The organism is Limnohabitans sp. 2KL-51 (assembly GCF_003063645.1).
Lineage (GTDB): Bacteria > Pseudomonadota > Gammaproteobacteria > Burkholderiales > Burkholderiaceae_C > Limnohabitans_A.
The window spans coordinates 1-40,636 of record NZ_NESJ01000028.1 but is presented as its reverse complement, the minus strand read 5'-3'; the positions used below and the strand labels follow the sequence as shown (position 1 = coordinate 40,636).

The following is a 40,636-nucleotide window of genomic DNA, read 5'->3' as shown; positions in this document are numbered from 1 at the left end:
GTACTTTGATAGGTTGGGAGTGCCAAGGCTGTCATGACCTCAAGCTCTCGAACCGCCGGGTGCGGACCCGCATGCCCGGTGGTGTGGCAGGGGTGGCTGCAATAATTGCGGCCCCCCTATGCCGATTGGAGCGGGAGATGGGAATCGAACCCACGTTATTTGCTTGGGAAGCAAGAGTCCTACCATTAAACGACACCCGCATGCGCAAATTCTAATCGCTTTGGGTAGGCGTTCAGCGTCGATGTCAAAGTTCACGAAGTTAAAATCATTCGATACAACGGTCAGCTCTTCAAAATCGAGCCTTGAATTCACAGCCTTGGTTTTTATTATTGCTGGCCTGCTACACGGTGCTGGAGTTGTCCTTCAACCACCGGCTTCTCGAATTGGCAGGTGATTTGCAATGGAAAGCCACTTCGGTTCAACTGAACGACATTGAGATTTGGGGGCGTGTCGTCTCAGGTTTGGGTTTGGGCTTGTTGTTGATGCGTTGGCTGGACAATTTTGTGCGGTCCAGGGTTTTACTGCTGGTGATGTGCTGCGCGCTGGGTTTGTTCAGCATGTGGCATGCGCAAAAGGCCTTGGTTGACAACATTGTTTCGCGTGCTGATGCGCAAGACCTGGCGATGAGTTGGAAATCGCAGATGAGTACCCAAGAGGCACTCAATGGACGAATTTTGCTCCGAGGCGAAACCTTGCTGACCAGCCCGGCTCCTGCAGACATACGCCCGGTGATGAGCGCCCTGTGGGCCTCTTCTGTGGCTGGCTTGCTGCCTGAAGATCTGGAATCGGATTCGGGCTCGGCGCAACTCATGAGCGGCTTCTTTGCCCCTCAAGTCAGCCAGTCGCAATTGGTGGCAAGCTACCGCAAGACGGTCATGACCCCAGTGGTTTTGGGCGCCTCTTTGATGTTTGGACTTCTCAATCTGTGTCAACTTTTTGCGGGGTCGGTGGCTTGGGGCTTGACCTTTTCTGGACAAGACCGCTTGTTGCAACGCTGCAAGTTATGGTTGCTTCCTGCATTGACCTTGGTATGCATGGGCTTGAGTTGGTGGCCTGGCAATGTTTGGACCGCATCCGCTGCCTACCGCCTTGTGGCCAGTCCAGCGCTTTGGATCGATCAACCCTATTTGGCCCCTTTTGTAGAGTGGAGTGTGCGCGCTGAACCTGCTTGGGCAGATTCGGTGGCGTGGGTGCACCGGGCTATGCTGCAAAATTTTGAATTCAAGGTGCCTTTTCGCCATTGGCTCGGGCATGAGGGTACGGAACCTTCACCCCTGGCTGCGCCCCTGAGGTGATCTTCAGACTTGAATCACTTTAGGATGTCGCCCACACACAGGAATTTGATTTCCACATAGTCGTCCATGCCGTGGTGTGAGCCTTCGCGGCCCAGGCCCGATTGCTTGACGCCGCCAAAGGGCACGTGCTCGGTCGCCAAAATGCCCACGTTGATGCCGACCATGCCGTATTCCAGCGCTTCGCTGACCCGGAAAATGCGGCCCACGTCGCGGCTGTAGAAATAGCTGGCCAGGCCGAATTCGGTGTTGTTGGCCGCATACACAGCTTCTTGCTCGGTCTTGAATTTGAAGATGGGTGCAAAGGGGCCGAAGGTTTCTTCTTTGGCGCACAGCATGTCCGCTGTGGCATCGGCCACCACGGTGGGCTCAAAAAATTGGCCCGAGCCCATGCCGGACAGGCGCTTGCCCCCGACCACCACGCGGCCGCCTTTGGCCACGGCGTCGTCCACATGACGTTGAACTTTGACCAGCGCCGCTTCTTCGATCAAGGGGCCTTGGTTCACGCCGTCTTCAAAGCCATTGCCCACTTTGGCGGTCTGCACTTTGGCGGCGAATTTTTTAACAAACTCGTCATACACGCCTTCTTGTACATAAAAGCGGTTGGAGCATACGCAGGTCTGTCCGGCGTTGCGGTATTTGCTGGCAAAAGCGCCTTCGACCGCGCTGTCGATGTCGGCGTCTTCAAACACGATGAAGGGCGCGTTGCCGCCCAACTCCAGCGACATTTTTTTGACGGTGGGGGCCGATTGCGCCATGAGAATGCGGCCGACTTCGGTGGAGCCGGTGAAGCTGATGTGGCGCACCACGTCACTGGCGCACAGCACCTTGCCCACCGCAATCGAGTTGTCGCTGTCGGCGGTGATCATGTTCAGCACCCCGGCAGGGATGCCTGCACGGATGGCGAGCTCGGCCGCGGCCAGGGCCGTCAGCGGAGTCAGCTCGGCCGGCTTGATGATCACGGGGCAGCCTGCGGCCAAGGCGGGTGCAACTTTGCGGGTAATCATGGCCAGCGGAAAGTTCCAAGGCGTGATGGCCGCGCAAACGCCAATGGGTTGCTTGAGCACCAATAGGCGGCGGTTGTTGTCAAACTGGGGCAGGGTCTCGCCGTTGATGCGCTTGGATTCTTCGGCAAACCACTCGACAAAACTCGCACCGTAGGCGACTTCACCTTTGGCTTCAGGAAAGGGTTTGCCTTGCTCGGCGGTCATGATGCGGCCCAAGTCGTCTTGGTTGGCCATCAGCAGGTCGTACCACTTGCGCAAGATGATGCTGCGTTCTTTGGCGGTCTTGGCTTTCCAGGCAGGCCAGGCGGCGTTGGCAGCGGCAATGGCTTGCTCGGCCTCCGCTGGGCCCAAATTGGCCACATCCGCCAGATGGTCCCCGGTGGCGGGGTCGGTCACGGCAAAACGGCTGCTGCCCTTGACCCATTGGCCGTTGATCAGGGCGTCGGTCTTGAGCAGGCTGGGGTCGTTGAGTTGGGCGAGGGGAGAGGTGGTCATGGTGTTGTGATGTTGTGGTGTTGGCGTAGTTGCCGGGCCGCTGGGCGCTGGCCGGCCAAAACGCCGAGCATATCGGGCAAAAAAGTGCGACTGTGTCGCGCAGTTAACGCAGCGCTTTGGCACTTCTCAATTTGTGCACGCTTCAGCTTGAAGCGAAGGGATTGACCAGCTTCACCCCGGCCAGTATTTCACCGGTGCCCATGTCTTCGGTGAGCAACACCGAACACCCCGCAATGTGGGCGCTTGCCACGATCAGGGCGTCCCAGTAGCTCAAGGCGTGTTTTTGGTGCAAATCCAGCGCCATGTCGACGGTGTCGGGCGTCACGGCTGCGATCTCGAGTTGGCGGTAACAGTGCAGCTGTTCGCGGATGTGAGCGTGCGGCAAACCCAGCTTGCGCAGGCCAACCTGGATGTACTCGTTGAGCACCTGCGTGGACAGGACGCCTAAGCGCTCAAAACGCAGGTGGCGCAATAAATCGATGGCGATGCGCTGTTTGCGGGGCTCGTCGGTGCTGTCGGCATAAACCAGCACGTTGGTGTCGATAAAGCACCGGACTTTGGGTAGGGCCAACAAGGGGGCCCAAGGAGGCGAGGGCTCAGCCGCGATCATGCAAAGCGTCCCGGTCGAGCTTGTAACCTTGCAGGCGTCCCCCACCACCCAGGCACCGCTGTTCCCAAAGCTGCCATTCGGTGGCTTGGCGCTCTTGTCCGGCCAACTGCTCCAGATAGTCGCGCACAGCTTGGTTCAGGCTTTTGCCCATCTTGCGCGCTGCCTCGCGGGCGGCTTCGGCGACGCGTTCGTCGACGGACAGGGTGATGTTCATGGCGGACCTTTCTGAAAGAAACAGGGGGAGTTTGCCGTTTCGAATGGCACATTCACACATATTATGTGTGGATTCGATCTTGGGCGCAAATCAGACCCATCTGCTCGGCGTGCTCGCCTACCGACCCAAACTTATAATGCACGGTTGCACTTTGAGCGAAACACCCCATGAGCCAAGCCACTTTCTCCGTCTCCGACATCCGCAAGACCTTTTTGGACTTTTTTGAGTCCAAGGGGCACACCGTGGTGGCGTCGAGCCCCTTGGTGCCGGGCAACGACCCGACTTTGATGTTCACCAACTCGGGCATGGTCCAGTTCAAGGACGTGTTTCTGGGCTCGGACAAGCGCAGTTATGTACGTGCCGCCTCAGTGCAGGCCTGCTTGCGAGCCGGTGGCAAACACAACGACCTGGAAAACGTGGGCTACACCGCCCGCCACCACACCTTCTTCGAGATGTTGGGCAACTGGTCGTTTGGCGACTACTTCAAGCGCGAGTCGCTGGAATGGGCTTGGGAGTTGCTGACCCAGGTCTACAAATTACCCGCCGACAAGTTGTACGCCACCGTCTACATGGAAGACGACGAGGCCCATGCCATTTGGGAAGGCATTTTTGTCAAAGCTGGCTGGACGCCTGAGCGGGTGAAGGAAGAGAACCGCATCATCCGCATTGGCGACAACAAGGGCGGCCGCTACAAGTCCGACAACTTCTGGATGATGGCCGACACCGGTCCTTGCGGTCCTTGCTCAGAGATTTTTTACGACCACGGCGCGCACATTCCCGGCGGCCCACCCGGCAGCCCCGATGAAGACGGTGACCGTTTTATCGAAATCTGGAACAACGTTTTCATGCAGTTCAACATGGACGAAACCGGTGCGGTCACGCCGCTGCCCGCGCCCTGCGTTGACACCGGTATGGGCCTCGAACGTCTTGCAGCTATTCTTCAACATGTCCACAGCAACTACGAGATCGATATTTTTGACGCGCTGATCAAAGCCGCATCGCGTGAAACAGCCTGCACAGACCTGAACAACAAGTCACTGCGCGTGATCGCCGACCACATCCGTGCCACCGCTTTCTTGGTGAGCGACGGTGTGGTGCCCAGCAACGAAGGCCGGGGTTATGTGCAGCGCCGCATCATCCGCCGCGCCATTCGCCACGGTTATTTGCTCGGCCAAAAGACCCCGTTCTTCCACAAGCTGGTGCCCGATTTGGTCAAGCTCATGGGCGCGGCTTACCCCAATATGGCCGATCAGGCCGATCGCATAACCGACATCTTGCGCATCGAAGAAGAGCGCTTCTTCGAGACCCTGCAAAGCGGTATGCAGATTCTGGATTCGGCTCTCGACGGTGGCGTGAAAGTGCTGCCAGGCGAAGTGGCCTTCAAGCTGCACGACACCTACGGCTTCCCGCTCGACCTGTCAGCTGACGTGTGCCGTGAGCGTGGCTTGAGCGTGGACGAGGCCGGTTTTGCCACCGCCATGGAAAAGCAAAAAGCCCAGGCCCGTGCGGCGGGCAAGTTCAAGATGGACAAGGCGCTTGACTATTCGGGCGCGGGCAACGACTTTGTGGGTTATGACGACCTGACGGCCAACGCCAAAGTGCTGGCCTTGTACGCCGACGGCCATGCGGTGACCGAACTGAAAGCCGGTCAGGCTGGCGTGGTGGTCTTGGACACGACACCGTTCTACGCCGAGTCCGGTGGCCAAGTGGGCGACCAGGGCATGCTGCACAACGCGGGTGGCCAGTTCAACGTGTTGGATACGCTCAAGATCAAGGCCGATGTGTTTGGCCACCATGGCGAAATCAAATCCGGTAGCCTGAAGGTGGGCGACGCAGTGCAGGCGCATGTTGACATGGCCGTGCGTGCCGCCACCGTGCGCAACCACTCAGCTACCCACCTCATGCACAAGGCCCTGCGCGAAGTGCTGGGCAGCCATGTGCAGCAAAAGGGCAGCTTGGTGAACGCCGAGCGCACCCGTTTTGACTTTGCGCACAACGCGCCCGTGACCGACGCCGAAATCCGCCAGATCGAAGCCGAAGTGAACGCCGAAATTTTGGCCAATGCCGCGGCCCAAGCGCGTGTGATGGACATTGAAAGCGCCCAGAGGACCGGCGCGATGATGCTGTTTGGTGAGAAGTATGGCGAGACCGTACGCGTGCTCGACATTGGCAGCAGCCGCGAGCTGTGCGGCGGCACCCACGTCAAAGCCACGGGCGACATTGGCCTGTTCAAGATCGTGGGTGAGGGCGGCGTGGCCGCTGGCGTGCGCCGCATCGAAGCCGTGACCGGGGTGAATGCTTTGGCTTATTTGCAGTCGCTCGAAGACACCGTGACCCAAGCCGCCGGCACGCTCAAGGCCCAGCCGGCCGAGCTGAACAACCGCATTGCCCAAGTGCTGGACCAGGTCAAGGCACTGGAAAAAGAACTGGCTGCCGCCAAGGGCAAGCTGGCTTCTGCCCAGGGCGATGAATTGATGACGCAAGCCGTGGACGTCAAGGGAATCAAGCTCTTGGTGGCCAAGCTGGAAGGCGCGGGCTCAGGTCCTGAGGTGGCCAAAACCCTGCGCGACACCATGGACAAGCTCAAGGACAAGATGAAAACCGCCGTGATCGTGCTCACCGCAGTGGATGCTGACAAGGTCAACATCGCTGCAGGCGTAACCGCCGACACCGTAGGCAAGGTCAAGGCTGGTGAGTTGGCCAACTTTGTGGCCCAACAAGTAGGCGGCAAAGGCGGCGGTAAGCCCGACATGGCCATGGCCGGTGGCACCAATCCCGCGGCCTTGCCCGCTGCATTGGCCAGCGTGCGGGCCTGGGTTGCAGAGCGCGTTTGAGCCGCAGAGCAAGGGGGTTTCGAGAACGCCAAAAAGGGCTCTTTGCCTAGTTCATTGCACTCGTGATCGTCAGCGGCCTTTCCAAACAGGTTTGCGTTTGGCCACGAAAGCGGCCACCCCTTCACGAAAGTCTTCGCTGCCGTAGGCTTGGCGGATCAGGTCTTCAGCCTCTGGTGCGCTGTGCTGGACCAAGCGGCTGAGGGCTTCTTTGCTGACTTGTTGCGTCACGGGTGCCAAAGTGGTTAGGCGTTGGACCAAGGCGGCAGTGGCCCCGACGATCTCATCGGGGGCGGCCAGTTGGTGCAGGTAGCCGCAGGACAGGGCCTCATCGGCGCCAATCATGTCGGCCAGCATCAACATGCGTTTGACACGTTGCGGCCCGAAAGCCGCACACAAACGCGCCACATTGGCCACCGACAAGCAATTGCCCAGCGTCTTGGCAATGGGCAAGCTCATCTGTGAGCCAGGCGTGGCCAGTCGAAAGTCGCAGGCTGTGGCGATGGCCAGTCCACCGCCCACGGCCCAACCTTCAATGAGCGCCACGGTGGGCATGGGCAGCGAGCACAGCAAGTCGATGCAAGCCTCGATTTGCGCTTCGTAGGCCACACCGTCATCGCCGGAGCTGAAGGCTTTGAATTGCTCGATGTCGGTGCCTGCCACAAAGGCCTGCCCGCCCGCACCGCGAAACACCACGGCCCGCACACCTGCATCGGCTTTGAAGCCCCGGCAATGTTCGCTGAGCTGTTGGTACATGGCCCAGGTCATGGCGTTGCGTGCCTGGGGGCGGTTGAAAGTAACCGTGGCCACACCTTGCTCGACAGCAAGGTCCACGGTGCCAGCAGTGTTAATTTCCGACATCAGGTGTCCAACTTCACGTTGCTGTCTTTGACCACTTTGGCCCACTTGATTTGCTCGGTTCGGATGAAATCAGCAAAGCGTTGTGCCGAACCGCCGCCGTCTTCTGCGCCATATTGGGCCAATTTTTCAACCACGTCGGGCATGACCAAAACCTTGTTGATGTCCTCGTTCATGCGTTGCGCCATGGCCGGGGGGAGTTTGCCTGGACCGGCCAAACCGTACCAAGTGGTGGCCTCGAAGTTGGGGAAGCCCGCTTCGATCATGGTGGGCACATTGGGGTAGCTGGAGGCCCGTTTCGCTCTGGTTTGTGCAATCGCGCGCACCTTGCCACTTTTGACGTGGGGTGTCGCAGCGGTCATGGTGTCAAACGAGTACCCGATTTGCCCCCCAATCAAATCGACCAACATGGGGCCCGATCCTTTGTAAGGGATGTGGATGGTGTCGACCCCCGCCGCCAATTTGAAAGACTCGAGGGCCATGTGTTGGGCTGAGCCTTGGCCAGCAGAGCCAAAGCTCACCTTGCCGGGGTTGGCTTTGCACAGCGACACCAATTCGGCCACGGTTTTGGCAGGTTGGTCGTTGTTGGAAATCAGCAAATTGGGCGTGATCCCGACCAGTATCAAAGGCGTGAAGTCACGGTCCACCACATAGCTGAGCTTGGGCATGAGGGCGGGGGCCAGCGCATGGCTGTTGATGTGCGCCATCAGCAGTGTGTTGCCGTCAGGGGCGGCCTTGGCCACCGCTTCAGCAGCGATCACCCCAGTGGCCCCGGCGCGGTTTTCGACCAGCACCGTAATGCCCCACATGGTTTGCAGTTTTTGCGCGACGATGCGGGCCAGGATATCGGTGCCACCCCCGGGTGCAAACCCCACCAATATGCGCACGGGCCCGGCGGGCAGGGATTGCGCCTGTACCGCGGGTGCGACGAGTGTGGCTGCGGTGGCGGCCGAAGCGGCTACAAAGGTTCTGCGTTTCATGTTGTCTCCTGAGGTTGTGTTTTAAAAATACACGTGTGAAATGCACACGATAAAAGGGGGGACGTCTGTCAATCAGTGGTTTGAAAAATGGTCCATGATGGCTTGCACGCCGCTGCCTTGCAGCGCCACGCCCGAGAGCTTCAGGCCCATTTCGCAGCCTGCCACGGTGGCGATCAGGGTCAGGTCGTTGCTGTCGCCCAGGTGGCCAATGCGGAACATGCGGCCTTTGACTTTGCCCAAGCCTGTGCCGAGCGAGCAGTCAAAACGTTCGTGAATGATTTTGCGCACCGCATCAGCGTCTACGCCCACAGGGGTCATGACGCCGGTCAATATGGGTGAGTAGACGGCCGGGTCGGCGCATTGAATCGGCAGGCCCCACGCCGTGACCGCTGCCCGCACCCCTGCAGCCCAGCGCTGGTGACGGGCAAACACCGTGTCCAGTCCTTCGGCCAGCAGCATGTCGCACGCTTCGCTCAGGCCATACAACAAGTTGGTGTTCGGGGTCGAGGGCCAATAGCCGTTTTTGTTCATCTCGATCATCTCGCCCCAGGCCCAATAGCTTCGGGCCATGCCGCCTTGTTGGCTGACTTCGATGGCGCGGGGCGACAGGGCGTTGAAGCTGATGCCGGGCGGCAACATCAGCCCTTTTTGCGAGCCGCTGATGGTCACGTCCACCCCCCATTCGTCGTGCCGGTAGTCGGCGCTGGCCAGGCCCGAGATGCTGTCGACCAGCAGCAAAGCGGGGTGCTTGGCGGCATCCAAGGCGCGGCGTACGGCAGCGATGTCGCTGGTCACGCCAGTCGAGGTTTCGTTGTGCACCACGCAAACGGCCTTGATGCTGTGGCCTGTGTCGGCTTTCAGGCGTTGCTCGATCAAATCGGCCTGCACGCCATGACGCCAGCCCTCCAGGCCCGGCAGGCTGATGACCTCTGATTTCAGTCCGAGTTGGTTGGCCAGTTTGTTCCACAAAAACGCGAAATGGCCGGTCTCGTACATCAGCACATGGTCGCCGGTGTTGAGCACGTTGCACAGCGCCGCCTCCCAAGCCCCGGTGCCCGAGGCGGGATAGATCATGACAGGGTGGCGGGTTTTGAAAATCTTTTGCACATCGGCCAGTACCTTCTTGCCCAGTGCACCGAACTCGGGCCCACGGTGGTCGATGGTGGGCGAACTGATGGCCCGCAAGATGCGATCGGGCACGGGCGAGGGGCCTGGAATTTGCAAAAAGTGGCGACCCGTAGGGTGGAAATTCGTGATGAGCATGCGCGGCAAAGCCTTTCAGTTTTTCACTCATTTTTTGTATTCAAATTGCCTTTGTCAAGGGTGTTTGTCCTAAAATTGGTCGATACGACTCGTTTTTTTGTATTCAAAAATTTCTTATGGGCATTGACCAATCGACCCTTCCTCGGCCCGTTTTGCATGCGCAAGTGGCGCAGCGTTTGCGCCAAATGTTGGTGGAGGGCTTGATTCCACCTGGCGGAAAACTCAACGAACGCACGCTGTGCGAGGAACTGCACATCTCGCGCACCCCGCTACGCGAGGCCATCAAGATGCTGGCGGCCGAAGGCCTGGTCGAGCTCTTGCCCAACCGGGGGTCGGTGGCGGTGCAGTTGAGCGAGGCGGATGTGCACCACACCTTTGAGGTGATGGCGGGCCTGGAAGGGCTGTCGGGTGAGTTGGCCGCGCAGCGCGTGACCGAGGCCGAACTCAGCGAAATCAAGGCCCTGCACTACGAGATGATGGCGGCCTACACCCGCCGGGACTTGTCGGCGTATTACCAAATCAATGCGGCCATTCACCGCAGCTTCAACGCAGCGGCCAAAAACCCGGTTTTGACCACCACTTACAACCAGGTCAATGCCCGCTTGCAGGCGCTGCGCTTTCGCTCGAACCAAGATGGTGACAAGTGGCAGCGTGCTGTGGACGAGCACGTCGCAATGGTCCAAGCCCTGGAGGACCGCGACGCAGCGGCCCTGCGTCGGGTGCTGATGCACCACTTGGACAACAAGCGCACGGTGGTGATCGAGCAGTTGCGGAGTGCCGCGGCGAGCTTTGCCATGGCAGAAAAAGAAGGACAGACCCCATGAACGCCCCTTTGCCGATCGATTTGTCAAAGACCTCGCCTGAATACGCCTACGAAAAAGTGGCTGCCGGCAGCAACGAGGTGGCTGCTACGCTGGCCAAGCGTTTGCGCCAGCACGCCCAAGGCGAAGTGCTGTTTTCTGCCGCCGACCGAGGCCGCTACGCCACCGATGCCTCGATTTACCAAGTCATGCCCTTGGGTGTGTTTGTGCCGCGTGATGCGGCCGATGTGAGCTTGGCCATGGACATTTGCCGCGATTTGGGCGTGCCCATCGTGCCGCGCGGCGGCGGCACCAGCCAGTGTGGCCAAACCGTGGGTGCGGGCTTGGTCATCGACCACTCCAAACACATGCGCAAGATCATGGCGGTCGACGCCGAGCAGCGCACCGCCACCGTGGAGCCGGGCTTGGTGCTGGACCACCTGAACGCAGCCCTCAAACAGCATAGCCTGTGGTACCCGGTGGACGTGTCCACCAGTGCCCAGGCCACGCTAGGCGGCATGGCGGGCAACAACTCTTGCGGCAGCCGGTCAATTGCCTACGGCAACATGGTGCACAACGTGCTGGGGGCTGAGGCTTGGTTGGCCGACGGCAGCTTGCTGAACTTTGGTGCGTATGACCAAGCCCAAGGCCGTGTGCGCCAAATTGGCGACTTTGTGCGTGATTTGGCTCAACAACACGCCACTGAGATCGATGCCCATTGGCCCAAAGTCTTGCGCCGTGTGGCCGGCTACAACCTGGACATCTTCCGCAACCAGAACGAGCGGCCCTACACGGCGGACGGCTCCGTCAACCTGTCGCATTTGCTGATCGGCAGCGAGGGCACGCTGGCGTTGACACGCTCGCTCACCTTGCGCTTGTCCGATTTGCCCCGCGCAAAAGTGCTGGGCGTGGTGAACTTTCCCACCTTTTACCAAGCGATGGACGCGGCGCAGCACATCGTCAAGCTGGGGCAGGGCATGGCGGTGGGTCAGCTGTCGGCCGTCGAGCTGGTGGACCGCACCATGATCGAGCTGTCTTTGAAAAACCCGGCCTTTGCGCCGACCATCCGCACGGCCCTGTCGCCGCACATCAATGGCGGCATGCCCGAGGCGGTGTTGTTGGTGGAATTTTCCGGTCCCAGCAAAGGCGACATCGCGCACAAGATCAAAGAGCTGGTGGAACTGATGGGCGACTTGGGCCTGCCCGGCAGTGTGGTTGAGATGGTGGACGATGCCCCGCAGAAAAACCTGTGGGAAGTGCGCAAGGCGGGCTTGAACATCATGATGAGCCTGCGCGGCGACGGCAAGCCGGTGAGTTTCATCGAGGACTGCGCGGTGCCGCTGGAGAGTCTGGCCGAGTACACCGACGCCCTGACCGGCGTTTTTCGCAAACACGGCAGCCGGGGCACTTGGTACGCCCACGCCTCGGTGGGCACTTTGCATGTGCGCCCGATTTTGGACATGCGCCGCGATGGGGCCAGCAAAATGCGCGCCATTGCCGAAGAGGCCAGCGCCTTGGTGCGTCATTACAAAGGCGCATTCAGCGGTGAGCACGGAGACGGGCTGTGTCGGGGCGAGTGGATTGGCTGGCAGTTTGGCCCACGCATCAGCGAGGCCTTTGCCGCCATCAAGCAACACATGGACCCCAGTCAAATGCTGTCGCCCCAGCGCATCGTCAACCCGCCCAAGATGGACGACACCACACTGATGCGCTATTCGCCCACCTACAAGGTGGTGCCCATCCAAACCGCTTTGGATTGGCGTGCCTGGGATGTACAAAACAACCCTGTGACCGAGCAAACCAGTGCGCCTGGCACCGGAGGCGACCCGGCCCAAGGCCTGGCCAAGGCGGTGGAGATGTGCAACAACAACGGGCACTGCCGCAAGTTCGACGCAGGCACCATGTGCCCCAGCTACCGTGTGACCCGCGATGAGCAGCACCTCACGCGGGGCCGCGCCAACACCTTGCGCCTGGCGTTGAGCGGACAGATCGAGGGCTTGGCGGGCGAGGACGCGCTGAGCAGCCAGGCGGTGCACGACGCGATGGACTTGTGCGTGGGCTGCAAAGGCTGCAAGCGCGATTGCCCCACCGGGGTGGACATGGCCAAGATGAAGGTCGAGTTTTTGCAGCACTACAAGGCCAAGCACGGCCACACGCTGCAAGACAAGTTGGTGGCCTATTTGCCCGATTACGCCCGCTGGGCGGCGCGCCTGGCCCCAGTTTTGAACCTGCGCAATCGATTGCCCTTGCTGGCCGCTTTGACAGAGAAGCTATTGGGCCTGTCGGCCAAGCGCAGCTTGCCCGAGTGGCAGACGCGACACTTTTTCAACGCCAGCGCCACTTCGGCGTCCCGCACGGCCAGCCGCGCCGAAGTGTTGGCAGCGGCGCGTGGGGTGGTCTTGTTTGTGGACACCTTCAACGGTTACTTGGAATCGGCCAATGCACATGCGGCCGTGAAGGTGCTGCAGGCGGCGGGTTACACCGTGCATGTGGCCACCAAGCTGCAGGACGATGGCGCACACCTGTGCTGCGGCCGAACCTACCTGGCCAGCGGCATGGTAGACAAAGCCCGCGACAAAGCCCGCGAAGTGGTGCAAAGCCTGCGGCCTTTTGCCGAAAAAGGGCTGTCCATCGTGGGCTTGGAGCCTTCATGCTTGCTGACCTTGCGCGACGAGTTGCTGGTGATGGGTTTGGGCGAGGGCGCGCAAAAGATCGCCCAGCAGGCCTTGTTGTTCGAAGAGTTTTTGGCCCACGAAGCCCAAGCGGGCCATCTGGAGGCTCTGAAAGCACAAATCGCTCCGGTGGACCGCCCGGTCTTACTGCACGGCCATTGCCACCAAAAAGCCTTTGATGCGGTATCCCCCGTGATGGAGGTCTTGCGCTGGATTCCGGGTGCCAAACCGCAACTCATCGAGAGCAGTTGCTGTGGCATGGCCGGCAGTTTTGGATACGAGGCCAAGCACTACGAGGTGTCCATGCAGATGGCCGAGCTGAGCTTGTTGCCTGCCGTGCGCGCCCAAGCCAACGCGATCGTGGTGGCCGACGGCACCAGCTGCCGCCACCAAATCCAGGACGGTGCTCAGCGCGAGGCCGTGCACCTAAGCCAGTTGCTGGCGAGCTTGTTGCCAAGCTGAGCCACCGAGCCCAGACGTCTTATGGCGGACTGAGTGTCAAACGCAGCCCGCTGGCCCACTCGTGGATTTGATCGGTGATTGGATCGGTGAATCGCACCGACTGGGCCAGCAATTGCAGGGGCTGGCTGAAGTCTTCGGGTGCATCCGGGCCACGCAAGACGGTAGGGTAAAACAGGTCGCCTTCAATCGGGATGCCCAAGGCGTTCATGTGCACCCGCAGCTGGTGACGCTTGCCACTGATGGGCTCCAGCCCATAGAGCGCCCGCTGGCCATCGGTGTGCAGCAAAGCGACGCGGGTTTCGCTGTTTGCGGGCCCTGGCACCTCTTGGCTTCTGAAAAACGGCTCGCCCGGCACCAAGCGGCTGGTGCGTACCAGCGGCAGCTGCAGGTGCGGTGAATGCGCCGCCACCGCGTGGTAAGTTTTGTGGATCTGGTGATCCCGAAAGAGGGCGTGGTAAGCGTCGCGCTCGAGCGGGCGTTTTCCGAGCAGCACCAGACCCGCGGTTTCCCGGTCGATGCGGTGCAGTGGCACCAAATCGGCGCAGCCCGTTTGGCGCTTGAGCTGCACCAACAGGCTTTGTTGCACGTAGCGACCCGTGGGCGTGACGGGCATGAAGTGCGGTTTGTCGGCCACCAGCAAATGCTCGTCTTCAAACAGGACCTGTGCCTGCAACGGCAGCGCGGGTTCATCGGCCAAATGACGGTAGTAATACAGGCGCTGGCCCGGTTGGCAACTTTGGTGGGGCAAGGCCGCTTGACCGTCTTCGTGCAGCACCAAGCCTTGCGCCAAGCGTTCAGCCCATTCGCTGCGCGAAATACCGGGCATGCGCTGGGCCAAAAAATCGAGCAGGTGCGGCGCGCCCTGCGGGACCGAGACCACGCTGGCGCTCACGCCATTGCGCATGGACAATTGAATGCCTCGCAGTGGCAACGGGGCCGCGTGCCCGTGTTCGCTCATGTCAGACTCGGCGGAACACCAGGTCCCACACACCGTGGCCGAGTTTCAGGCCCCGGTTTTCAAACTTGGTCAGCGGCCGGTAGTCGGGCTTGGTGGCATAGCCCCCCATTGCATCGCTGGTGTTGGCCAGCAAGGGCTCGGCGCTGATGACTTCCATCATCTGCTGGGCGTAGGGTTGCCAGTCTGTGGCGCAATGCAGGTAGCCGCCCGGTTTGAGGCGCTGGGCCAACTTGTTCACCAGTTCAGGCTGTATCAAGCGGCGTTTGTAGTGCTTGGTTTTGTGCCAAGGGTCCGGGAAAAAAATGTGCACGCCGTCCAGCACGCCCGGACGGAGCATGTGGTCAATGACCTCGACCGCATCGTGACGCAGTATGCGGATGTTGTGCAGGTCTTGCTCTCCAATGCGTTTGAGCAGGGCACCAACCCCGGCCTCGTGCACCTCGCAGCACAGAAAATTGTCATCGGGCCGAACCCGGGCGATGTGGGCCGTGGCTTCGCCCATGCCAAAGCCGATTTCAAGAATCAGCGGGGCCTTACGGCCAAACGCGGCGCTGGCGCCCAGGGACAGGGGAGCGTAGGGGAGCAAATTGGCAGGGCCATACAGCTCATAGGCTTTGGCCTGGCCAATGGTGGTTCTGCCGGCGCGCAGCACATAACTTTTGACGGTGCGCAAAAATGGCACGTCAGCCGGGATGCCTTTGGGCTTGGGGGCTTCGATGGGAGCGTTTTCAGTCATGGGTGGGGATTGTAGGGCGCGCCCATGCCCCGGGGCGGGGCCCATGAAGTCAAGCCGTCTTGGGTTTGAAGTCACAAAACGGCGCCACCGTGCATTGCGTGCACATCGGCTTTCGTGCTTGGCAAACATATCGCCCATGCAGGATTAGCCAGTGGTGTGCATCCACCAAATAGGGGGCGGGAATGCGTTTGAGCAACTTGAGCTCCACCGCCAAAGGCGTTTTCCCCGGTGCCAAGCCCGTGCGGTTGCCCACGCGAAAAATGTGCGTGTCCACCGCCATGGTGGGCTCACCAAAAGCGGAGTTGAGCACCACATTGGCCGTTTTGCGGCCCACGCCGGGCAGGGCTTCCAGCGCTTCACGCGTGCGGGGCACTTGGCCGCCATGCTGCTCCACCAAAATGCGGCAGGTTTCCATCAGGTGTTTGGCTTTGCTGCGGAACAGACCAATGGTCTTGATGTGGTCCTCCAGTCCTGCGAGGCCCAGCGCCAGGATTTTTTGTGGCGTACCTGCCACCGGAAACAGGCGGCGAGTGGCCTTGTTCACGCCCACGTCGGTGGCTTGGGCCGACAGCAGCACAGCGGCCAGCAGCTCGAACACGCTGGTGTATTCCAACTCCGTCACGGGCAACGGGTTGGCCGCTTGTAGAGTGGCAAAGAAGGATTCGATCTGTGCGGGTTTCATGGGGTGTCCAGAAGTTGGCAAAATGACTACCAAGTCAACACGGGAAGATACACCATGCCTTTGCAATTTGCCGACCGCCTGAACAACGTCGAAACCTCCGCCATCCGCGAGCTGTTCAAGCTCTTGGGCAAACCCGGCATCATCAGCTTTGCAGGCGGTTTTCCTGACAGCGCCATGTTTGACGTGGAGGGCATCCGCGAAGCCAGCAACGCCGCGCTGAGCCAAGACCCCGGCGCGGCCCTGCAGTATGGCGCGACCGAAGGATTTGGCCCGCTGCGCGAGCAACTGGTGCACTTCATGGGCCAAAAAGGGGCGAAAGACGTCACGGCCGAGCAATTGATAGTGACCACGGGCAGCCAGCAAGGTCTGGACTTGATCGGCAAAACCATGATCAGCCCCGGCGACAAGGTGATCGTGGAAGGCCCGACTTTTTTGGCCACCATCCAGTGCTTTCGCCTTTATGGGGCCGAGCTCATCAGCGCCCCGGTGGACGGCCACGGCGTGAAAACCGACGAGCTGGAAAAGCTGATCGCCGAGCACAAGCCCAAGTTTGTGTACCTGATCCCCACCTTCGGCAACCCCAGCGGTGCCTTGCTCAGCGCCGAGCGCCGCAAGCAGGTGCTTCAGATGGCGGTCAAACACCAGACCCTCATCGTCGAAGACGACCCCTATGGTGATTTGTACTTTGGCGAAGCCCCACCACCCAGTTTGCTGGCCATGAGCGCATCGGTGCCCGGCAGCCGCGAGCTGCTGGTGCATTGCGGCTCGCTGTCCAAGGTGTTGTCGCCCGGCCTGCGTGTGGGCTGGATGGTGGCCCCGGCCGAATTACTGGCCCGCGCCACCATGTGCAAACAGTTCAGCGATGCCCACACCAGCACCTTTGCCCAAGCCACAGCAGCGCAATATCTTTTGGCGGGCCGCATGCCTGCCACGCTCGACAAAGTGCGCAGCGTGTATGCCCAGCGCGCCCAAACCATGGGCGACGCTTTGCGCCGGGAGCTCGGCGATGCGGTCGAGTTTGTGCAGCCGCAAGGCGGTTTGTTTGTTTGGGCGCGCCTCACAGGCGAAGGCGGCAAGGTCAATGATGGCAATGTGTTCGCTAAAAGCGCCATCGCGCAAGGCGTGGCCTTTGTGCCGGGCACACCGTTTTTCTGTGCTAACCCCGACAACGCCACCTTCCGCCTGAGTTTTGCCACCGTGGGCGAAGACAAGATCCTCGAAGGCGTTGCGCGCCTGGCCAAAGCGCTGTGATCCTTGTCTTGTAGGAGCCCAGCCCGTGGGCGATTGCTGGGTGTGTTGTCATGCAATCGCCCACAGGGGTGGGCTCCTAAAAAAACACCATGGGCGATCAGCCCACGCGCCCCGCAAACCGTCGCCCAAAACCTTGGGCGGCGTCCAACGCTGAAACCCAATGAATAACGAACTGTGCATCACCGTCAACGGCACCGAAGTCTGGCTGCAAGGGCAGGGCGACGAAGTCATCCTCATGCTGCATGGCTGGCCCGACACCCGCGAATTGTGGGACGGCACCGTGGCCGCACTGCAAGACCGCGCCAGTTGCGCCCGTTTGACCCTGCCCGGCTTTGAAACAGGCCCTGCCGCGACCAGCTTGGACGACATGTGCCAGCTCTTGCGTCAGACCGTGGACCGCATCAGCCCCGACCAGCCCGTGACCTTGATGTTGCACGATTGGGGCTGCATTTTTGGCTACGAATTTGCCATGCGCCACCCAGAGCGCGTGGCCCGTGTGGTGGCGGTGGATGTGGGGGACCACAACTCGGGTGCCCTGCTTCGAGAATGGGGTTGGAAGGAAAAGCTGTCCGTCATGGGCTACCAAGTGTGGCTGGCCTTGGCCTGGAAGCTGGGCGGTAACTTGGGCACCCGCATGACCCGCGCCATGGCCCGCTGGCTGCGCTGCCCCTCTGACCCTGCCTCGATCACCCACAAGATGAATTATCCCTACGCCATGCAGTGGTTCGGCACGGCAGGTGGCTTCAAACGGGCGGCACAAATTCAGTTGCCCATGCCGCTTTTGTTTGTCTACGGCGAGCGCAAGCCCTTCATGTTCCATTCGACCCAATGGCTGGAAAAAGTCGCGTGCAGTCCTGGCAGTGCTGTTCAGGGATTGCCCTGTGGGCATTGGGTCATGGTGTCGAAACCCGAAGCTTTCCATGCGCGAGTGCGTCAATGGTTGTGGGGCGAAGCCTGAGCGGACAAGACTGAAAGGCTCGCCCATGAAACCCGAAGACCTGATGAAACTGGTCAACACGCCCATGCCCTTTGGCAAACACAAGGGCATGTTGATCGCCGACTTGCCCGGCAATTACCTCAACTGGTTTGCGCGTGAGGGTTTCCCCAAAGGTGAAATCGGTCAACTGCTGCAACTGATGCAAGAGATTGACCACAACGGTTTGAGTGACTTGCTCAAACCTTTGCGTCAGCCCCGATGAGTTGGGGCTTGAGGTCATTTTTTGGATAGCAGGCTTGGAGCGTTGGCTCAATCGTCCTCTGCCGCGCTGATGTCTGGAAACAGCACCTCGGTGAAACCAAAGTGGCTGAAGTCGCGCACCCGCATGGGGTAGAGCTTGCCGATCAGGTGGTCGCACTCGTGTTGCACCACCCGGGCATGAAAACCGTCAACCGTGCGGTCGATGGGTGTGCCTTTTTCATCAAAGCCGGTGTAGCGGATGCGCGACCAGCGTGGCACCACACCGCGCAAGCCCGGCACCGACAAACAGCCTTCCCAATCTTCTTCTTCCTCGGTCCCCAGCGGCGTGATGTCCGGGTTGAGCAGCACCGTGCGCGGGACCAGCGGGCGGCCCGGGTAGCGCGGGTTCACCGCCGTGCTGCCAAAAATCACCAATTGCAAGTTCACGCCAATTTGCGGGGAGGCCAGGCCTGCGCCGTTCACGGCTGCCATGGTGTCGTGCAAGTCGGCGATCAAGGCGTGCAGCTCGGGCGTGTCAAAGGTTTGCACCGGCTCGGCCATGCGCAGCAGTCGGGCATCGCCCATCTTGAGGATTTCACGAACGGTCATGGTGGCCCTCTCACATGAAGAAATAAAAAAACACGATCACTTGCATGCGCCGCAGCCCATCGGCGCGCCCAATCTGGCGGCCAGAGCCGTCGTAGAGCCGGTCGCCATCGATGCGGCCCATGGCCGAGCCCGAGGCGCTGTACAGGCGTTCGCCGTCGATGCGTCCCATCTGGCTGCCCGAGGCGCTGTACACCCGGGTGCCATCGATGCGCCCCAACTGCCGCCCTGACGCGTCATACACGCGCTCGCCATCGATGCGCCCGATTTGCTGACCCGAAGCGTTGTAAAACCGTTCGGCATCCACCCGTCCAATCTGCCGACCGCTGCCGTCGTACAAGCGCTGGGCAAACGCCGTGGGCAGCAGCAGGGCTGCCATCAGCCATGCAAGCATCCATTTCTTCATGCGAGCCTCATGGATTTTCTTCCCGGAACTCGCCCGCATGGTGGCCGCCTTGGGCTGCACGCGCATTTTCCTGGGCGCGCAAATCCACCCGGCGGATCTTGCCCGAAATGGTCTTGGGCAAGTCGCTGAACTCGATGCGACGGACCAATTTGTAGGCCGAAACCCGCTCCCGCAAAAATTTGAAAATCGCACCCGCCGTGGCCGCATCCGGCGTGTAGCCCGGGGCCAAAATCACATAGGCCTTGGGCACCAAGCCGCGCAAGGGGTCGGGCGCGGGCACCACCGCCGCTTCAACCACGGCCGGGTGTTCGATCAGCGCACTCTCCAGCTCAAAGGGGCTGATGCGGTAGCCCGAAGACTTGAACACATCGTCGGCCCGTCCCACATACGTGATGTAACCCTGCTCGTCGCGCTGGCCCACATCGCCTGTGTGGTAGTAGCCATCGCGCATGGCCTCGGCGGTTTTTTCCGCGTCGTCTGCATAGCCGTTCATCAGGGCTGTGGGGCGGTGCGCCAGGTCAATGCAAATCTCGCCTTCATCTGAGCTTTGTCCATCGGCGTTCAGCAGCACCATGCGGTAGCCCGGCAAGGACCGTCCCATCGAGCCCGCCTTGAGTGGCGCACCCGGCGGGTTGCCAATCTGGGCGGTGGTTTCGGTCTGGCCATAACCGTCACGGATGGTGATTTGCCAGGCTGCCCGAACCTGATCGATGACTTCGGGGTTGAGCGGTTCACCTGCCGAGATCAACTCGCGCAACTGCACAGGCCAAAATTTCAGGTCCTCTTGGATCAACATGCGCCACACCGTGGGCGGAGCGCACAAGGTGTTGACTTTGTGCTGCACCAGCGTGCCCAGAATGTCCGGCCCATTGAAGCGCGCGTAGTTGTAAATGAACACGCAGGCTTGGGCGTTGAGTGGCGCAAAAAAGCAACTCCAGGCGTGCTTGGCCCAACCAGGGGAGCTGATGGTCCAATGCACATCGCCTTTTTGCAGGCCAAGCCAATAGAGAGTGGACAAGTGCCCCACCGGGTAACTTTGCTGGGTGTGTTGCACTAGCTTGGGTTTGGCCGTGGTGCCCGAGGTGAAGTACTCGAGCAAAGGATCGGTCACCCGCGTCGGCTCGGGCTGGATGAAGGCGGTGCTGGCTTGGTGCGACAGCGCGTAATCTTGCCAACCCGCAGGCAAGCCCGCGCCGCCCGATACGCTCACCAAAGTCAGCCCGTGGGTCACGGCGCTGGGCAAATCCAGCACCTTGGCCATGCCCCCCGCGTTGGTGATGATGCACTTGACCCGCCCGCGCTCAAGGCGGTCTTGCAAATCATCGCCCGACAGCAGCGTGGTCGCGGGAATCAGCACCACGCCCAGCTTGATCGCCGCCAGCATGGTCTCCCACAAGGGCACTTCGTTGCCCATCATCAGCAAAATCCGGTCGCCCTTGCGCGCGCCCAGGGCCACCAACCAGTTGGCCACTTGGTTGGAGCGTTGCGACAGCTCTGCGTAGCTCAGGCGAAACTGCTCGCCCGAGGCCTCCACAATGTGCAAAGCCGGGGCGGAGTTGTCCCGTGCAATGCTGTCAAAGTAATCCAGCCCCCAATTGAAATGTGTCAAAACAGGCCAGCGAAACGCCTCCACGGCAGCTTCGTAGTCGGTGCGGTGGGTCAGCAAAGCATCGCGGCTGGCCAAAAATTGTTCAAGTTCGCTCATGGGCTCCTCGGCGGGTGTTGGGGGGCTGGGCCATACAGTCAAAACAGTTTAGCGCCTGCGCAGGGCGTGGTGCATGGTGGTTTGTCCGAAGCCGTATGCTGCTGGCGGTATCAAAGCGTCTGATAAGCTTTTCGTGAAATGTTTCATTGGATCACCAGACGCCTTTTGGAGAATTTATGATTTTTTCACCCTCTAAATGGGCCATATCCTTGGTCTTTGTTGGCTGCCTCGCGATGCATTTTGGAGCCGGGGCCGAGACCGCTTTGATGCGCCCGGATGGTCCAGATGCCGAGCGTTTGGGCATGAAACAAGGTTACCCGGTTTGTGCCCAAGCCTTAACCCGGCCTGAGTGCCGGGTGGGCACTTGGTCTGCCAATGAAAAAATCGCGCCCAGCTCTGTCGTGAGTCCTTCTGGCGACCCCATGCCATTGCCGCGTTGGCAAGACGCACCCGCCATCAGCTACCGCTGGGGCTTATTCAGCAAGACCTTGGACGATTTCATGGCCGACACCAAAACCACGGGCCTGATGGTGATCAAGGATGGCCGTGTGGTGGCCGAACGCTACCAATACGGCCGACAGCCCGATATGCGATTTCGGTCCTTTTCCATGGCCAAAACCTTCACGGCCATGCTGGTGGGCATTGCACATGGCAAAGGCCTGATTCGCTCACTGGACGACAAAGCGGCCGACTACTGGCCTGAAATTGCGCCCTCCGCATACGGCCAAACCACCATCCGCAACTTGTTGCGCATGTCGTCTGGCGTGCCTTTCCGAGAGCTCTACACCTGGACGCCCGACGACGACATTTGGCTTTGGGGCCGCGTCTTGTATTCACCTGAGAACCGCATGCGGCCCGAAAAGATCGTGGAATATCTCAACACCAAGACCACCCGAGAAGCAGAGCAGGGCAGGCGCTTTAAATACGCCACCATCGAAACAGAAATTTTGGGCAGGGTCTTGAGTCGGGCCGCAGGCATGAGCATCACCCAGATGACCGAAGATTGGTTGTGGAAACCCATGGGCGCACAAGCCGAGGCGCGTTGGTTGCTGGCAGGTGCAGACCAAGGCGAGGGCACTGGCGCAAGCTTCAATGCCACTTTGCGCGACTACGCACGCTTTGGTGTGTTGCTGGCCAACGATGGCCTCAGGGGTGATGTTCAGATCATCCCCCGCGATTACCTGCTGGATGCGACGGATGCGACACGCCAACCGGGAGCATTTCGGCCACGCTACGCGACGCCGGGTATGGGCTACGGCTACCAAACCTGGATTGCACCTTTCAAAGAGCGCACATTTGCATTGCAGGGCATCCATGGTCAGCTCATCATGGTGCAGCCCAAATCTGGCATTGTCTTGGTGCAGACCTCGGTCAATGACCAGCCCAGCGGCCAACAAGAGCCACGACCCTACCAATTGCGCGACGCCTTGTGGCTGGGTGTGCTCAAAAGTCTGGGTGGGGTCACTGACTGAAAAAAGTGCCAATAAGCCACCTTATCGGTCTGAATCGGTCGTCAGGTGCAATTTGACGTTTGCATCAACTGTCTTGGGACATGGTGCGTTGCAGGTAATCGATCAGGGCCTGATTCCGAGAGATCTTTTTTCGCTCGGGTGGACACAGGGCAACGATGTGGGTGCCGAACTTGGTTTGCGGGGTCCAAGGTGCCAGCACTTTGACCAAGCTGCCTTTTTCGATGGCTGGGACGCACAGGTAGTCTGGCAAGAGGGCGATGCCCATGCCTAGTATTGCGGATTCCAACACGGCTTCAGGATTGTCAACGCGGTATCGCCCATTCACTTTGACTTCCACATGGCGCGGGTCGCTCGGACTTGCGGCCAGGTTGTGGCGCAAGGTCCAGTGATCATCGGTGCTGTCGCGACGGTAATACACGCAAGCGTGATCGTTCAGTTCGACAGGTTCAGAGGGCAGGCCGTGTTGTGCGATGTAAGCGGGGGCGGCAGTCAAAAACCATTTAATTTCAGTCAGGGGGGTGCCGTGGCGCTCATGACTCGAATGGCTTGACCAACGCAAAGCGACGTCGATGCGCTCGGCGGCCATGTCCATCATGCGGTCGTTCAACATGAGGTCGATCTCCAGATTGGGGTGCATCTTGAGAAATTCAGGCAGGTGCTTGGCCAAAACCTGCTGCCCCCAGGAAACCGGTGCGGTCAATCGCAAATTGCCACTCAGCTCGGTTCGCAGCGAGCGCACGCGTTCCATGCCGTCAGACACTTCGGCCAGAGCCCTTTTTGCATAGTCCACATAGGTTTCTCCAGCTGGCGTCAGCGCGACCTTTCGGGTGCTTCTGCTGAACAGCGTGGTTTCCAGGCGCTCTTCCAGTTGTGCGATGCGCTTGCTGATCAGGCTTTTGGCCACGTCCAAAGAAACGGCGGCCTGACTGACGCTGCGACATTCCGCCACCTTCAGGAAGGCGGCCAGCATGTCGGTGGAGATGGGGCGTAGCTGCCGTTCGGTCGAGCTCATTGTTCGTGATTCATAAACAATCGATTTGCATTAAAGCAGTTGTTTTGATGCGGGTCAATTTTTAAACTGGCCAGGCGATTGTTCATGAAACCATACAAACCACGGAGACAACATGAAAATTCACGCAGACCCGATCACCGTCAATTGCAAAAAAGTGCTGGCTGGATTGCAGCTGATGGGTGCCCCCTACGAGTTGGTGCACGTTGACTACTTCAAGGGAGAACAAAAACTGGAACCCTTTATCAGTCTGAACCCCAATGCATCCTTGCCTGCCATGGTGGACGGCGATTTGGAGCTCTGGGAGTCCAACGCCATCTTGCAGTACGCGGCAGACAAAATTGGCCATGCATCGTCTTATCCCCGGGAATTGAAAACCCGTGCCGACATCAACCGCTGGTTGCTTTGGGAGTCTTCAAGCTGGTTTCCCAGCTGTTATGTTTTCCTGGTGGAAAACTGCGTCAAGCCATTGCTGGGCGGCGCGCCTGACCCGGAAGTTCTGGCGGCGCAGGAGGCTCAGTTCCACAAGCTGGCGGGTATTTTGGACAAACGCCTGGCATCCAGCCGCTGGGTGTGTGGTGACCAAGTCACCATTGCGGACATCGCCTTGGCTGCCCCCTTGCATTTGCACGGGTGGCAAAAGTTGCCTTTGGGTCCCCACAAAAATCTGACACGCTGGCTGCTGCAAGACATTGAGGCCTTGCCTTGCTGGCAAAACACCATGGTGTACGAAGGCTTCACCACCCAAAAAACGAATTGACATCCGCCATGACCGATTTGCACGCCGTCCGCGCGACTCTGAATTACTCAGAGGACAACGGCCAACCACCGGACTATTATTTTTACGAGCCGGACCCGAGCGTGAAGATCAATCCGCCCGGGACGGACGTGCACGAAATGGCCATTCACGATGCTTGGCCTTTGCGACATGACATTCGTTTGGACAAAGAGGGCTTTGAGTTGCATGACTTTGACCCCTCCTTCAAAGACTTTGGCGATGAAGCGCAGGTCAAGCAGGTGTTCTATCAGCAGGTGGTGGATTTTGTGAAGACTCACACGGGGGCCAAGCGGGTGGAAGTTTTTGACCACACCATCCGGCAGCGCTTGCCCGCTGATCTGAAGCAGCAGACCGAAGTCCAAAGGCCCGCCGTCTTGTTGGTTCACAGCGATTACACGGTCAAGAGCGGGCCACAAAGGGTCCATGACATCTTGCCCTATGACGCCCCGCAACTGCTGCAGGGCCGGGTGGCTTTTTACAACGTGTGGAAGCCGCTCTACCAACGGGTTGAGGAGTTGCCCTTGGCCATGTGCGATGCCTCGACGCACGACGAAGGCGACATGCTGCGCATGGAGCTCAAGTACCTGGACAGAACAGGTGAAATTTACGTCATGCGGCATTCGCCCAAACACCGCTGGATGTTCTTTCCATTCATGGAGGCCCACCACGCTTTGATTCTCAAAACCTATGATTCGGCCACCGATGGCCGTTGTCGCTTCATGGGGCATTCGGCTTTTGAGCACCCGGATACTGCGCCCGATGCCCTGAAACGCGAAAGCATCGAAGTGCGCACGATGGCGTTTTTCTGAACGGTTTTGCCTTGTGGTGGGCCATCAAGCGTCATACGATGCTGGCTTCTTCCTAATTAGCAGACTTGATCCATGAGCCAGCCTGGTGCGCGTTCCGAATTCACAGCCCGGTATTTCGTTGAAAGCACGGTGCCCTCCGGCAAAGTGGCCGAAATCATTGCTGGGGAGCAATCCAGTGGCACCTTTGTCACCTTGCCCGGCGAAACCGCGCAATTGAAAGAGCGCTCGCGTGCCCGGGTCACCCGAGTGCAGCCGATTCCTTCCAGCGCGCAGCCCACACTGCACAGTGCTTTGGTGCAGCGCCAGGGGCTGGATGGGCCTTTTGAGCGGGCCGAAATCGAGATTGCGTTTCCGGTGGCCAATGTCGGGGCGAATTTGCCTTCGCTCTTGGCCACGGTGGCTGGCAATTTGTTTGAGCTTGGTGAAGTCACGGCTTTGCGCTTGCTCGATCTTGATTTGTCTCCCGCCTATGCCGCCGAGTTTCAGGGTCCGGCCTTTGGCATTGAGGGCACGCGCCAGTTGGCGGGTGTGCACGGGCGTCCCTTGGTGGGCACGATTGTCAAACCCAGCATTGGCTTGAGTGCTGAGCAAACGGCGCAGTTGGTGGACTCTCTGTGCGCTGCGGGGATTGATTTCATCAAGGACGATGAATTGATGGCCAATGCGCCTTACGAGCCATTTGCTGCGCGACTGGCGGCGGTGATGCCGGTGCTGCATCGCCATGCCGACCGATTGGGTCGCATGCCGATGTATGCCTTCAACGTGTCGGGCTCCATCGATGACATGCTGCATCAAAGCGACGCCGTGGCCGCTGCCGGTGGCACTTGTGTCATGGTCAGTGTGAATTGGGTGGGTTTTGCCGGGGTGGAGCATTTGCGCAAGAACACCGCTTTGCCCATTCATGGCCACCGCAACGGTTGGGGCGCGTTGACGCGCCACCCGGGCTTGGGTTTTTCTTTTGCGGCTTATCAAAAGCTCTGGCGGCTGGCAGGGGTGGACCATTTGCATGTGAATGGGCCCAGCAGCAAATTTTGGGAGCCCGATGCGTCGGTGTTTGCCAATGCGCAGGACTGCTTGCGCCCATTTGCAGGCTTGCATCCTTTGATGCCTGTTTTTTCTTCAGGCCAGTGGGCCGGTTTGGCCCCGGAAATTTACCGACAGCTGGCCTCTTGCGACCTGATGCATTTGGCGGGGGGTGGGATCATTGGCCACCCAGACGGCACCGCCGCCGGAGTGCAAAGCATGCGCCAGGCTTGGGAGGCGGCCGTTGCGGGCGTGGACCTTCAGCAGGCCGCTGCCCATCAAAGCGCTTTGGCCCGGGCCTTGTCGCATTTTGGGGTGAGCTGACCCATGACTGAACAATCACCCAAGACCGCCATGCGGCTGGCTTTTTATGGCGACGATTTCACAGGCTCGACCGATGCGCTGGAGGTACTGACCTTTGCAGGGCTTCGCTGCGCTTTGTTTTTGCAGGTGCCCAGTGCGGCATTGCTAGAGGCCTTGGGTCCGTTTGACGCCGTGGGCGTTGCCGGTCACAGCCGCGCCATGAGCCCGGATGAGATGGATGAGGAGTTGCCGCCCGTATTGGCCGCGTTGGCCCAGCTGCCGGTGCCCTTGGTGCATTACAAGGTGTGCTCAACTTTTGACAGCCATCCCGATGTGGGCAGCATCGGGCATGTGATGGATTTGGCGCGCCAGGCCTTTGGCCACGGGGTGATTCCAGTGGTGGCCGCCACCCCGGCCCTGGGCCGTTATTGTGCTTTTGGACACTTGTTTGCGCGCTCGGCAACGGACGGCCAAGTGCATCGAATCGACCGCCATCCGATCATGCGTGTGCACCCTGTGACGCCCATGACCGAGTCGGACTTGGCCAGGCATTTCTCCATGCAGACGCGCCAAACGGTGGCGGGTGTCAAGCTGCCCCTTTTTGAGCGGCCCGAGGCGCTGCAGGATGCCGAAGTGGACGCCTTGCTGGCGTCGCCCTGCGAGGCTTTGCTGTTCGATGGCACCCGACCTGAACACCTGACGGCCACCGGGCGGCATTTGGAGCGTTTGTCGGCTTTAAGCCCGGGGCCGATGTTTGCTGTGGGCTCTTCGGGGTTGGAGTACGCCTTGACGCAATGGTGGGGTGCGGGTTCGCCCACGCCATGGCCCGCCTCAGCCCCATCATTTGATGGCTTTTCGGCTGTTGCTCAGGTTTTGGTGGTGTCAGCCAGTGCTTCGGCCTTGAGCGCGCAGCAAGTCGACGTGGCCGTGCAGGCGGGCTTTGCAGAGGTGGCTTTGGATGTGTGTGCATGGCTCACGCAGCGCGAACAGGCCTTGGCGGACATGGCCCAGATGATCGTGTTGGCTTGGCACAGCGGGCACAGTGTGGTGGTGCACACGGCACGCGGTACGGGGGATGTGCGCATCGGTCAATTGCGTGATCGTTTGATGGCCTCGGGGCTGTCGCAGGCGCAAGCTGCGCTGCAAGGCGGGCGTTTGGTGGGCGAGTGCCTGGGTGAGTTGACCGAGCGGGTGTTGCTAACCGTGGATGTGCCACGTTTGTTGCTCTCGGGCGGCGACACATCGAGCACCATCATGCAGCGGCTGGGCCCGCAGGCCTTGCAGGTGCATGCCCGCTTGGCGCCGGGTGCACCTTTGTGCAAGCTCTTCTCGGACAAGCCCCATTTGCGCCAACTGGAGGTCGCTTTGAAGGGCGGTCAAATGGGGACGGCTGATTTTTTTGTCCAGGCTTTAAGCGGGCGTGAGGCTTGATCGCGTGTGCAGCGGTCGAGTGGGTGCCCTGTTGGCCAATCAACAGAGGGTGTGTATGACGTTGTCAGCTTCAAATGGGCGCGTGGCCTTGGTGACCGGTGGGGCCAAAGGGATTGGCGCAGAGGTTTGCCTGGCTTTGGCCGCCAAAGGATTCAAAGTTTGGGTGGCCGACAAAGATGTGCAAAGTGCGCAGGCTTGGGCAGATGAGCTGCAAAAAAAAGGGGGGCAAGCCCAAGCCGTGTTGCTGGATGTGGCCGATCCAGCCTCAGTGGCGCAGGTGTTTGCGGCGGTGGAGGCGCAGGATGTGCGGTGTGATGTGCTGGTCAACAGTGCCGGCATCGCCAAAGTTTTCCCCTTTCTGGATTTCCCTTTGGACAACTTCTTGGCCACGATGGCTGTGAATGTGACGGGGACTTTGTTATGCGCTCAACACGCCGCTCGGCTGATGGTGCCTCAGCGCTGGGGCCGCATTGTGAACATCGCGTCGGTGGCGGGTTTGCGGGCTGTGGGCAAGGGGCGGACGGCCTATGGCACCTCCAAAGGGGCGGTGGTGGCTTTGACCCGGCAAATGGCGGTGGAGTTGGCCGAGCATGGCATCACCGCCAATGCGGTGTGTCCCGGGCCGGTGGATACCCCCATGACGCGTGAGTTGCACTCGGAACAGTTTCGCGGTGAATACGCCAAGGCCATTCCGATGGCGCGTTATGGCCTGACCACAGAGGTTGCAGCGGCGGTGATGTACCTTGTGTCTGATGAGGCCAGCTACACCACGGGTGTGGCCTTACCCGTCGATGGGGGTTTCATGTCGGCCGGTGCGCCGGGCTTGTGAGTGCGTGTTCATGCAAGGGAGTGACAGATGCCGCCTGATCTGAAGTTCGTGGACACCGATGTACTGCGCATCGGTTATCAAGATTGGAACCCGGGTGCTGGACGCACGGTGATTTTGTTGCACGGTTGGCCCGACAGTGTGCGCACTTGGGCAGGTGTAGCGCCTTTGCTGGCGGCGCAAGCTTGGCGGGTGGTGGTGCCCGCGTTGCGGGGGTTTTCGCCCACACGGTTTTTGCACGCCAAGACGCCGCGCAGTGGTCAAATTTCTGCCCTGGGTCGCGATGTGCTGGATCTGATCGAGAGACTGGAGTTGAAGCAACCGGCTTTGGTGGGCCATGACTGGGGCGCCCGTGCGGCCGCCAGCGCTTGCGCTTTGCAGCGGGGCGTGGCCAGCCACCTCGTGATGATGTCGGTGGCCTATGGCACCAATTTACCATCGCAGAATTTGTCGCTGACACAGGTGCGCAACTATTGGTACCACTGGTTCATGGCCACGCCCAGAGGCCAAAGTGAGGTGCGCGAGAGGGGGACTGCTTTTGCCAAAATCATGTGGGACACCTGGTCACCGGCCGGGTGGTATGACGACCAGGAATTCGATGCCACGGCCGAAGTGTTTGCCAACGACGACTGGCCAGAGGTGACGCTTCACTCTTACCAGCACCGCTGGGGGCATGCCCCGGGCGACCCGCGTTATGCCGCCGAAGAAGAAGCCTTGAGCCGTGTCTCGCCCCTGGATTTGCCGACTTTGATGTTGCACGGGGGCGTGGATGGCGTTAACCCCGCGTCAACATCCGAGGGGCAAGCATCGCTTTTTTTGAACCGTTATGAGCGCAAGGTGCTGCCCGCGTGTGGGCATTTTCCGCAGCGTGAAGACCCTGTTCAAGTGGCCCAAGAACTGATCCGTTTTTTGGCCGACTGAGCGCTTAGGCAGGCGCGCTACAGCATTCAGGTTGGTTTGCTTCGCAAAACTTTAGGTTTTTCAAAGCCCCTTGCAAACCACTTGTTGAGCTTGGGCAGTGCTTTGTCGTTGGGGCAAGGGGGTGTTGTGCAGCCAGCGGGCCATGTCTTGCAGTGGTTCGCGCGTTCGCAGTTGGCGCGTCAGCAGGTGCCAGCCTTCGGGGTAAATGACGATGTCGGTCGTGCCGGGCTGTGGCACCGCCGTGTTCAGGTGCGTGAGCCAATCACACACGGGTTGCGCCGGGATGATGCGATCGCGCAGGCCGTACAGCACCAGGGTGCGTTGGGGTGGCAAGGCGGTTTGGGTTTGAGCGCGGCCCATGAGTTCGGTCACCCCGGCTAGGCTGCCGACGCGGGTGGCTTTGATGAACAGCGGGTCGCGGCTCAAGTCGCGTGAGACTTCAGGGTCATCGGTGGGTCGGATGCCCAATGAGGGCAGGCCCCGGCCAGTGAAGCTCATCTCGGGTGCCACCAGGTTCATGGTGTACAGGCTCAGGCGTTGGTACCAAGGCATGCTGTTCGCACCCCAAACAGCGGGGGCTTTGAGGATGAGTTGGTCGGCGGCAAGTCCTGGTGCTTCGCTGGCAGCCACCAGCACGACTGCGCCACCCATGCTTTCACCCACCACTGTGAGGGGCAGTCCAGGGTGGCGCTCGCGCAGCTGGGCCGCGATGTCGCGCAGGTCAGCCAGCAGCGTATCCGTGCCAGGCCAGATACCCGGCTGGGGGTTGGCACCAAAGCCGCGTTGGTCGTAGGCGTAGACCGTGGCCTGCAGTTCGGCCAGCAGATGCTGGGCCAGCGGCTCAAAGGCTTTGCTGTAGTCGTTGAATCCGTGCACGGCCAGCACGATGTGCTGTGGCTGAGGGCTGATCCAAAACCTGCCGACTAGGCTTTGGCCTGTGGGCAAGTCAAAACGGGTGGGGGTGGATGGCACGGCATTGCTGACCACGATTTTGTCGGGCAGCACAGGCGTTAGGGCTTGCGGTGCGGAGACCGAGCAGGCGGCCAGCAGCGCGAGGCCAGCGGTGGCAAGGCTGTGCTGGAGACGCTTGAAGGTCTCCAGCTTGGGTTTGTTCACTGACACTCAAAGCCCTTTGAGTTTGTGCAGCGCTGCATGCAAGGTTTCGTCGGTTTTGGCAAAGCAAAAGCGGATGACTTTTTGGTCAAATCCGTTGCCATAAAAAGCCGACATGGGGATCGCGGCCACGCCGATCTCAGCAGTGAGCCATTGGCAGAAGTCGGCTTCGCTCAAGTTTTTTTCGGGTACTTGCAGGCCCGAGATGTCGGCGCACTGGAAGTAGGTGCCTTCACCCGGCAAAAGCTTGAAATGTGTTTGCGCCAAACCTTGGCGAAACAGGTCGCGCTTGCGTTGGTAAAAAGCGGGTAACTCCAAGTAGGGTGCCGGGTCGGCCATGTAGCGGGCCAGGGCGTGTTGCATGGGGGTGTTCACGGTGAACACCATGAACTGGTGCACCTTGCGCAGCTCGGCCGTGTAGTCGGCCGGAGCGGCCACAGTGCCGACTTTCCAGCCCGTCACATGGTAAGTTTTGCCGAAGCTGGAGACGATGAAGGCGCGCGCAGCCAGGCCGTCGAAGTGCGCGGCGCTCCAGTGTTGCAAGGGGTCGTAGACCATGTGTTCGTAGACCTCGTCGCTGATCAGCACCACGTTGGTGGGGGACAGAATGTCTTGCAGGGTCAGCATTTCCTCGCGTGTCCAGACCATGCCGCTGGGGTTGTGCGGGGTGTTGATCAGGATGGCGCGGGTGCGCGGGCCGATGGCCGCGCGAATGCGATCGAAGTCTGGGCGAAAGCTGCCAGGGGTCAGGGGCACGCGCACCACGCGGCCACCGGCCAGCTCGATGTTGGGCACGTAGCTGTCGTAACAGGGTTCGAGCAAGATGACTTCGTCGCCAGGGTGCACGATGGCCAAGATGATGGCGAGGATGGCTTGGGTGGCACCGGCGGTGACGGTAATCTCGCTGGCCGGGTTGTAACGGCGGCCATACAGGGCTTCGATTTTGGCGGCCACGGCTTCGCGCAGCGGGGCCACGCCGGGCATGGGCGGGTATTGGTTATGGCCATCGCGCATGGCGTCATTGACCAAGTCGGTCAACCGTGGGTCACACGGAAAGTCCGGAAAGCCCTGACCGAGGTTGACGGCTTTTTTCTCGGCTGCCAAGGCGGACATGACGGTGAAGATGGTGGTGCCCATGTGGGGCGCCTTGGAGATGAGGGTGGGGCTGTTGGCGGTCATGAGTATCAGAATGGCGTTGGCGGTCAGAGTTCGTAATCGTTGACGTGGCCCGTCATGGCTTTGGCAATCAGCGGTGCGGTGAGGCGGTCACTCAGCAGTTCGGCAAATTGGTACACAAACTGTCGCAGGTAGGCCCCGCGCTTGAAGGCCACGCGAGCCACGTTCATGCCCAGCAACTGGCCCAGGGGGCGCACGGCCAGGTCTTTGACGGGGTCGTCTTGTACGGCCATTTCGGCCACGATGCCGATGCCCAGGCCCAGTCGCACATAGGTTTTGATGACGTCGGAGTCGATGGCTTCGAGGGCAATGCGGGGCGTGATTTTCTTGGCCGCAAAGGCCTGGTCAATTCGGCTGCGCCCGGTGAAAGAGGGGTGGTAAGTGATCAGCGGTTCGCTGGCGATGTCTTCGAGCGAGAGGTGGCTTTTGCTGGCCAGGGGATGGTCTAACGGCAGCACCAGCACGTGTTGCCACTCATAGCATGGCAGGGTCACCAGTTCTTCGTAAGCCGACAGGGATTCGGTGGCGATGCCGATCTCCGCTGTGTCGTCCAGCAGCATTTTGGCCACTTGGTCGGGTGCGCCCTGGTGCAGGCTGATGTTGACCTTGGGGTATTTGTCGCGCAGCTTGGCCACAGGCACGGGCAGCACATAGCGGGCTTGCGTGTGGGTGGTGGCAATCGATAAAGTGCCGCTGTCCTGGGCGCTGTATTGCTCGCCGATTTTGCGCAGGTTGCTCACTTCGCGCAGGATCATCTCGATGCTTTGCAGCACGTGCAGGCCGGGTTCGGTGATGCGTTTGAGTCGTTTGCCATGACGGGCAAAGATCTCGATGCCCAACTCTTCTTCCAACTCGATGATGGCCTTGGACACCCCGGGCTGCGAGGTGTGCAGGGCTTTGGCGGTTTCAGTCAGGTTGAGGTTGCGTCGAGCGGCTTCTTGGACGAAGCGAAATTGGTGCAGGTTCATATGACTATGGTTATATGGATGACCTGCATTATGCTTTACATGTCTGATTAAACCGATCCGACCGCGATCTCGGCCATGAGTGCGGTCATGGCGGGGTGTTCACCGATGGCGGGCAAGAGTTCAAACGACATTTGTGGGTAAGCCTCGGTCAGGCCTTGCACCAGATCGGGCAGGTCTTCGCGGGCGTGTCGGCCCACGCCCAAAAACATGGGCACGATGCGCAGATGGTTAACGCCTTGTTTCATCAGCACCTCCACGGTGCTGGGCAGGTCTGGCGCGGTCAGCTCCAAAAAAGCCACGGCCACGGGCAAGTTGGGTTGTTGCGCACGCACACGCTCGGCCACGGCGTCAATGGGCAATCGCCAAAGCGGATCGCGTGAGCCATGGGCGAACAAAATCACGCCGCTGTGCGGTGTCATGGGGCTTGTCATCGTCTTAAAACCATCCACCAAAAGGCCGCTAACGAGACGGCGCTGTAAATGAGCGCGGGTGCGGCTGAGGTCAGCAGGGGCTGCCAGTTGTTCAGGTTGCCGACGTGGCTGAAAACGCTGTTGAGCAGCGAAAAGCTGATGCCCGCGAGCACGCCCGCAAAAACGTGTCCGGCGATCTGCCCCGAGCGGAAATGCAAATAGGCGAAGGGCAGCGCCAGCGCCAGCATGACCAGGCAACTCAAGGGGTAAAACACTTTGCGCCAAAACTCAATTTCGTAGCGCTGGGCGTTCTGGTTGTTGGCCGAGAGGTGGCGCATGTAGCTGAACAACTCCCAGGTGCTCATGCGGTCCGGGCTGAGCAAAGCGGCAGCCACCATGTCGCTGCTGATGTCGGTCGTCCAAACTTTGTTGGCAAGCTTGGTGGCACTGAATGGCTTGGGGTCGGCTGTGCTGGGCAAGAGGATTGATTTTTCTTCCACTTCGCTCAGCTGCCACTGGCCTGGCTGAATTTGAGCCTGACGGGCTGTCGTGATGCTCAAAAGCTGGCCTTTTTCATTGAAGGTGTGAATGCGCACGTCTTGCATCTGCCGGATGCCGTCAAAGCGGCGCACGTTGACCGCGTATTGCTGGTCTCCCTGCTTCTCGCGCAACCAGGCCCCGGTTTGGCCTGTCGTCAGTTGGCCCATAAAAGGGGCCTTGAATTGCTGTGCCTGTCGCTCTGCCCAAGGCGCGGCGTAGTCACCAAAAAAGAAGGTGATGGCGACAAACACCAGGCCCAGCTTGAGCAGCGAGGAAAGGGCCATCCAGGGCTCCAGACCCCCTGTGCGCAAGATGGTGAATTCGGAACTTTGGGCCAGCCGCGCCATGACAAAGATGCTGCCAATCAGCACCGAGATCGGCAGCAATTCGTAAATGTGGTCAGGCGTTTTGAGGGCGATGAACAGCAGGGCGTGCTGCAACTGGTAGCCCTGTGCAGCATGCCGCGCGATGGCCTGCAGCTCGTCGACCAGGTCAAAAAACAAAAACAGGGCCAAAAAGCCCAGGGCCACAAAGACCACCGCGCGGATGATTTCGCCGTAAAGCAGTCGGCGCACAGTTTTCATGCAGTGGCCTCCGGTTGGCGGTTCACGGCTGGCAGGAGGTGACGCCAGCTCCAGTTCATGTGGCGCAGACTCAGCCACACCAAGGCCAGTGCCAAGACGCCGCCGTGCAGCATTAGCATGAAGGGTAAAGCATCGATGCGACCCACGCTGATCCAGTTTTGGCCCACGGTGAGCAGGTTGTAGTAAGCCACAAACACAAACAGCGCCAAACCCAGGTGGTAACTTCGGCCGACCCGGGGGTTGACCGCAGACAACGCCAGTGCCAGCAGAATCAAGTTGATGGCGGTGAACAGCAGACCGATGCGCCAGGCCAGTTCGGCTCGATTGGCGGGCGTGGGTTGTTCAATCAGTTGCCAGGTGGTGCTTTGGCGGCTGTTGCGCACGGAATTGAGGGGCGCATAGTTGGCATCAATCAGCAGTTGGTAACGGTCAAACTGGGTCAACCGGGTTTCACCAGTAGCGAGGACGGAGAGCCATTGCTGGCCGTTTTCCAGAAACAGGAACCGGTCGGTGCCTACAAATTCGACCCGCCCGCGAGAAGCTGTGGTCACACTGTCGAACTGGTCGTCACGGCTGGAGACAAACACGTTGTTGCCCGTGCGTTCACCCGGACTGTCCTTGTCAATGAAGAACACCCGGTTGCCGCCTGCGGACTCTTGAAACTGGCCAGGCGCGATGCGCTCGACATCGTTGCGTTTTTCAAAGCGTTGGCGCAGGTCTTGGATTTGCTGGTGACTCCAAGGCCAAACAAACAGGGCCAGAAGAGCAATCACCAGCAAGATGGGCCAGGCAAAACGAAAAAGGGGCTGGATAAACTGGCCCAAGCCCTGGCCACTTGAAAACCAAATGACCATTTCACTTTCGCCATACATGCGCGATAAAGTGGCCACGCATGAAATAAAAAGACTCAAGGTGATGATGGTGGTCATCTGCCCCAGGACGCTGAAACCCATGACCAGCATCACCTCGGATGGGTTCACGCTGCCCCGACTGGCCTGACCCAGGGTGCGGATCAGGATGATGGTCATCACGATGGTCACCAAAATGACCAGCGTGGCGCCAAAATTGCGGGCAAGGTCTTTGCGTAATGAGGAATGGAATAACATTAGGAAAACAGGAAAACCCGAATTATGAACTTCGAATTTCAAAAGCTCTCTCTGTCTCATGCCATGACCGCCTCGGTGGACGCTATGGTGGTGCTTTGGCCTAGCCAAGTGCAGCCCGATACCCAAGCGGTGGAGCCGGTCTCACGCTTGTTGGCCCAAGCTATTGCCCACGGTGATTTTGAACTCAAAGCCGGTGCCTTACTGAGTTTGTACAGCCAGCCAGGCATGGCCGCCCGACACGTGGTGGTGGTCTGCAGCGCAGACAACCAGCCCGGGCAGATACGCAGCGCCATGCAGGCGGCTTGGGTTGCGCTCAAGGCGGGCAAGATCAAACGTCTGGGGTTGCACGTGGTAGGTGAGGCGTCTGTCCAAGGCCTGCAAATGGCGCTCAGCAGCCTGGCCGATGCCAGTTACAACTACACCACCACCTTGAGCAAGCCCAAGGCCCGCATGCTCAAACAGGTGCTGGTGAGCGCCACGCACGACAGGGCTGAACTGCGCCAGGCGGTGGCCCAGGCCCAGGCCCTGGTCGCCGGGGTCGAGTTGGCCAAGGAGTGGGCCAACCGCCCAGCCAACCATGCCACGCCCACACACTTGGCCGAGACGGCCAAAAGCATCGCCTCGGGCCGCGCCTTCAAATGCGAGGTATTGGGCCCCAAAGAAGTGGCCAAACTGGGCATGGGCGCGTTCATGGCTGTGGCCCAGGGCGCGGCCGAGCCTTTGCGCTTCATTGTCATGCGCTACAACGGCGCGGCGGCCTCGCAGGCTCCGGTGGTGCTGGTCGGCAAGGGCATCACTTTTGACACGGGCGGTATTTCCATGAAGCCTGCCGCCGAGATGGACGAGATGAAATACGACATGGGCGGCGCGGCCAGTGTGCTGGGCGTGTTCAAGGCCCTCGGCCTGCTCAAGCCGGCCATCAATGTGATCGGCCTGATTCCCGCCACCGAAAACATGCCCGATGGCTTGGCAGTGAAACCAGGCGATGTGGTGACCAGCATGAGCGGGCAAACCATTGAAATTTTGAATACCGATGCCGAGGGCCGTCTGGTGCTGTGTGATGCACTGACCTATGCCGAGCGCTTCAAACCACAAGCCGTGATCGATATCGCCACCCTGACGGGTGCCTGCGTGATCGCGCTGGGCGCAGTGCGTACGGGCCTGTTTTCAAGCGACGACGCGCTGGCCATGCAGCTTCAGCACGCGGGCGAGGCCTCGGGCGATACCTGCTGGCGCATGCCTTTGGATGACGCTTACGCCGAGGGTCTGAAGTCGCGTTTTGCCGATGTGGCCAACGTGGCCGGCCGGGCCGCAGGCTCGGTCACTGCGGCCAAGTTTTTGCAGCGTTTTACCAAGAGCTTTGCCTGGGCACACCTGGATATCGCGGGCACCGCTTGGCGCAGCGGTGCGGCCAAGGGGGCCACAGGTCGCCCTGTGGGCTTGCTTTTGCAGTACCTGCTGACCGCTGCGCAAGCGACGCCAACGGCTAAATCCCATGGCAAATCCAAAGCTGCGGTCAAGTCGGGCGTGAAGAGCAAAGTCAAGGCGCGCACTGCGGGCAAGGCTTGAGCTTACAGTTTGCACCCAGCCATTTTTACCCATGACCCGCATTGAGTTTCACTTCAATACTGGCGAACGACTGCTGCACACTTGCCGCTTGCTGCGCAAGGCGCGTACTCAAAATTTGCGCATCGCGGTGGTGGGTGCAACCGCAACGCTCAAGCAACTCGACGCCGAACTGTGGCGCTTTCAGGATGTATCATTTTTGGCGCATTGCACCGTACATGACGCCTCAGATGTTCAGCAGGCTTCGCCAGTGGCTCTTGGACCGGATCCACATGCCTGGGGCATCGACGAGGTGTTGATGAACTTGGGAGATGATGTGCCTTTGGGCTTCGAGCGCTTTGCCCGCTTGATTGAGATTGTTTCCAACGACGAGCACGGTCGCGACCAAGCCCGGTTGCGTTGGAAGCATTACAAAAGTCTTGGTTACGAACTTTTACAACACGATTTGTCCAAGGTGGCCGACACATGACACAAGCTGAAACACCGTCTTCGAGCCAACCTTTCTCCCCTGATCAAATTCCAACTTTGACTCAGGACATGGCGTTGGCTCACGTACCGCAGGCAGTGCATGTGGCGCTGGATGCGCGGGTCGCCGAGAAACAGACCTTGATGGCCTTGTCTTCGGATCTGCTTGAAAATCTCCGCCCAGAAATTGAGCGTTTGACGGCAGATTTGGTGCAAAGAACCTTGCAAAGTGTTTGGGACAAGCGCGCGCGAACCTTCCAAGATGTTGAGCCCTGATGTTGCGAGCACACAGGTTTTGGTTTTTCCTGAGTTACAGAAGCACTTTTTTGCAGTATCTTTACGGCTTGCTTGATTGAAGCAAATTTATTTTCGGAGTTTCTATGAAATTTACTGGTTCACGTTCTTTGACCATGGTGTCTGTTGCCGTTGCAGCAGTGGTTTTGGCCGCTTGCGGCAAAAAAGAAGTTGTATCGACCGAACTGGTCGTCAAAATCGGTCACGTGGGTCCTGTCAGCGGTGCCATCGCTCACTTGGGCAAGGACAACGAAAATGGTGCCCGCATGGCCATCGAAGAGCTGAACGCCGCGGGCCTGAAGATTGGCGACAAAACTGCCAAATTCGAGTTGCTGGCCGAAGACGACGCAGCCGATCCCAAGCAGGGCACTGCAGCGGCCCAAAAATTGGTCGATGCCAAAGTCAACGGCGTGATCGGCCACCTGAACTCCGGAACCACCATTCCCGCTTCGCAGCTTTACAACGGCGCTGGCATTCCTCAAATCTCTCCTTCGGCCACCAACCCCAAGTACACCCGTCAGGGTTACGCGGGCGCTTTCCGCGTGGTGGCTGATGACGTGCACTTGGGCGGCACTCGCGGGAAATACGCCGTAGAGACCCTCAAAGGCAAGAGCATCGCCGTCATCGACGACCGTACTGCTTATGGACAGGGCGTGGCTGAAGAGTTCAAGAAAGCTGTGGCTGCGGCCGGAGGCGCTGTTGTTGGCCACGAGTTCACCACCGACAAAGCTTCTGACTTCAACGCCATCCTGACCACCCTGAAGGCCAAGAAGCCCGATATCGTGTTCTTTGGCGGCATGGACGCTGTGGCTGGCCCGATGTTGCGCCAGATGAAGTCCTTGGGCATCAATGCCAAGTTCATGGGCGGTGACGGCATCTGCACAGCTGAATTGGCCAAGTTGGCCGGTGACGCCATGAAAGACGAAGGCGTGGTCTGCGCTGAAGCCGGTGGTGTGGAAGGCGAGCAAAAAGTCGGCATGGACAAGTTCCGTGCAGACTTCAAAGCCAAGTACAACGCCGACGTGCAGGTGTATGCACCTTACGTTTATGACGCTGTCAAGGTCATGGCGACTGCCATGGTCAACGCAGGTTCAGCCGATCCTGCCAAGTACCTGCCTGCTTTGAAGAGCATCAATTACAAAGGCGTGACCGGCAACATCGCTTTTGATGAAAAAGGCGACATCAAAAACGGCGCTTTGACATTGTTCACTTACAAAGGTGGCGAGCGTTCACAGATCGCTGTGGTTCGTTGACCGCTTGGCCCGGAGGGAATCGGGGCCGTCAGGCGCAGTTCGGTCAAGCCGGATAACGCCAAGCACAGCCAAAAAAGCCTGCACATGTGCAGGCTTTTTTGTGCTGGCTGCGCACATGGCAGGGTCTGAGCCGAGTGCAGCCCCAGTTCAAAATGGCGGGTCAACTGTGTGTGGATCTGGCTGGGCTGGCGCTTCGGGTGTTTGGACCGTGCGCGACATGGGCTTGCTGGGCAGGCCTGGTGACCGCGGCAGAACTCAGCTGCTGGGCCTTGCGATCAAATTTTTAACGAACGATTGGATGTGGCGTCGCATGTCATCGGTGGCATCATCGCTGCGGCATACCGCAAATTTATTGTAAACATTCATGGCTTTGCCACATTCGCCGTCGACAGGGATACCGGCAGCCCCTCTGTTCGCCGAGTCCCAACCATGCGTCTGGTCTGGGTAATGACGCCACTGGGAGGCTGACTCCAGTACCCGCTTCGGACACTCTGAGATGGGTGTCGCCGTGTCCTTGCCCCCCGTGAAAACGATCACAGGGGCTGTATAGGGGGACAGAGTAGGGGCTGTGGGTGTGCCATGCGAAAAGCAGCCTGGATAAGCAGCGATGCCCCCGCGGTACAAGCCCTTCATGTGGCCACTAAGGAACGGGTCATCTGTAAAGGCCCTGAGAACGGTCCAGCCCCCTTGGCTGTCGCCCATGACAAACATTTGTGCCGTGTCCACCTTGTTAACATCGCGCAGCCACTGGCCTGCTGCAATGACGTCAAGAGACCTCATGTTGGCGCCAAAACGTGTTCTGGTGGCCCAATTTTCACTTTGACCTCGGCTCCAGTAACTGTCGAGCACCAGGACATTCGCATGGAATGTGTCGCGAAACCAAAGAGCACTGGCGAAGTTGGTGGGCACCAGTCCATGACCCCCATGCACCACCACAAAAGTTGGGCGGCCCGTGGCACCTTTAGGATGAGGCGTCCAACTCGCCAAGAGCAGCCCCTTGCCATCAAACGATGGAACCTGCGCCTTCATCTCACCCAACTTGACCAAAGTGGTGTTGTTGTACAGGCTGTATTGTGTGATTGGCCTCGCGGGTGCGCTCGAGACAGTGATCGGCGGCTGGAAAAATCCCACGTCAAAAGGAATGGTTTGGCAACCCGCAAGAAATGCAAAGACCAACAGGACCGAGAGTGCTGTAAATGTCATGGATGACTCCAATTCTGGGGCAACTACAAACGATACCACCGGTAAAACCGGAGATTGGGGAACGCATCCGCTCAAGCCTCATGGGGCTCAAAATGCCAAGCCCAACTGATGCGCCCATCGCGACGCATCTGAAAATCTTAAGCAATCAAATGGCCAGACGACTATTTTGAAACAATGACGGTGAAAGGGCAGACTTGTCTACCGAGTTAAGCATTGAGTGGCACGGTGTGGGTCTGGAGTGAATAATGAGCTACAATCGGCATAGGGGGGCCGCAATTATTGCAGCCACCCCTGCCACACCACCGGGCATGCGGGTCCGCACCCGGCGGTTCGAGAGCTTGAGGTCATGACAGCCTTGGCACTCCCAACCTATCAAAGTAC

General features: G+C 59.6%; 38 protein-coding genes and 1 tRNA gene. 18 read left to right on the top strand and 21 right to left on the bottom strand.

From position 1 onward, the window contains the following. Positions 1 to 126 precede the first annotated feature (126 nt). Positions 127 to 200 (bottom strand) — tRNA-Gly (locus tag B9Z49_RS20215). A 102-nt stretch (positions 201 to 302) separates the two neighbouring features. Between B9Z49_RS20215 and B9Z49_RS20210 the strand changes: the two genes are divergently transcribed. After that, complete coding sequence (locus B9Z49_RS20210) at positions 303 to 1,295, top strand: hypothetical protein (RefSeq protein ID WP_146188574.1); 993 nt, start codon at positions 303 to 305, stop codon at positions 1,293 to 1,295. A 14-nt stretch (positions 1,296 to 1,309) separates the two neighbouring features. Here B9Z49_RS20210 and B9Z49_RS20205 read toward each other — a convergent pair whose 3' ends face one another. The 3 genes from B9Z49_RS20205 to B9Z49_RS20195 all read right to left on the bottom strand — a co-directional run bounded on the left by B9Z49_RS20205 (position 1,310) and on the right by B9Z49_RS20195 (position 3,618). Next, positions 1,310 to 2,794, bottom strand: coding sequence for an NAD-dependent succinate-semialdehyde dehydrogenase (locus tag B9Z49_RS20205; protein WP_108355242.1), 1,485 nt, complete (start codon positions 2,792 to 2,794; stop codon positions 1,310 to 1,312). Between the two features lie 142 nt (positions 2,795 to 2,936). Beyond that, positions 2,937 to 3,404 (bottom strand): PIN domain-containing protein, encoded by a 468-nt coding sequence (locus B9Z49_RS20200; protein WP_108355241.1) that lies wholly within the window; start codon positions 3,402 to 3,404, stop codon positions 2,937 to 2,939. Next, on the bottom strand, positions 3,391 to 3,618 hold the full coding sequence (locus tag B9Z49_RS20195) for a DUF6364 family protein (RefSeq protein WP_233254739.1): 228 nt from the start codon (positions 3,616 to 3,618) through the stop codon (positions 3,391 to 3,393). The genes B9Z49_RS20200 and B9Z49_RS20195 overlap by 14 nt, the downstream gene beginning before the upstream one ends. Before the next feature lie 167 nt (positions 3,619 to 3,785). On the opposite strand from B9Z49_RS20195, the gene alaS reads away from it, so the two are divergent. Further along, positions 3,786 to 6,452, top strand: a complete 2,667-nt coding sequence (gene alaS / locus B9Z49_RS20190; RefSeq protein ID WP_108355239.1) for an alanine--tRNA ligase — start codon at positions 3,786 to 3,788, stop codon at positions 6,450 to 6,452. A gap of 69 nt (positions 6,453 to 6,521) precedes the next feature. On the opposite strand, the gene B9Z49_RS20185 is transcribed toward alaS, so the two are convergent. From B9Z49_RS20185 to B9Z49_RS20175, 3 genes are all read right to left on the bottom strand, one after another. Next, the gene (locus B9Z49_RS20185; protein WP_108355238.1) at positions 6,522 to 7,310 is read right to left on the bottom strand and encodes an enoyl-CoA hydratase/isomerase family protein; all 789 of its coding nucleotides are present in this window, start codon (positions 7,308 to 7,310) and stop codon (positions 6,522 to 6,524) included. Beyond that, positions 7,310 to 8,287: a tripartite tricarboxylate transporter substrate binding protein gene (locus tag B9Z49_RS20180; protein ID WP_108355237.1), complete on the bottom strand. Its 978-nt coding sequence runs from the start codon at positions 8,285 to 8,287 to the stop codon at positions 7,310 to 7,312. Before B9Z49_RS20180 ends, B9Z49_RS20185 begins: the two co-directional genes overlap by 1 nt. Positions 8,288 to 8,359: 72 nt before the next feature. After that, positions 8,360 to 9,550: an alanine--glyoxylate aminotransferase family protein gene (locus B9Z49_RS20175; protein ID WP_108355245.1), complete on the bottom strand. Its 1,191-nt coding sequence runs from the start codon at positions 9,548 to 9,550 to the stop codon at positions 8,360 to 8,362. Positions 9,551 to 9,666: 116 nt separating this feature from the next. Here B9Z49_RS20175 and B9Z49_RS20170 point away from each other — a divergent pair, with 116 nt between their 5' ends. Together B9Z49_RS20170 and B9Z49_RS20165 are read left to right on the top strand one after the other, a co-directional pair. Then, a complete protein-coding gene (locus B9Z49_RS20170) occupies positions 9,667 to 10,374 on the top strand; it encodes a GntR family transcriptional regulator (protein ID WP_108355236.1) in 708 nt (235 codons plus the stop codon). Then, positions 10,371 to 13,484: an FAD-binding and (Fe-S)-binding domain-containing protein gene (locus B9Z49_RS20165; RefSeq protein ID WP_108355235.1), complete on the top strand. Its 3,114-nt coding sequence runs from the start codon at positions 10,371 to 10,373 to the stop codon at positions 13,482 to 13,484. The genes B9Z49_RS20170 and B9Z49_RS20165 overlap by 4 nt, the downstream gene beginning before the upstream one ends. Before the next feature lie 19 nt (positions 13,485 to 13,503). Here B9Z49_RS20165 and B9Z49_RS20160 read toward each other — a convergent pair whose 3' ends face one another. Genes B9Z49_RS20160 through nth form a run of 3 tightly spaced genes read right to left on the bottom strand, consistent with a single transcriptional unit; the run spans position 13,504 to position 15,860 of the window. Further along, positions 13,504 to 14,442 (bottom strand): pseudouridine synthase, encoded by a 939-nt coding sequence (locus B9Z49_RS20160; RefSeq protein WP_108355234.1) that lies wholly within the window; start codon positions 14,440 to 14,442, stop codon positions 13,504 to 13,506. Position 14,443: 1 nt separating this feature from the next. After that, complete coding sequence (trmB, locus tag B9Z49_RS20155) at positions 14,444 to 15,178, bottom strand: tRNA (guanosine(46)-N7)-methyltransferase TrmB (protein WP_233254738.1); 735 nt, start codon at positions 15,176 to 15,178, stop codon at positions 14,444 to 14,446. A 49-nt stretch (positions 15,179 to 15,227) separates the two neighbouring features. Next, positions 15,228 to 15,860, bottom strand: a complete 633-nt coding sequence (nth, locus tag B9Z49_RS20150) for an endonuclease III (RefSeq protein WP_108355232.1) — start codon at positions 15,858 to 15,860, stop codon at positions 15,228 to 15,230. A 54-nt stretch (positions 15,861 to 15,914) separates the two neighbouring features. On the opposite strand from nth, the gene B9Z49_RS20145 reads away from it, so the two are divergent. From B9Z49_RS20145 to B9Z49_RS20135, 3 genes are all read left to right on the top strand, one after another. Then, complete coding sequence (locus B9Z49_RS20145; protein WP_108355231.1) at positions 15,915 to 17,111, top strand: PLP-dependent aminotransferase family protein; 1,197 nt, start codon at positions 15,915 to 15,917, stop codon at positions 17,109 to 17,111. A gap of 160 nt (positions 17,112 to 17,271) precedes the next feature. Continuing rightward, the gene (locus B9Z49_RS20140; protein ID WP_108355230.1) at positions 17,272 to 18,069 is read left to right on the top strand and encodes an alpha/beta fold hydrolase; all 798 of its coding nucleotides are present in this window, start codon (positions 17,272 to 17,274) and stop codon (positions 18,067 to 18,069) included. A gap of 25 nt (positions 18,070 to 18,094) precedes the next feature. After that, a complete protein-coding gene (locus tag B9Z49_RS20135) occupies positions 18,095 to 18,310 on the top strand; it encodes a DUF3820 family protein (RefSeq protein WP_108355229.1) in 216 nt (71 codons plus the stop codon). Positions 18,311 to 18,357: 47 nt separating this feature from the next. Here the strand turns inward: B9Z49_RS20135 and def are convergent, their stop codons facing one another. Genes def through B9Z49_RS20120 form a run of 3 tightly spaced genes read right to left on the bottom strand, consistent with a single transcriptional unit; the run spans position 18,358 to position 21,005 of the window. Beyond that, entirely contained in the window at positions 18,358 to 18,897 is a 540-nt protein-coding gene (gene def / locus B9Z49_RS20130; RefSeq protein WP_108355228.1) for a peptide deformylase, read from the bottom strand. A 10-nt stretch (positions 18,898 to 18,907) separates the two neighbouring features. Next, the gene (locus tag B9Z49_RS20125; protein ID WP_108355227.1) at positions 18,908 to 19,300 is read right to left on the bottom strand and encodes a 5-fold beta-flower protein; all 393 of its coding nucleotides are present in this window, start codon (positions 19,298 to 19,300) and stop codon (positions 18,908 to 18,910) included. 7 nt (positions 19,301 to 19,307) lie between these two features. Further along, complete coding sequence (locus B9Z49_RS20120; protein WP_108355226.1) at positions 19,308 to 21,005, bottom strand: AMP-binding protein; 1,698 nt, start codon at positions 21,003 to 21,005, stop codon at positions 19,308 to 19,310. A 233-nt stretch (positions 21,006 to 21,238) separates the two neighbouring features. On the opposite strand from B9Z49_RS20120, the gene B9Z49_RS20115 reads away from it, so the two are divergent. Next, entirely contained in the window at positions 21,239 to 22,477 is a 1,239-nt protein-coding gene (locus B9Z49_RS20115) for a serine hydrolase (protein ID WP_158273558.1), read from the top strand. A gap of 64 nt (positions 22,478 to 22,541) precedes the next feature. On the opposite strand, the gene B9Z49_RS20110 is transcribed toward B9Z49_RS20115, so the two are convergent. Then, a complete protein-coding gene (locus tag B9Z49_RS20110) occupies positions 22,542 to 23,489 on the bottom strand; it encodes a LysR family transcriptional regulator (RefSeq protein ID WP_108355224.1) in 948 nt (315 codons plus the stop codon). A 112-nt stretch (positions 23,490 to 23,601) separates the two neighbouring features. Between B9Z49_RS20110 and B9Z49_RS20105 the strand changes: the two genes are divergently transcribed. The 6 genes from B9Z49_RS20105 (at position 23,602) to B9Z49_RS20080 (ending at position 29,577) form a co-directional block, all read left to right on the top strand. Then, on the top strand, positions 23,602 to 24,246 hold the full coding sequence (locus tag B9Z49_RS20105; RefSeq protein ID WP_108355223.1) for a glutathione S-transferase family protein: 645 nt from the start codon (positions 23,602 to 23,604) through the stop codon (positions 24,244 to 24,246). Between the two features lie 8 nt (positions 24,247 to 24,254). Beyond that, on the top strand, positions 24,255 to 25,073 hold the full coding sequence (locus tag B9Z49_RS20100) for a CmcJ/NvfI family oxidoreductase (RefSeq protein ID WP_108355222.1): 819 nt from the start codon (positions 24,255 to 24,257) through the stop codon (positions 25,071 to 25,073). A gap of 72 nt (positions 25,074 to 25,145) precedes the next feature. Continuing rightward, positions 25,146 to 26,420: a ribulose-bisphosphate carboxylase large subunit family protein gene (locus B9Z49_RS20095; protein ID WP_108355221.1), complete on the top strand. Its 1,275-nt coding sequence runs from the start codon at positions 25,146 to 25,148 to the stop codon at positions 26,418 to 26,420. Between the two features lie 3 nt (positions 26,421 to 26,423). After that, positions 26,424 to 27,830, top strand: coding sequence for a four-carbon acid sugar kinase family protein (locus B9Z49_RS20090; protein ID WP_233254737.1), 1,407 nt, complete (start codon positions 26,424 to 26,426; stop codon positions 27,828 to 27,830). Between the two features lie 55 nt (positions 27,831 to 27,885). Continuing rightward, a complete protein-coding gene (locus B9Z49_RS20085; RefSeq protein ID WP_108355220.1) occupies positions 27,886 to 28,659 on the top strand; it encodes an SDR family NAD(P)-dependent oxidoreductase in 774 nt (257 codons plus the stop codon). A gap of 27 nt (positions 28,660 to 28,686) precedes the next feature. Then, the gene (locus tag B9Z49_RS20080; RefSeq protein ID WP_108355219.1) at positions 28,687 to 29,577 is read left to right on the top strand and encodes an alpha/beta fold hydrolase; all 891 of its coding nucleotides are present in this window, start codon (positions 28,687 to 28,689) and stop codon (positions 29,575 to 29,577) included. A gap of 60 nt (positions 29,578 to 29,637) precedes the next feature. Here the strand turns inward: B9Z49_RS20080 and B9Z49_RS20075 are convergent, their stop codons facing one another. Genes B9Z49_RS20075 through lptF form a run of 6 tightly spaced genes read right to left on the bottom strand, consistent with a single transcriptional unit; the run spans position 29,638 to position 35,474 of the window. Continuing rightward, entirely contained in the window at positions 29,638 to 30,693 is a 1,056-nt protein-coding gene (locus B9Z49_RS20075) for an alpha/beta fold hydrolase (protein ID WP_158273557.1), read from the bottom strand. Between the two features lie 6 nt (positions 30,694 to 30,699). Beyond that, a complete protein-coding gene (locus tag B9Z49_RS20070; protein ID WP_108355217.1) occupies positions 30,700 to 31,869 on the bottom strand; it encodes a pyridoxal phosphate-dependent aminotransferase in 1,170 nt (389 codons plus the stop codon). A 23-nt stretch (positions 31,870 to 31,892) separates the two neighbouring features. Beyond that, positions 31,893 to 32,834, bottom strand: coding sequence for a CysB family HTH-type transcriptional regulator (locus B9Z49_RS20065; RefSeq protein ID WP_108355216.1), 942 nt, complete (start codon positions 32,832 to 32,834; stop codon positions 31,893 to 31,895). Positions 32,835 to 32,881: 47 nt separating this feature from the next. Then, positions 32,882 to 33,253 carry a sirohydrochlorin chelatase gene (locus B9Z49_RS20060; RefSeq protein WP_233254736.1) on the bottom strand — a complete coding sequence of 124 codons (372 nt, stop codon included), beginning with the start codon at positions 33,251 to 33,253 and terminating at the stop codon, positions 32,882 to 32,884. Between the two features lie 8 nt (positions 33,254 to 33,261). Beyond that, entirely contained in the window at positions 33,262 to 34,368 is a 1,107-nt protein-coding gene (gene lptG, locus B9Z49_RS20055) for an LPS export ABC transporter permease LptG (protein ID WP_108355214.1), read from the bottom strand. Then, the gene (gene lptF, locus B9Z49_RS20050; RefSeq protein ID WP_108355213.1) at positions 34,365 to 35,474 is read right to left on the bottom strand and encodes an LPS export ABC transporter permease LptF; all 1,110 of its coding nucleotides are present in this window, start codon (positions 35,472 to 35,474) and stop codon (positions 34,365 to 34,367) included. The genes lptG and lptF overlap by 4 nt, the downstream gene beginning before the upstream one ends. A gap of 24 nt (positions 35,475 to 35,498) precedes the next feature. On the opposite strand from lptF, the gene B9Z49_RS20045 reads away from it, so the two are divergent. From B9Z49_RS20045 to B9Z49_RS20030, 4 genes are all read left to right on the top strand, one after another. Continuing rightward, the gene (locus B9Z49_RS20045) at positions 35,499 to 37,043 is read left to right on the top strand and encodes a leucyl aminopeptidase (RefSeq protein ID WP_108355212.1); all 1,545 of its coding nucleotides are present in this window, start codon (positions 35,499 to 35,501) and stop codon (positions 37,041 to 37,043) included. Positions 37,044 to 37,074: 31 nt separating this feature from the next. Further along, the gene (locus B9Z49_RS20040; RefSeq protein WP_108355211.1) at positions 37,075 to 37,509 is read left to right on the top strand and encodes a DNA polymerase III subunit chi; all 435 of its coding nucleotides are present in this window, start codon (positions 37,075 to 37,077) and stop codon (positions 37,507 to 37,509) included. Continuing rightward, complete coding sequence (locus B9Z49_RS20035) at positions 37,506 to 37,781, top strand: hypothetical protein (protein ID WP_146188573.1); 276 nt, start codon at positions 37,506 to 37,508, stop codon at positions 37,779 to 37,781. The genes B9Z49_RS20040 and B9Z49_RS20035 overlap by 4 nt, the downstream gene beginning before the upstream one ends. A gap of 104 nt (positions 37,782 to 37,885) precedes the next feature. After that, complete coding sequence (locus B9Z49_RS20030) at positions 37,886 to 39,052, top strand: branched-chain amino acid ABC transporter substrate-binding protein (protein ID WP_108355209.1); 1,167 nt, start codon at positions 37,886 to 37,888, stop codon at positions 39,050 to 39,052. Between the two features lie 255 nt (positions 39,053 to 39,307). Here the strand turns inward: B9Z49_RS20030 and B9Z49_RS20025 are convergent, their stop codons facing one another. Beyond that, positions 39,308 to 40,255: a dienelactone hydrolase family protein gene (locus B9Z49_RS20025; RefSeq protein ID WP_108355208.1), complete on the bottom strand. Its 948-nt coding sequence runs from the start codon at positions 40,253 to 40,255 to the stop codon at positions 39,308 to 39,310. Between the last annotated feature and the right edge of the window lie 381 nt (positions 40,256 to 40,636).

Excerpts from the sequence above, each read along its gene's own strand:
- B9Z49_RS20030 (WP_108355209.1), top strand. The coding sequence starts at position 37,886 with ATGAAATTTACTGGTTCACGTTCTTTGACCATGGTGTCTGTTGCCGTT.
- B9Z49_RS20095 (WP_108355221.1), top strand. The coding sequence starts at position 25,146 with ATGAGCCAGCCTGGTGCGCGTTCCGAATTCACAGCCCGGTATTTCGTT.
- B9Z49_RS20145 (WP_108355231.1), top strand. The coding sequence starts at position 15,915 with ATGCCTTTGCAATTTGCCGACCGCCTGAACAACGTCGAAACCTCCGCC.
- B9Z49_RS20185 (WP_108355238.1), bottom strand. The coding sequence starts at position 7,310 with ATGTCGGAAATTAACACTGCTGGCACCGTGGACCTTGCTGTCGAGCAA.
- B9Z49_RS20125 (WP_108355227.1), bottom strand. The coding sequence starts at position 19,300 with ATGAAGAAATGGATGCTTGCATGGCTGATGGCAGCCCTGCTGCTGCCC.
- B9Z49_RS20170 (WP_108355236.1), top strand. The coding sequence starts at position 9,667 with ATGGGCATTGACCAATCGACCCTTCCTCGGCCCGTTTTGCATGCGCAA.
- def (WP_108355228.1), bottom strand. The coding sequence starts at position 18,897 with ATGACCGTTCGTGAAATCCTCAAGATGGGCGATGCCCGACTGCTGCGC.
- B9Z49_RS20065 (WP_108355216.1), bottom strand. The coding sequence starts at position 32,834 with ATGAACCTGCACCAATTTCGCTTCGTCCAAGAAGCCGCTCGACGCAAC.
- B9Z49_RS20195 (WP_233254739.1), bottom strand. The coding sequence starts at position 3,618 with ATGAACATCACCCTGTCCGTCGACGAACGCGTCGCCGAAGCCGCCCGC.
- B9Z49_RS20085 (WP_108355220.1), top strand. The coding sequence starts at position 27,886 with ATGACGTTGTCAGCTTCAAATGGGCGCGTGGCCTTGGTGACCGGTGGG.
- B9Z49_RS20060 (WP_233254736.1), bottom strand. The coding sequence starts at position 33,253 with ATGACACCGCACAGCGGCGTGATTTTGTTCGCCCATGGCTCACGCGAT.
- B9Z49_RS20205 (WP_108355242.1), bottom strand. The coding sequence starts at position 2,794 with ATGACCACCTCTCCCCTCGCCCAACTCAACGACCCCAGCCTGCTCAAG.
- B9Z49_RS20165 (WP_108355235.1), top strand. The coding sequence starts at position 10,371 with ATGAACGCCCCTTTGCCGATCGATTTGTCAAAGACCTCGCCTGAATAC.
- B9Z49_RS20110 (WP_108355224.1), bottom strand. The coding sequence starts at position 23,489 with ATGAGCTCGACCGAACGGCAGCTACGCCCCATCTCCACCGACATGCTG.
- nth (WP_108355232.1), bottom strand. The coding sequence starts at position 15,860 with ATGAAACCCGCACAGATCGAATCCTTCTTTGCCACTCTACAAGCGGCC.
- alaS (WP_108355239.1), top strand. The coding sequence starts at position 3,786 with ATGAGCCAAGCCACTTTCTCCGTCTCCGACATCCGCAAGACCTTTTTG.
- lptF (WP_108355213.1), bottom strand. The coding sequence starts at position 35,474 with ATGTTATTCCATTCCTCATTACGCAAAGACCTTGCCCGCAATTTTGGC.
- B9Z49_RS20040 (WP_108355211.1), top strand. The coding sequence starts at position 37,075 with ATGACCCGCATTGAGTTTCACTTCAATACTGGCGAACGACTGCTGCAC.
- B9Z49_RS20105 (WP_108355223.1), top strand. The coding sequence starts at position 23,602 with ATGAAAATTCACGCAGACCCGATCACCGTCAATTGCAAAAAAGTGCTG.
- B9Z49_RS20140 (WP_108355230.1), top strand. The coding sequence starts at position 17,272 with ATGAATAACGAACTGTGCATCACCGTCAACGGCACCGAAGTCTGGCTG.
- B9Z49_RS20080 (WP_108355219.1), top strand. The coding sequence starts at position 28,687 with ATGCCGCCTGATCTGAAGTTCGTGGACACCGATGTACTGCGCATCGGT.
- lptG (WP_108355214.1), bottom strand. The coding sequence starts at position 34,368 with ATGAAAACTGTGCGCCGACTGCTTTACGGCGAAATCATCCGCGCGGTG.
- B9Z49_RS20025 (WP_108355208.1), bottom strand. The coding sequence starts at position 40,255 with ATGACATTTACAGCACTCTCGGTCCTGTTGGTCTTTGCATTTCTTGCG.
- trmB (WP_233254738.1), bottom strand. The coding sequence starts at position 15,178 with ATGACTGAAAACGCTCCCATCGAAGCCCCCAAGCCCAAAGGCATCCCG.
- B9Z49_RS20135 (WP_108355229.1), top strand. The coding sequence starts at position 18,095 with ATGAAACCCGAAGACCTGATGAAACTGGTCAACACGCCCATGCCCTTT.
- B9Z49_RS20100 (WP_108355222.1), top strand. The coding sequence starts at position 24,255 with ATGACCGATTTGCACGCCGTCCGCGCGACTCTGAATTACTCAGAGGAC.
- B9Z49_RS20035 (WP_146188573.1), top strand. The coding sequence starts at position 37,506 with ATGACACAAGCTGAAACACCGTCTTCGAGCCAACCTTTCTCCCCTGAT.
- B9Z49_RS20120 (WP_108355226.1), bottom strand. The coding sequence starts at position 21,005 with ATGAGCGAACTTGAACAATTTTTGGCCAGCCGCGATGCTTTGCTGACC.
- B9Z49_RS20200 (WP_108355241.1), bottom strand. The coding sequence starts at position 3,404 with ATGATCGCGGCTGAGCCCTCGCCTCCTTGGGCCCCCTTGTTGGCCCTA.
- B9Z49_RS20090 (WP_233254737.1), top strand. The coding sequence starts at position 26,424 with ATGACTGAACAATCACCCAAGACCGCCATGCGGCTGGCTTTTTATGGC.
- B9Z49_RS20070 (WP_108355217.1), bottom strand. The coding sequence starts at position 31,869 with ATGACCGCCAACAGCCCCACCCTCATCTCCAAGGCGCCCCACATGGGC.
- B9Z49_RS20160 (WP_108355234.1), bottom strand. The coding sequence starts at position 14,442 with ATGAGCGAACACGGGCACGCGGCCCCGTTGCCACTGCGAGGCATTCAA.
- B9Z49_RS20115 (WP_158273558.1), top strand. The coding sequence starts at position 21,239 with ATGCATTTTGGAGCCGGGGCCGAGACCGCTTTGATGCGCCCGGATGGT.
- B9Z49_RS20180 (WP_108355237.1), bottom strand. The coding sequence starts at position 8,287 with ATGAAACGCAGAACCTTTGTAGCCGCTTCGGCCGCCACCGCAGCCACA.
- B9Z49_RS20045 (WP_108355212.1), top strand. The coding sequence starts at position 35,499 with ATGAACTTCGAATTTCAAAAGCTCTCTCTGTCTCATGCCATGACCGCC.
- B9Z49_RS20175 (WP_108355245.1), bottom strand. The coding sequence starts at position 9,550 with ATGCTCATCACGAATTTCCACCCTACGGGTCGCCACTTTTTGCAAATT.